Consider the following 56,461-nt stretch of genomic DNA (forward strand, 5'->3'; position numbering starts at 1 on the left):
ACGCGCAGCATCGACCTCGAAGAGCGCCGTCGCACCGTGTCCGAGGCGGCGTGCCGCGTCCTGGCACGGGACGGCCTCGGCGCGCTCAGCGTGCGGAACGTCGCGGCCGAGGCGGGACTCGCCCCGAGCACCGTGCGGTACACGTTCCCCACGCAGGCGAGCGTCCGCGAGCACGCGCTGACCCTGGTGTTCGACGGCACGGCAGCGCGGATCGACGCGCTCCCCGCACACCTGACGGGCACGGACTTCGCCCACGCGGTCCTCGTCGAGCTGCTCCCGCTCGACGAGGAACGGCGCATCGAGCTCGACGTCTACCTGGCCCTCGGCACCGCGGCGTTGACCGACCCGGAGCTCCGGCCGATCCACGACCGGGTCGTCGAGGAGATGCGGCGGTGGTGTGCGCGCATCCTCGACGCGGTCGGTGTCCCGGCGGCCGACCTGGAGGTCGAGATCCGGCGGTTGCACGCGCTCGTCGACGGGCTGGCGCTGCACGTGGTCCGACTCGATCCGGGCGGCGACGCGAGCTGGGCGATCGACCTGCTCGACCGGCACGTGGCGGCGCTCGCGGCGCACTGATGCGCGCCCCGCTCGCGCCGCTCCGAGCGGCTGTGCGGGCTTACCGAACGGGTGCGCGGTCGTCGTCGACGGTCGATATTCCAGTCTGTTCGTATACCGGAAAGCTGCCTTGCATCTGATGTTTCACCTCCCCTAACGTGCTTCTCGACCGCACTGCCGCGGTCTCCTCAGATCGAAGGGGCACGACAATGACGAACACAGAAGCCATCAGCATGACCGTCGCCGGTTCGACGGGTCGGTTCGCGCCGCGGGTCGACTTCCTCGACGCTCCGCCGCGCGAGGCCAACTGGGCGATCGCCGCTGCGGTGGCCGCCATCCTCGGACTCGCAGTCGGCGTCGTCGCCCACATCTGCTCGGTCTGCGATGCCCGATCCGTCGGTGCCTGCATCGATGCCGTCCAGAAGTACTTCGGTAGCGGGTGCTGACAGTGCCCGATCGGCCCCTGGGGTGGGACGTCGACGTGTGGCTCAACCCAGGGGTCGCCCTCCGGGACGGGAGCCTCGTGCGACCCGGTCGTCCCGGACTCCCCGTGAACGAGGACGCGGCGCGTGTCCTCGGGATGCTGACGGAACCGGTCCCCCTGCCGTACGTGGCGCAGCGATCCGCTCGCGACACCGGGGTTCCGCGAGGAGCGGTCGAACGGGAGCTGGACGCGTTCATCCGGAGCCTGTCGACGTACGGGCTGGTGTCGGTGAGCTCCTCCTTCGGCCGCGAACTCCTCGACCGCGTGCTCACGGTGCCGGCCCGGACCCTCGCGATGGTGACGAGGCCGATCGAGTTCGGCCGGCTCCTCCGGTCCTCCCGCGCCTACGCGCCCTCGGTCGGCAACGTCGTCCGAGCCGTCGTCGAAGCACACGCGCTGATCGTGTGGATCATCGTCGTCGGAGGCGTCATCGCCGCCGGTTCGGTCTCGGTCCTGTCACCACTCCCTGCCGACGCGGCCTGGTACCGAGTCGCGATGGTGCACCTGCTGTCGTCCTCGGTCGGGGTGACGTTCCTGCTGTCTGCTTCGGCCCACGAGCTCGCACATCTGCTCGTTGCCCGCATGTGCGGAGTCAGCGGGATGCTCGTCGTCGCTCGCCGTGGCGCCGTTGCCGTCTCCTTCACCGCGCGCAGCCGTCTCCAGGAGGTGGTGGTCGGTGCCGCCGGCCCCCTCGCAGGGCTCGCGGTGTGCGGGTCGGCACTCGCGGTCGTCTTCGGGCTCGCACGCTGGAACGTGGCTTCCGTCTTCGCCGATCCGGTGTCCATCGGCTCGGTCGGCGCGATCATCGTCATCGCGGCAGGGCACCTGTGCGCATCCGTGCCGTGGGCCGCGGACGGCCGTTTGATCTTCCGGAGGTCCGCATGACCCGGTTCCAGGACGGATTGACCGTGGAGGACCTGACGGTCCAGTACCGGGACTTCTCGCTCGCCAGCACGTCCCTGCGTGTCGATCCCGGCGAGTTCGTGGCGCTGGTCGGCACCAACGGATCCGGCAAGAGCACGTTCCTCCGCGCGCTCATCGGGCTCAACCCGCACATGACCGGCGGCACGTCGCTCTGGGCAGGGAGATCCCTCCTGGACCGCTCGCCGGCCGCGCGACTCGACGTCGCCTACGTCAGCGATTCGCGGGACGACTGCATGCCGGGGTTCACCGCGGGGGAGTACTGGAACTACTGCGCGCTCGTCCGGGAGCGAGCCGGCGGGTCGACACGGTCGACCTTCACGAGGCGCGCTTCCGACCTCGCAGTGCGGCTCGACTTCCCGCTCGGTTCGCGCGCGCCGCTCAGGTCGTTGTCGTTGGGAACCGCCAGGAAGGCGCAGATCATCTCGGCGGTCGCTGCCGACCCGGACCTCCTGATCCTCGACGAGCCCTTCATCGGACTCGACTTCATCGCAGCCCGCGCACTCGAGGCACTCCTCGCGGAACTCCGGGACTCCGGTGCGACGGTGATCGCGTCCGGACACGACCTCGGACTCGCTGGGCGACTGGCTGACCGTGTCGCAGTGCTGCACGACGGCGCGGTGCTCCTCGACCACGTCGTGCCGCACCGCGGACAGGTCGACGAGGTCGAGGCGCTGGTGCAGGTCACACTCGAGCGGGCGCGCGCACGAGGAGGCCGCCGATGATCTTCACCTGGACGGCACGGCACATGGCGCGCACCCTGATGCCCGCTGCTGCAGCGCGGCACGACCTCGCTGTGGCCGGAGGGGCGGGAGCAGCCTTCGTGGTCGTCGTGGCCGTGGTCTGTCGGCGAGCGTGGGCCGAAGGAGCCGCCGCTGCGCCGCTGACCCAGGACCTCCTCCGGCTGACGGCGGTCGTCCTCGAGTTCGTGGCAGCCGGAGTGGTCGTCGTCGCAGCCGAACTCGCACGCGACCGGCGCAACAGCGTGGCCCGCGTACTCGACGGGCTGCCGGTGGAACCCCGGACCGCGCGCCTGCTGATCGGCGTGCCGATGTCGTTCGTCCGGGGCGGAGGCACGTTGCTCGCGCTCGCGCCGGGCGTCGCGCTCCTGGTCGGATGTGGCCTCGGAGCGCCGACCGCAGTCGGCCTGGCCGTCGCGTCGTTCGGAGTCGGGCTCGGAGTCATGGGTGCGACGCAGTTCCTCGTCGCGGCGTGCCTGCGCGGACCGCGATGGGACGAGGTCCGGATCCCGGTGGGGATCCTCGCCTGGGCAGCCGCCGTCGCGGTCGAGATCTGGTGCGCGGTCCGGTCGCTCGTCGAGGACGTCCGCTGGTCCGGGCTGCTCGGGCTCCCCGGACTCTTCCACGACGTCGCTTCCGGCAGCGTCCGGATGGCGACGTGGGCCGTCTGCGGAACTCTCGGGACCTGCGGCGTCGTGTTCCTCGTCCTCGCCGCCCGGACGAGCCGGAGTTCAGCGGGTGACCGCGTGCGGCGACCCTGGAACGGAAGCGGTCGATTCGGGCGACTGGTGGGCGAAGGCATCCATGCATCGCGGGATGTGACCCTCGTCGCCAACGGCGCCATCGCGCTGGTCCTGGTCGCGGCCATCTCGATCACCACGTGCGTGGTCCCGTCCGTCACCCGGGAAGCCGCGCTCCCCGCAGCCACCGTGCTCGTTGCGGTCCTGGCGTCGATCCCGGTCCGAGCCGTTCGGGGAACGATGCACCGGCGCTGTCCTCCCGCACGGTCGGCCGGCCTCTCCGCTCCGGCGTTCGGGGCGGGGCAGGGGGTACTCGGGTTCGTGGCGTTCGGCCTGGTCGCTTCGCCCTTCGCGATCGTGCTGGCGAGGTCGTCGACCCTGGCGAGCGTCCTCGACGGAGTCGCTGCCATCACCGTCGGCGCTTCCGTGGCGGTCGCCGGTGCGGCACTCGTGGTGATCCCGAACAGCGATGCGTTCGGCCACGCGCTCGCGGCCGGTCCGACGGCGATCGCAGTGGGCGCGGGGAGCGGTGCGATGGCGACGGCGACGGAGCCGTCAGCACTGATGCTGGTCTCGCCCGTCGCCGTCGTCGCTGCGATCGCCGTGGCCGCGGTGTCCGAGCAGTTCCGTTGGTACGGCCTGAAGAAGAGGAGGAGACGATGAGTACGAGAAGTGTGCGACGCGCGGTGCTGGTGTCCGGCGTCGCCAACGTGGTGACGTGGGGCGCTCTGGTCGTGCTCCTGGGAGGCTCGTTCCTGAGCGTCTCGGAGCAGGCACACGACGCCACGGCGGACGCGTCCTTCCGAGCGACAGTGCTCGGACTCCCGCTGTTCGAGTCGTTCCGGACCTCCGGGCGGCAAGGAGTGCACGTCCTCTGGGGCACGGTGGTCGCGCTCGGGATCACGTTCGCGGTCTCGACGGCGTTGACGATCGGGTGTTTCATCCTCCCGCGAGCGAGGAGGTGACATGGTGCTCTGGGCACTCGCGCTGCTGCTCGGTGCTGTCCTCGAGGTGCTCTGCCGCCCGACGCGGAGCGGGACGCGGACTCCACGAGCCGTGCTGACGGACCGCCTCATGCAGTCGTCGACCGTGCTCGCGGCGACCGGTTCCGCGATGGTCGCGATGGTCGTGCAGTCATCGACGGCAGCCGCGAGTGCCCTCGGAGCCGTGTTCGTCGTCGTGGGCCTCCTCGGCCGTGTCGCTGCGATGCGCACGCTCCGTGCGCGCTTCCAGCTGACGCCGTCGACGGGAAACAACGGCCGGGAGCCGGTGACGGCCGGTCCGTACCGGTGGGTGCGCCATCCTGGCTACTCGGCCCTCATCCTGTACCTGGTGGGCGTGACGCTGCTCCCGGGCTGTTGGCTCGGAGCGCTCTTCGTCCTGCCGGTCGTCGGCGGTGCGCTGCACCGGATCCGCGTCGAGGAGCAGCTGTTGGTGTCCGACTACGGAGACGCGTACCGGGCCTACTCGCGCCGGACGCCGTGGCGGCTCGTACCGGGGCTGCTGTGACGCCGCGGGTCCCGCACGGGGTTCCGTCGTCGCTCGACGTCGACGACCTGAAGTGTGCTCGGGCGTTCTCGGCCCGTCGATCACGCAGGAGGCTGTACTCCGCCGTGCTCCCGGTCGCCCTCCTCACGTTCTCCGGCCTCGTCGGCGCGTGGCTCTACGCCACCTGACCGCACGTCCATCCCCGCGACCAGACCGAGCGGTCGCGCCGCTCCGGCGCCTCACCCACGCGCTCGCGCTCCGCCAGCAGGACACCCCGGTCGCCTATCCTGTCCCGGTGACGACGCCCACCACGACGCCGCCGCAGCCCCGCGCCACCGGCACCGGCAGCGCTCCCGGCCGCGCCCGCAGCCTGACGGGCCCCGGGCTCGTGCTGCTCGCCGTCGTCGCGCTGCTCGGGCTCCGGCTCCTGACCCCCGCTGTCGGCACCGCGGGCCTGCCCGACGTCGTGCAGGACTTCCTGACCCTCGCGATCAGCGTCGTGGTGGAGTCCCTGCCGTTCGTCGTGCTCGGCATCGTGCTGTCGATCGTCGTCGAGGTGTGGGTCCCGCACGGCGCCCTCGAACGCATCCTGCCGACCCGACCGATGCCCCGCCGCGCGGTGATCTCGCTGATCGGCATGCTGTTCCCGGTGTGCGAGTGCGGCAACGTCCCGCTCGCCCGGGGACTGATGCTCCGTGGCTTCACCCCGGCCGAGGCGGTCACGTTCCTCGTCGCGGCGCCCATCCTCAACCCGCTCGTCATCGTCAGCACCGCGCAGGCCTTCGGATGGTCCGGCTGGGTCCTCCCCGTCCGCATCGTCGGCGGCTTCGTCGTGGCGAACCTGGTCGGGTGGATCGTCGCCGCACATCGTCGGCCCACCGACCTGCTGCTGCCCGCGTTCGAGGCGCGCTGCCGTGCGGCGGTCGGCGGTGCCGGCCCGACGAACCGCTGGCGGGAGAGCGCCGCCCAGTTCGGCGGCGAAACCGCGACGATGATGCCCGCGCTCTTCGTCGGCGCGGGGCTCGCGGCCGCGATCCAGGTCGCCGTGCCGCGGAGCACCCTCGTCGCGATCGGCTCGAACCCCGTGCTGTCCGTGCTCGCGATGATGCTGCTCGCCATGACGGTGTCGCTCTGCTCAAACGTGGACGCCTTCTTCGCCCTGTCGTTCGCGTCGACGTTCCTCCCGGGGTCGATCACCGCGTTCCTGATCATCGGCCCGATCATCGACGTGAAGATGATCGCCCTGCTCCGCACGACGTTCCGCACCCGCTTCCTGGTGGTGCTCGCCGTCGTGTGCGTCCTGTTCGCCCTCACCGTCGGGTTGGTGATGAATGTCCTCGTCTGACTCGCGCCGTCCCGCGTTCCTCGGCCTCGGTTCCGTCCTCGCGGTCGCGCTCTGCACGCTCTGGCTCGCCGGCACCCGGCACCTCGACCTCTACATCAACCCGCGGTACGCCGTGTTCACGGTCGTCCTCGCGGCGGTCGCCGTCCCCGCTGCCGTCGCCGGGCTCGTCGTGGTCGCACGCGGCGCGGGCCACACCCACGACCACGCGGGTCCGGACGACGCACCGACGGTCCGGACAGGAGGCGCGACCCGGCTCCTCCGCTCGGCCCTCGTCGGCATCGCGGCCGTCGTCACGATCGGGGTCACCGTGGCCATGCTCGTCCTGCCCCCGGCGACCCTCTCCGCGCGGACGGCGCAGCAGCGCAGCGTCGGGTCCGCGACCCTCTCGGACGCCACCGGCGCGAGCGGCACCGTCGCCCTGCTCGGCAGCGACGCCGTCGACACGTCGGGCTACGGCGTGAAGGACTGGGCCGCCCTCATCCGGCAGACCACCGACACGAGCGCCCTGGTCGGCAAGCGGGTCACCCTGACCGGCTTCGTCGTCCCCGGGTCGGACGGAGCGTTCACGCTGACCCGGTTCGTGATCAGCTGCTGCGCCGTCGACGCCCAGCCCGTCGGCATCGGCGTGGTCACGAGCGGCGCCGTGCCGGACGAGAACGCCTGGGTCACCGTCACCGGGTCTCTCGTCGCCAACCCCGACCAGTCCTCCGACGCCCGCATCGTCATCGGCGCGGCCACGGTGAAGCGGGTCCAGCAACCCGAGGACCCGTATGAGTACTGAGCCCCGACGTCCGGTCGCCCACCGGTTCCGGCGCCGCCTGACCGCCGTCGTGCTGGTGCTCGTCGTGGTGGCGGCGCTCGCCGCGGTCGTCGGCGCGCAGCAGGGCCCACGCCTGCGGTCGGTGTCCTACGACCCGAGCGGCATCGTCTCCCGCCCGGCCCAGCGCGTGATCATCACGGCGAACCAGGCGCTGCAGCGGGTCACGGCAGCGGACGTCACGGTGTCCCCGGCGGCAGCGCACACCGTGACCTCGAGCGGCAACACGGTCGCCGTCGAGTTCGCCGGCCCGCTCGCGTACGACCGCGACTACACCGTGACGGTCGCCGGGGCGCGGGCACCGGGACAGGCCGCTCGGAGCGACCTCCGCGCGACGATCGCGACCGGCACCACCGACGTCCTCGCCCTCGTCCCGGGCACGGGGGGAGCCCAGGACCGGATCGTCCGGCGCTCCCTCGACGCCCCGGGCTCCACCACGGTGTACCGCGGGGAGGGCATCACCGAGTACGTCCGCCTGAGCCGCTCCCTCGTCGTGCTGAGCGACTCCGGCGTCGGCGACTCCCGGATCGACGTCGTGCCGCTCCGGAACGGGGTCCAGGACCCGGAGTCCCCGGTCGAACACATCACGCTGCCGAGTGCCGAGGGGCACGCGGACGCACTGCACGCGGCCGACGACGGCGCCTCGTTCGGCTTCCGGTACGCCGACACGTCGACGGGCGAGTCGCGGGACGTCGGGCTCTACGTCGTCGACCTGACCGGTACGCACCTGCCCGAGCCGATCGCCGCCGCGGACGGCAAGCCGACCATCGGCGCGACACCGATGACGGTGGCGCAGTGGGCCTACGTCCCCCGCACCGAGAGCGCACTCGTCCGCACCGGGACCGACGAGCTGTTCCTCGTCGACATGAGCGGACGCGCCGCACTCGTCCGCCTCGGCTCCGCGACGTACCTGCACGGCTTCGTCGGCACCGGCACCACCGCGGTCGTCGAGTCCGGCACGGGCATCGAACGCGTCGACCTGACGAACGGCGCGCGCACCGCGATCGTCGCACCCGCCGGGAGCACCGATGCGCCGTACCTCGGGCGGATCGCCCAGCTGACGGACCGGACGTACCTGCGCACCGTCGGTGACGTCCGCGGTGACGGGACGATCGCCAGCCGCATCGTGCGTGTGGACGGGAGCCGAGCCTCCCGGCTGCCCGTCACCATCCCGGACGACGCGACCCTGACCGCGGTCTGCCCGTCCCCGAACGGGCAGTTCGTCGCCGTCGCGACGAAGTCGGCCGCCGGTGCGCTCGTGAGCATCGTCGACGCGACCTCCGGAGCGCTCGAGGCCAGCACCGCCGGTGCGGACGTCGACTGGTGTGGCGCACTGCCGAGCGGCGACCAGGTCGGCTAGCGTCGGTGACCGTGCACGAGGCGTTCGTCGAGCGGTGGGTCGCCGGGTGGGCGCGGTCACGGTCGCTGTCCGTGGAGCGGGACGGCGCGGGCTGGTGCGTCCTCGTCGGGTCGGAGACCCGCCACGAGGAGTACGTGGTCGCGGAACCGTCGCCGGCGGAGGCGCTGCGCCTGGCGCGCCTCGTGGAACGGCGGTACACCAGCTGGCTCACCGTGATCGGCGGGATCGGTCCGGAGGCGCTCGCCGCGTTCGCGTCCCTCGACCGCGTGGCGCGCGTCGAGACCGTGATGGAGGCCCGGCTCGCCGCCGTCCCGATGCCGTCGGACGTGCTCGTGGCCGTCGCGGACTCCGGTGACGTCGCGCACCTCGTCGTCGAGATCGACGGGCAGGTGGCGGCGCGCGGCCAGGTGGCGGTGCTCGGGCGCGACGCCGTGTTCGACCGGATCGAGACCGAGGCGGCGTTCCGCCGTCGCGGGCTCGGGCGGACGATCGTCGCCGGACTGACGTCGTGGGCGGCCGCGCGCGGTGCGGACACCGGACTGCTGCTCGCCTCCGAGCAGGGTCGCGCGCTCTACCGGGCCGCGGGCTGGCGCGACGTGGCGCCCGCGGTGACGTTCCGCGGCTTCCTCTGACCTCGCTCGCCGACCGGGCCGCGCCGAGCCTCGGCTGACGACACCAGGAAACAGACAGCAGGCGCCGGACCCGTGATCGGGACCCGACGCCTGCTGCCGTGGTGTGGTGCTGAGCGGACTAGGCCAGCGTCGCTGCGTCGATGACGAAGCGGTAGCGGACGTCCGAGCTCAGGACGCGCTCGTACGCCTCGTTGATCTGGTCGGCGTTGATGAGCTCCGTCTCGGGCAGGATGCCCTTCTCGGCGCAGAAGTCGAGCATCTCCTGGGTCTCCCGGATGCCGCCGATGGCCGAGCCGGCCCAGCTGAGCCGACGCGGGATCAGCGCGAACGCCGGGACCTCGAGCGGCTCGGCCGGTGCGCCGACGTTGACGAGCGTGCCGTCGACCTTGAGGAGGCCGAGGTAGGCGCCCATCGGGATCTTCGCCGACACGGTGTTGATGATCAGCTCGAAGGAACCGGCGAGCTCCTCGAACGTCGACTCGTCCTTCGTCGCGTAGTGCGCCTTCGCGCCGAAGCGGAGGGAGTCCTCCTGCTTCGAGGTGGTCTGCGACAGGACAGTGACCTCGGCACCCATGGCGACGGCGATCTTCACGGCCATGTGGCCGAGGCCACCCATGCCGATGACCGCGACCTTCGAGCCGGGGCCGACGCCCCAGTGGTGCAGCGGCGAGTACGTCGTGATGCCGGCGCAGAGCAGCGGGGCGACCTTCTCGATGTCGAGCGACTCGGGGACGCGGAGCACGAAGTCCTCGTTCACGACGACGGCCTCGGAGTAGCCGCCCTGGGTGATCGAGCCGTCGGCCGGGTCGACGCCCGCGTAGGTCTGGATGTTGCCCTTGAGGCAGTACTGCTCCTCGCCGGCGAGGCAGTTCTCGCACTCGCCGCAGGAGTTCACCATGCAGCCGACGCCGACACGGTCGCCGACCTGGTGCTTGGTGACGTCGGAGCCGACGGCGGAGACGTGGCCGACGATCTCGTGGCCGACGACCTGCGGGTACTGGATCGGGCCCCACTCGCCACGGACGGTGTGGATGTCCGAGTGACAGATACCGGCGTAGGCGATGTCGATCTCGACGTCGTTCGGGCCGAGGTCACGCCGGGTGATCGTGGTCTTGACGAGCGGTTCGGTGGCGGACGGTGCGGCGTACGCGGTGACGGTGCGCAATGGTCTCCTCGTGGGGTTGCTGACGGGCCGCTTCCGGCCCGCCGACCATCGTGCCCGATGGAGCGCTCCGGAGAGGGGTACGGTCAGGGCACCCCGGAACGGGAAGGATCCGGGGTCGTCCGGAACACGCGCCGGAGCTCGTCCGGAACACGCACCCTTTCGACAGCGGTGGTCCGTGGGACCTACGGTGATGGAACCGGGATGAAACCGAATCCGTCGCCGTGATGCAGTCCGCGCCTGCGGATCCTTGGCACAGCGGAACACCCCGGGACAGAACGGGCCGATCGTGCCCACGAAGGGCTGGTCCCATGACCGCCACACCTGCTTCCCGACCCAACCACGAGTGGCACCGCCGTGGCCTCCGTTCCCCCGCGGAGATCGACGCACTCGTCGAGGCACGCCTCGTCCACCACACCGACATCGACGAGCCCACGTACGCGGACTTCCTCCGCGACCCGGCCGCGTAGTCCGGGCGCCCGCGCCCGCCGCGGCCGGCCCGGCCCGCCCCGCCCGCCGCAACGAGATGCCGTAATTGCGGCATCTCGGGCGCCGCGGACGGTCAGTCGTGGAACCTCGGCGGACGTGAGCGGCGAGTTGCGGAACCTCGGGGCGCCGGACGGGAGGCTGTCCGCGGTCCGGACCCGAGCCTCCAGTACCGAGACGCCTGCGCTCCGCGCGACCGGCTAGCTCCGCGGCGCTCGGGAGAAGAACAGCGTGATGGCAGCCAACGCCACGGCCACCACGATGAGCACCCAACCGACCGCGCCGACCCAGCCGTCCCACGGGCTGAGCAGCAGGCCGATGCCGACCAGGAAGACCACCCCTGCGCCCACGAGTGCCAGGACGTGCGGTGTGCTCTTCGACGCCCGTCCCATGACCACGACGCTACGCACCACGGCTGGGTGGCGGCCCCTCGCCCGGACGGCTCAGACCTGCGCCGCGAGTCGTCGTCCGGCGATCCGCGCGAAGCGCAGCGGGTCGGCCACGGCGTCGTCCGGTTCGCCTGTCGTCTGCGTGGCGATGACGGTCAGCGAGGCGGCGACGTCGAACGCGTCGACGGGAGCGTCGATCTCCCCGGCGACGAGCATCAGGCGACGCTGACCGGCCACCTCCGAGAGCCCGGCGACCACCGTGGGCACCTTGCCCGCTGCCGACTGCTCGTCGAACCGTCCCTCGCCCGTGATGATGATGTCGGCGTCCGCGAGCGCTCCCGGAAGCCCGACGACCTCCGCGATGCCATCGGCACCGCGGACCAGCGTTGCGCCCCAGACGAGCAACCCGAAGCCGGCGCCCCCGGCTGCGCCCGCTCCCGGCGTCGAGGGGTCCACCGACGGGAACCGGGCAGCCCACGCCGCCAGCCGCTCCTCGTGCGCGGCGGCGCGGTCGGGCGTGATGCCCTTCTGCGGCCCGAAGACGGCCACCGCCCCGTCCGGCCCGAGCAGCGGCGACGTGACGTCGGTGAGCACCGTCACGCCGAGCGGCGGGAGCGGCCGCAGTGTGCCGTCCGGGAGCTCGAGCGCCGACAGCAGTCCCGCGCCGCCGTCCGTCGACGCGCTCCCGCCGATGCCGAGCACGAGGCCGGTGGCGCCGGCGTCGAGCGCGGCGGCGATGGCCTGGCCGAAGCCGATCGTCTGCGCGGTGTCGGGCTGCAAGGTGGTCAGCAGGGGCAACCCGCTCGTCGCCGCGAGCTCGACGACCGCTCGCCCGTCCGGCAGCGACAGCCACGCCGCGTCGACGGGGTCACCGGCGGGCCCGGTCACGGTGACGGGCACACGCCGCGCGTCGGGGAACGCGGTGGCGAAGGCGTCGAGCGTCCCCTCGCCACCGTCGGCCATCGGAACCAGTGTGACCTCGTCGGTCGGCCGCTCCGACGACCATCCTTCGCCGATGGCGGTGGCGACGGCGGCCGCGGTGGCGGTCCCCTTGAACGAGTCCGGAGCGATCACGACGTGCACGCTCACACGCTAGCGGTGCGCCGTCGTCGGTCCGTCAGTCCGGCAGTGCGAACCGCGGGTGTGCCGTGCCGCCGGTCGCCAGGTCGGCGAGCATCTCGCCGAGCAGCGGTGCGAACTTGAAGCCGTGCCCGGAGAAACCGGTGGCGACGGTGATCGGCCCACGACGGTCCAGCACGAAGTCGTCGTCGGGCGAGTTGTCGTAGAGGCAGCTGATCGGCTCCGGCCGGGTCGCGTCCACCCCCGGGACGAACCGCGTGACGTACGCCTGCAGGCGCGCCAGCTCCTCCGTGACCGGCAGGAAGTCGCGCGCATCCGGGTCCACCACCGGTCCGGTCCCGTGGAAGCCGACCTTCACGCCCTCGCCGGGGGTGAGCAGGCCGTAGACGTCACCGCCGTCGAGGGGGTGGTGCACGAAGCTCGGCCAGGCTTCGTCCGGCAGGTGGCTCGGGAAGTGCGCCGGCTGCTCCTGGGTGACACGGAGGGCCGGGAGGCTCGCCCCGCGTCCGGCGAGCACCTCGCTGACCAGCGCGGGAGCCCACGACCCCACCGCGGCCACGACGCTCGGCGCGGTGACCGAGGTGGCGCCGGATGGACCGTCGAGCGTCAGCGTCACCCGGTCGCCGTGGTCCTCGATGCCCGTCACCCGGGTGTCGAACCGCAGGTCCGCGCCGTCGGCGGCTGCCAGGTCGAGGAGCGCCTCCAGCGCGTCCGCCGACCGGATCCGGCCGGCGTCGGGGTGCGCGAGGACGTCGCCCTCGAACGCCAGTCCGGGCCAGCGCTCGGCGGCCTGCTCCGGCGTCAGGCGCTCGTGGTCGACGCCGGCGGCTGCGAGGGCGGCGGCGATCGCACCCACCTGCTCGGGTCGGCCGTGGTCGACCGCACCCGTCAGGTCGAGCAGTGTCCGTCCGCTGGCCTGCTCGAGGTCGTCCCACGCGGCGCGGGCACGGAGGCACATGGCGACGTACTCCGCGTCAGGGTAGCCGAGGCGGAAGATGCGGCTCGCGCCGTGGGACGACCCGCGGTCGTGTCCGCGGCCGTGCTGCTCCACGAGCAGGACCCGGGCACCCCTGGTGGCGAGTGACCGGGCGGTGGCGGCGCCGACGACACCGCCGCCGATGACGACGTGGTCGAACGCGGAGGGCATGCGCCGATCGTAGTGGCCGTCGTCGCTGTGTGGCTCCGCCCTGTCACTGCCCGCGCGTCAGGTCCTCCGAGACGCCCCAGAGCCGTTCCGCGGCCTCCGGGTCGAGCGCCCATGCCTTCACGCCGTGCGGGTGGTCGGCCATCAGGGCGTCGTCGGGCACCGTGTAGGCCTCGACCCCGTCGTCGAGGTAGTGCCCGCCCGTGGTAGCGAACTCCGGTGCGACGGCGGCGACCATCGTGGTCGCGGCCCCCTGCTCGACCGTCTTGTACGAGAACACCCCCGCTGCCTCGGCCGCGTCCAGCGAAGCCCGCTGGGCCGGGCTGAAGTTGCGCTGGAGCCCGGTGGCGATCCCTCCCGGGTTGACGCTGTTCGCGACGATGCCGTCGTCGGCCCACCGCCGGGTCGCCTCGACGGCGAAGAGCGCACCGGCGGTCTTCGACTGCGCGTAGGCGATCTGCGGGTCGTACGGACGACGGCGGAAGTCGAGGTCGTCGAAGTCCACGCCGGCCCGCATGTGCGCGGTGGAGCTGAGCACCACGACACGCGCTCCGCGGCGGCTGTCGGCGCCGGCGGCCAGCGCGGCGTGCAGGTCGCGGACGAGTGCATGGTGCCCGAGGTGGTTCGTGGCGAACTGCAGCTCGCGCCCCGCCGGCGTGCGTTCCAGGCCCGCTGTGACGACGCCGGCGTTGGCGATCGCCAGGTGCAGCGGACCTTCCCATCCGTCGGTGAACGTCCGCACCGAGACGAGGTCGGCGAGGTCGAGGGGGCGGACGTCCGGCCGGGTCCCTGTCGTCCGTTCGATCGCGTCGGCGGTCGCGTCACCGGCGGTCGTGTCGCGCACGGCGAGCACCACGTGCGCCCCGGCGGCCGTCAGGGAACGCGCGGTCTCGGCACCGAGGCCGGAGGACGCGCCGGTGACGACGACGCGCAGGCCGACCACGTCCGCGTCGGCGAGGACGTCGTCGGCGGTGGAGCGGGCATCGAAGCGGGTCCGGATCAGAGGAGGAGTCATTCGTCTACTGTACGGATAAGACGTATTTTGTCTAGTTTGACCAGTCGGCGGTACGCTGTCGGCATGGCAGTGGACCGGAGGAGCGCCGTGCTCGAGTCGGCGTTGACGACGTTCGCACGGAACGGGTTCCGGCGGACATCGATGAACGACGTCGCCGCTGCTGCAGGCATCTCGCGCCCCGGGTTGTACTTCCTCTTCGCGTCGAAGGAGGCGCTGTTCCGTGCGGCAGCCGGGCACGTGCTCGCGCAGGACCTCGCGGCGATCGAGCGGGTCCTCGTCGACGGTGCGCGTCCGCTCGGAGACCGCATCGTCGATGCGTTCGACCGCTGGGCAGGACGGTGGATCGGCCCGGGCGTGCACGACGTGCCAGCAGTCGTCGCGGAGAACCCCGCGCTGCTCGACGACACCGCCCGAGCGGCTCCTGAGGCCTTCGAGGCGCTCCTCGCCACCGCGGTCACGGGACACGTCTCCGACCCTCATGGTGTGGTCCAGACGCTGACGAGCGTCTCGGTCGGCCTGAAGCACCAGGTCGACACCCGCGAGGAGCACCGCCGGAGGCTCGCGACGGCGGTCGACCTGGTCCTGCGCCCCGCGCTCGCCTAGCGAGCCGACTCCTCGACGCCCCTGCGACACCGAGCTGTACCGTCATCGTCTCGCCCCAGCTGGCCCAGTTCGGCCGCGTCGCGATCACGAGATGCTCGCCGTCGGTGCTTCGCAGCCGGAAGCGCGGGACGAGCCGGGCCGCCGGTTCCACGCGGGCCGGACGTCGTCGTTGCTGTCGATGACCACAGCCCCCGGCGCGGCCGAACAGTTCCACCATGAAAGGACTCTGGACGTCGGGGGACCTTGCGTGGATTGAGTGGTCGCATGAACATGCAGGCACGTTGGGTGATCGTCCCCGCCGTCGTCGTGCTCGGAGTGGCCCTCGCCGGATGCAGCTCCACGAGCTCGCCGACACCGACCGCCACCAGCACCGTCACGACCACGGCCACAGCCACGAGCTCCGCGACGCCGTCCGCCTCCGCTCCCTCCGCCTCCGCCACGGACGGCGCCGGCGGCGACACGGGCACCGGTGCGGCCGGTCGTGCGCCGGACGACGACGCGACGAGGTGCACCACCGACCATCTCCGCGGCGCCTTCGCTGGACAGGAGGCCGGTGCGTCCAACGTCGACGAGGAGCTGCAGCTCACCAACACCGGAAACGCCGACTGCACCCTGCAGGGGTGGCCGGGCGTCTCCCTGGTCGGCGACGGCAACGGCACCCAGATCGGCCGTGCTGCGACCCTCGACCGCAGCACATCCCACGCCACGGTGACGCTCAAGCCGGGGACGACCGCGGTCGCGCACTTCCACTACGTGCAGGCCGACGCGTTCGACACAGCCACCTGCAAGCCCGTCGCGGGGGACGGGTTCCGTGTCTACCCGCCGGGATCCAGGACGAGTCTCTTCATCCCCGCCCAGGGCGTGCGGGGCTGCACCGCCGGCGACGAGGCGGTCTTCACCGTCGGCGCCTTCCACTGACGATCCTCCCGGCGGGCCGGGATGGAGGCTCGGCTCACCAGCCCGCACCGGTCCGGTGCGCCTACGGTCGGTCTGGCCACCGACACCAGCCGGACCGAGGAGGCCCGCCGTGTACGTCCCCGAGATCGCCGTCCCACCGCTCCTGCGCGCTGCGCACGCCAACCGGTCCTACCGGACCGCCGCCGGCGCGGCGGCGGCGGTCCGCGACCAGGAGCTCCGCCCGCGCTCGTACCACCCGCCGCGACGGCTCCGACGCGACGTCGATGTCGCAGTCCGCCGTGTGGACGGGCGTCCGGTGTACACGATCACCCCCGAGGGGACGACGCCCGTCGGTGAGGTGCTCTACGTCCACGGTGGGGGATGGATGCACGACGTCAACCCGATGCACTGGACGCTCGCCGCACGGGTCGCCGTCGAGGCGCGGACGACGGTGACACTGCCGGTGTACGACCTGCTCCCGTACGGTGACGCGACCGCCGCCGTCGACCTCGTCGTCGGGCTGTTCGAGGCCGGGGTCGGCCGAGGGAACGAGGTCCGCCTGGCCGGTGACTCCGCCGGGGGACAGATCGCCCTCTCCGCGGCGCTCGCCCTCCGCGACCGCGGGCACGCCGGGATCCGGACCGTGCTGATCTCGCCGGCGCTCGACCTCACGATGACGAACCCGGAGATCCGACGCGTCCTGCCGCGCGACCCCTGGCTCGGCATCGACGGCATCCGGTTCCTCGGCGAACGCTGGGCCCACGACCTGGCGGTCACCGACCCGGCGGTGAGCCCGCTCCTCGGCGACCCCGCGGGACTCGGCCCGATGCTGCTGATCACCGGGACCCGCGACGTCCTCAACCCGGACACCCACCTGCTGGCGACGAAGGCCCGATCCGCCGGCGTGGACGTCACCCTCGTGGAACGGGAGGGCGCGGTACACGTCTTCCCGTTCCTCCCGACCCGTGCCGGCGCTGCCGGCCGTCGGCGCATCGTGGACGCCCTGCGGCAGTGACGGCGTCGCCCCCTCAGCGCCGCGGAAGGCCGGCGACGTGGGCGGTGAGGACCGCGACGGGGTCGAGCGGTCCGACCGCGGCGACGCGGTAGAGCAGCATCGCGTCCACGAGGCCGACGAGGTCGACGGCTGCCTGCTCCGGGGCGGCGACGCGGAGTGCATCGAGCAGGGTGTGCGCTGCCCGGAGCAGCCCGTCGCGGACGGGGTCGGAAGCGGTGAGCGGTGCCCGGAGCTCCTCGTCGTCTCGGAGCTCGAGGAGCAGCGCGAGGCGCGCCGCCTGTGCGTCGCGTCGTGCCGCGAGCTGCTCGAGGAACGACACCGCGATCCCGACGACGGCGGCGTCGTCGAGGTGCTCGGGGACCTCCAGTACTCCGAGGTCCGCAGCGAGCTGCCCGGTCACACGGGTGACGACGAGCGCGGTCAACTCGCGGCGCGTCCTGGCGTAGTACGACGTCGACCCCGCGGCGAGCCCGGCCTCCGCGTCGACGGCGCGGTGGGTGAGCGCGCGGATGCCGCCGCGCGCCGTCAGGCGGATCCCCGCGTCCGCCAGCGCTTCCCGCCGATCCATGGTTGTCCTCCCGACCGCTTCCACCGTAGTGTCCTCTACAAACGTAGAGGACAGGTGGGATCATGCGCGTGGCAGTGGTGGGAGGGGGCGTCTCCGGCGGCGCGATCAGTCGGGCGGTCCGAGAGCGGGGGTGTGCGGTGACGCTGTTGTCCCGGTCGACGGGGTTCGACGTGGTGCGCGACGACGCGACCGCTGCCCTGGCCGGGTTCGACGTCGTCGTCGAGGCGACCGGGCGGTTCACCACGAGCCGGAGACGTGCGACGGAGTTCTTCACCGCGTCCACCAGGGCGGTCGGTGGTGCGGTGGCGGCGAGTGGCGCGCACCACGTGCTGCTCTCGATCGCCAACTGCACGCTGCCCGCGGTACAGGGCTACGGGTACTTCGCCGGCAAGACAGCGCAGGAGGCCGTCGCACGGGAGGCCGGCCACCGACTCACCGTGGTGCGGTCGACGCAGTGGTTCGAGTTCGCACAGCAGAACACCGAGCGGATGCGGTTCGGACCGTTCGCCCTGGTGCCGGGCATGACGATCGCCCCCGTGGCACTCGACGCGGTGGCCGAGGTCGTCGCCGACGTCGTGGTGGGGGACCGTGATGCGCCGGTGGTCGAGGTCACCGGCCCGGAGACCACGACCCTCTGGGCGATGACGAGGTCCCTGCCCGGCACCGGCGTCGTGCCGGTACCGCTGCCGATCCCGGGCCGGATGGGTGGGGCGTTCCGCGACGGTGCCCTCGTGCCGGGCCCGGACGCCGAGGTCGTCGGGCCGCGCTTCCGGGACTGGGTCGCGTCGGCCTGATCCGCCTCGTCGCTCGAGGCGGCTCGCGGTCAATATCGCCTCAGTCGTCAGCGGTCCGGATCGACCCCACGAGTCGGCGCGGGCGGCTCGCCACCCTCGGCGAGCTCCGCCGCCCACCGAGTGGTGCGTGCCCGCAGGGCGGCCGCAGCATCGATGTCGATCCCGTACGCGGAGAACCGGTCGTCCCGGATCCGGTCGACCTGCTGCAGCTGCCGGGCGAACATGACCCGGTTGAACCCGTCGTCCCGCTCCGCGACGAGCTGCAGGAGTTCCTCGTCGGTGTACCGGCCGGAGGACCGGATCGCGTCGAGGTCGACGAAGTCACGTGCCTCGAGGCGCGTGTACACGGCGTTGGTCTTCGACGCCACGGCGTCGTCCACCGACAGGACCGGGCCGACCTGCAGCCGTGCGGGTTCCGCGCCGCGCCAGTCGTAGGCGAAGTCGACGTCGACCTGACGGCCGTCCGCCGCGGTGACGTTCAGGTGCGCGAAGTACTCCGCCCGGCGACGCTCTTCCACCACGTAGCCGGCGTCCGCGAGGACGGTGCTGGCCTCAGCGACGGCGCGGTCGAACTCGGCCGCGTCGTAGCGGTTGGTGAACAGATCGACGTCGCGGGTGAGCCGGTCAACGATGCCGTGCTCACGGATCGCTCCCGACCCCGCGAGCACGAATCCGTGCTGATCGGCGCCGCGGAGGATCGTCTGCGCTACTTCGAACTGGAGATCGCGGTCGTCGCTCACGCGGTGAGCTCCGGGAACCGGGACTCCCAGAGCGACCGCAGGCGAACGGGCAGGAGCAGCTCACCCCAGGTCCGCAACAGGACGTCGCGGTTCAGCAGCGCCTCCTGCAGATCCGACGCACCCTCGCGGAGGATCGCCTGGTAGGCCTTCGTCACGCCCGAGAGCGTGTCGAGATCAGCGTCGGGGTCGGGCCCCCAGTAGACGTCCAGCGGGAGCGTCAGCACCCCGTTGGAGGGGCCGCGCAGGGAGCCAAGGGACGCGGGCACGTCGTAGGGCTTGATGTCCTGGTACAGCACACGTGATCCCACCGGCTCCTCCTTCCTCTCCGGCACATTGTCCCTCTCCTTCGGAAAGACCGCCACAGTGGAGGAGGACCGAGATGCCGAACGGTCCGCCGGCGTCGACAGCGGCTGATCGGTCGATCCGCTGCGCTCACTCCTGGAGCTTTCGGCGAACCGACAGCGCAACTGACGTGATCACCATCATCAGCGCTTCCACCAAACCCGAGGGACCGTGGCGCCGCCGACCGGTGCGGTGTCCTCGACCTCCAAGTACGCCTCGAGCCACGCCGTTGCGACGGCATGAAGCGCTGCGCGATCTCGGGCGATGACCCAGGCGAGGAAGATCGAGCCGACAACGACCGCTCCGATGCCGACGAGAAGCTCTCCGCCGCTGCTCAGCAGACCGTCCAAGCTCTTCATGGCCGCGCTGAGCGATGTTGTCGCCTCCTCGAGCTTGCCGGCGTCGTGGAGAGCATCCGAACGCGCCTGTGCGTCTCGTGCGCCAGCGACGCCGGACTGCATGAGGAAGATCGTGTAGGTGCCGATGAGACCGGTGAGCGCCACCACGGCGGTGAGCCCCGCACCGAGGACGGTACCGGGAATGGCACTGCCGGCTGCAGCGGACCGGTTCCGGAGGACTGCACGGGCCTCAGCTCGAGCAGCATCGCTCGCCTCCCGATACGCCGTCAGCCGCTGCTCGAAGTTCCGCAGGTCCGAGTGGACGTGCTCAGGCGTCTTCGGGAACGCTCTGCGCCACCAGCTCCCAACTCCACGCCCGGCCCGCAGCAGGATCCGCCCCGACATCCCCATGCGAGCAGTCTGACATCACCCGGCGACCACGCCGGCTGGATGGGACCCTGAGGTCGTCGGGCCGCGCTTCCGGGACTGGGTCGCGTCGGCCTGATCCGCCTCCGTGCTCAAGTCGGCTCTCGGTCACCCTCGATGCGCAGCGGACGGGTCCAGCAGGCCGTGCAGGGCCGCCCACTGCAGCAGCAGGATCGTCTTGCCGTCGACGATCCGGCCGTCGCCGAGCATCGCCATGGCCTCCGCGACGGGCAGCTCGAGGACCTCGATCTCCTCGCCCTCGTCGGCGACGCCGCCGCCGACGTCGACACGGTCGGCTGCTCCGTAGCGAGCGGCGTAGCAGTGCACACGCTCGGTGACGGACCCCGGACTCATGTACGCGTCGACGACGTGGGTGAGCGCTCCGAGCCGGACACCGAGCTCCTCGTGCGCCTCGCGCCGGACGGCGGTCTCGGGGTCGTCGGCGTCGAGCAGGCCGGCCGCGACCTCGACGAGCATGCCGTCCGGATGGTCGTTGACGTACGCCGGCCAGCGGAACTGGCGCGTCAGCAGCACCGTGCCCCGCTCCGGGTCGTAGGGCAGCACCGCCGCACCGTTGCCCCGGTCGTAGGTCTCGCGCTGCTGCGTCGACCAGGAACCGTCGCGACCCCGGATGTCGAACGTGGTCCGACGGAGCACGTGCCAGCCGTCGGAGGTGACCTCGACGTCCCGGACGACGACGTCGGGGTTGCGGGTGAGCTCGCGACCGACCTGGTCGAGGCCGGTGCGCCCTCTGCTGTCCGGTTCGCTGGTCCCGCGCGTCGTCGTCACGCTCCGACGGTAGTGGACGGTGCTGTCGGACCCGTCACCCGCGGTGCTGCAGGCCGGGCAGGTGCGGGTAGAGCGCTTCCGCCCGCGCGAAGCGGTCCCGTGCGTCCGCGTCGTCGCCGGCGCTCCGCGCGAGGTGCGCCGACTGCACCAGGGCCTCCGCGGCGAGCGCCGGACTCACGTCGTCGTGCCGTTCCTGCGCGGCGACCGCCGCGTCGAAGGACGCCATCGCTCCGGGGACGTCCCCCTGACCGGCGCGCAGTGTGCCCGTCATCACCAGGGCGGACACGGCCAGGGTGTCCCCGCGCTCGATGAGCGGACCGAAGGCGTAGAGCGCGCCGTCGATGTCGCTCCGCAGGAACTCGAGGCGTCCGGCGAGGTACCGGCCGGTCGGATTGAGGGTGTCGGTCGCCTCGCGGAGTGCCCGCTCGCTGCGTGCTGGATCCCCGACCGCGCCGACGACGATCTGTCCGAAGACGGCGCGCTGGGCGTGCGAGTACATCCCGTTGTCGAGGTAGTCCGCGCCGACCGCCGCCCAGAGGTCCTGGACGCTCCGGAGCGGCACGTTGGCGTACGGGCCGATGTCGAAGCGCGACTCGATGGTGATCCCGGTGCGTTGCTGTTCCTCGCCGAGGCGGGTGGAGTTCGACTGGAGTTGCAGGAGTGCGTGGCCCCGGTCGTGGCCGGTCGCGTGCAGCCCGAGCCACGCGTCCGTCATCTCGTTGTCGTCCTTGGCCGCCGCGGAGAACCGTTCGATCGCGGTCGTCCAGTCACCGGCCCGGAACGCCGTGGCCCCGTCCGCCCAGGCCGTGCGAGCGCGCAGCCTGCGCGGACTGACGTGTGGCGTGGCGTCCTCGCCGTGGGCCCTGAAACGCTCGAACACGGTTCGCTCCTCTTTCCCCGCTGACCGGATGTGGGCAATCTTCCTGCACCGGCTGCGGTTCCGCTGGGAACGGCTCGTCGGTGGCTCCGGGTACCGTGCGGCCGTGCCCGAGGGTGATTCCGTCTTCCGCCTGGCCGCGCGTCTGCGGCAGGTCGACGGCGCGGTCGTCGCCCGGGGAGAACTCCGCGGTGGGACGAGCGCGGGCCGTTCCCTCGCGGGCCGGCGGGTGGTCGGACACGCGACGCACGGCAAACACCTGCTGACCCGGTTCGACGACGGCACCACGCTGCACACCCACCTACGCATGACCGGCTCGTGGACGATCACCCGCGCGGGGCGTCGCCTGCCCGCGACGGCCGCCCGTGATGCCCGGGTGCGACTCGCCCTCGAGGACGGTCGGACCGTCTGGGGACTCGCGCTGCCGGTCGTCGAACTCGTCGCCACGGCGGACGAAGCGCTCGTGCTCGAGCACCTCGGGCCCGACCTGTTGCACGACGACGTCGACCTGGCGGAGGCGGCACGGCGGGTCTCCGGTTCGGGCACCAGCATCCGGGCGGCGCTGCTGGAGCAGCGGAACGTCGCCGGGCTCGGGAACCTGTGGGTGAACGAGCTCGGGTTCCTCCGCGGTGTCCACCCCGACACGGCGGCCGCGGACGTCGACGTCCCGCCCTTGCTCGACCTCGCCGCACGGATGCTCCGGCGGTCCGCCACCGATCCGTCCGCGTACCAGGTCACGACCGGACGCCGCGGACGCGGCGACCGGCACTGGGTGGTGGGGCGAGCCTCCAGGCCGTGTCTGCGGTGTAGGACGCCGGTCCGCGCGCGCGACGACGTCGAGCGTGTCGGCTCGCCACCGCGACGGGTGTGGTGGTGCCCGCGCTGCCAACCGGTCTGAGCGACGGAGGCGGTGGCAGGCTGGCCCGGAGCGAGCCGTCCCGAGGCGGTCGAGACAGGGGAGCGGGATGGACGTCGTCTTCGTGCACGGAGCGCTGGTGCGGGACGGAGCCTGGTGGTGGCGTGCCACCGCGGAGCTCCTGCGTGAGCGCACCGGTGTCGACAGCCGCGCCGTGGCGCTCCCGTCCTGTGGTGAGACGACGCCGGAGGAGGCGGACGGCGGCCTCGTCGCCGATGCTGCGGCGCTCCGTCGAGAACTCGACGGACTCGAGTCCGCGATCGTCGTCGGCCACTCCTACGGCGGCACCGTGATCGCGGAAGCCGGCCACCACCCCGCCGTGTCCAGCCTGGTCTCCATCTCGTCGTACCTGCCGGACGTCGGGACGCGGCAGGGGGCGATCCTGAGCGACGAGCCCGACCCGGTGACGGTGGTGGAGGCCGGTGTGGGCAGGGTCGGCCTGGCCGGCCACGACGCGACCACCTTCGGGGCACGGTTCCTGCAGGACACGGACCGCGAGACACAGGAGCAGGCCTGGAGCCGGGTCACCGCGCAGGCGGTGGGGGCGTTCGCGACGCCGACCAGCCGCGCGGGATGGCAGGATGTCGACTCGACGTACCTCGTCTGCACCGACGACCGCAGTACCTCGGTCGGGCTGCAGCGCTTCCACGCTGCCCGCGCGACCCGGTCCGTGGACCTGGACACCGGGCACCACCCGTTCATCTCGCGCCCGGACCTCGTCGTCCGGGAACTCGAAGCGGTCATCCGGCGTGCGACCGAGGGCTGAGGGACACGACGGTCGGGCGTGCTCCGGTCGGGCGTGCTCTGCTCGGGCGTGCTCTGCTCGGTCAGAGGAACCGACGACCGGCGACGGTCCGGCGGGTGAGGACCAGCGGATCCGGCAGCGCATCCCCGGTGAGGGTGACGACCTCGGGTCCGAGGTCCGCGAACCCGGCGAAACCGTCCTCGAAGGCGTGCACGTGGTGCACGTACACCGCACCGGCCACGGTCACGGGGCGGAGGGTCCATCGCTCCCGATCGGGCAGCGCGGCGGCGGCGTCCTCCGCCCGGGCCTCGATCGCGTCGGTCGCGGCTCGTGCGGTGGCACGCTGGTCCTCCGACTCGGTCGGCTGCGACCGGGACGCCAGGAATGCCCAGACCGCGCTCCACGCCAACGTGGGGTGGTCCGTCGCCACGCCGTGGGCGTACCCCGTCGGCGAGAAGCGTTCGCCGTCCCGGACGATCGTGTGGACGGTCATCTCGTACTCGCCGTCGGTGCCCGGCATCGTCGCCGTCACGCTCGTGTGGGGGTCCGTGCTCGACCACGCCGAGATGCGCATCGACAGGGCCCCCTCCGGGACCAGTGCGATCGTGGGAGCGGAGCCGTCGTCGTCCATCTGACGAGTGTCCCGAGGGTGACGCGAGGACACAAGGGGGGCGAACCAGGTGACGTCCGACGGCGTCGCCCATGGGCCACGGTGGGCACCACCGATGGCATCCGACGATGTCCACGGTGATCCCGTTCGCGTCCTTGCCGCTCTCGCAAGGTGGGGTCACGTACGCGTACGGACCGGACTCCCAGCGGCGTCCCGGAGTCGTCCCCGGCACCGTCGAGCACCTCCGGATCGAGGCGAGCGACCGCTTCCCGGGCACCATGCGGAGCGTGTGGGTGCACCGTCCCGCCGGTCACCGGGACGACGAACCGAGCGCCGTGATGGTCTTCAACGACGGCTGGTGGTACCTCGACCCGGACGGCGACGTCCGCGGTGGGATCGTCCTGGACGACCTCGCCGCCGAAGGATCGCTGCCCCCGATGATCGGCGTCTTCGTCGACCCGAGCGTCGTCGACGCGGACAGTGCTCCCACGAAGAACCGCAACGTCGAGTACGACGCGTTCGACGATGCGTACGCCAGCTTCCTGCTCGACGAGGTGCTGCCGCTCGTTCGGACCCGCGCTGCCGTGACGGCCGCGTGGTGCCGTCCCGACGGCTTCGGACGCGTGATCTCCCTCAACCCGAGCTTCGCGCAGATGCCCGGCGGCAACCCCTACCCGGCGCTCCTCGCCACCGGACCCCGCAGGGAGACGCGCGTGTTCCTCCATGCGGCGCACCGGGACCTGCACTGGAACGAGCCCGAGTGGAACTGGTTCGCCGAGAGCCTGGAGACCGCAGCCGCACTCGCCCGTGCGCAGTACGACGTCCGCCTGGTCGTCGGTGACGGTGCGCACGCGCCCAACCACGGAGGTGTCCTCCTCCCCGACGCCCTTCGATGGCTGTGGCACCGCCCGAGCGAGTGATCCACGGCGATCCCGGTGGAGACGGAACCCGGTGTGTCCGGCGGATCAGCCGACTCATGCGGAACCCGTCGTGGATGGACGCCCCATTGGAAGCCATGAGGGTCGCGTGACCGGACGCCTACCTGCTGCCACGACCGGCCTTCTGGGGTGCGCGCATGCTCCGGACCCCCCCCAGGCGTACCGAGCACGACGGCAGCGGTCAGCAGCACGACCACCACGGTCCAGATCGGCCAGTCGGACCGGTCCGGGGCAGCGAGCGCCTCGAACACGAGCGTGATGACCTTCCGGGGAAGCCTGCTGATCCCGACGTGCGGTCACCCCTCCGTCCGCTTCTGCACAGGTCCGCGGCCGCTGTTGCACCCGATCTGGTGGTGGTCGATGCACGTGGGCTCAGGTCGCCTCAACCGCCCTGGGTGAGTCCGGTGATGAGGTTGACGGCGACCGCGACCACGAAGGTGCCGTAGAAGTAGGACAGCAGGGCGTGGCCCATGGCGATGCGGCGCGACGGGGTCGACGACTGCGTGACGTTGCCCGGGGCGTACGCCATCCCGATGGAGAACGCGGTGTAGGCGAAGTCGCTGTACGACGGGTCTTCGTCCTGGTCGAAGTCGAAGCGGTGGCGGTCGTCGAGGTAGTACATGCGCGCGTACTTGAACGCGTAGACGGTGTTCATCACGGCCCACGCCGCGACGACGCCGACCACCGCGAGGATCGCGGCGGCGGACCCGACCGGGTCGTGGCGTTGGCTCCGGAAGAGCGCGAAGACCACCAGGACCAGGCTGAGGACCGTCGCGGCGATGACCAGCATGTCGACCAGCCGTCGCGAGCGGTCCTCGTGACGAGCGAGGGCACGGGTGCGCTCGGGATCTGCCGGCCACGCCGTGGACCACGCCCAGACGAGGAAGACCGACGAGGCCGTCGTCCACCCCACGAGCGGTGAGAGGTCGGGGACACCGAGGAGCACGGCGGCCACCGCTGCTGCGACCCCGATGACGGCGGCGACGGCGGCCTGCACGGACAGGTGCGACATGGCGGATCCCTCCTGGACGGCCCTCACCCGATCTGGGCCCCGGTGAGGGGGACGTAGAGGCCGGCGCGCTCGGCCCGGACGGCGGCGAGGGCGCGGGACGTGGCGTCGAGCTTGAGCAAGATGTGTTCGAGGTGCGCGGCGACCGTGCGGGGAGCGATCGCCAGTGCCCGGGCGATCTCGAGGTTGGAGCACCCCTCGACGACGTGCCCCAGCACCTCGAGCTCCCGCCGCGTCAGGCCCCGCAGGTCCGAGGCCGGAGCGAGCAGGACGACGCCGCGGGCCACGGTCTGCAGATCGCTCCCGCAGGCCAGCACCGTCACCCGGACGTAGCCGTCCGGTGACTGCCCGCGTCCGCGCGGCCACAGGAACGAGACGTGGTCCTTGCCCCTCGTCGATCGCCTCGCGGGCCGCTTCGACCAGAGCCGAACCGGCGGCGAGGAGCACGTCGTCGGACAGCCCCGGGAGCGGGACGACGCCGCGGTCGGGGAGCAGGACCGCTCCTGCGCGGGCTCCGTCCACGAACGCCACGGACGCAGCGAGCGTCCGGAGCGGATCGATCCCCGATGCCAGGACCGGGACGATCCGGGTGAGGCGTCGGCGGAGCGACTGCGACGGCGGTTCCGCGCTCCGGAACAGCATGATCATGAAGCCGACGTGACGGCCGCCGTGCACGTACAACGCGACGGACAGCGCCTCGTGGAAGCCCGCGGACAGACAGGCCGCCCGACTCGGAAGGTCCCGAGACCCGGCGGGAAGGTCCGACAGGCTGGTGGGAGCCTGTTCGCGGTCGACACCGGCCATCTCGATGTCGCGCGCCATCTCCGGGCCGCTCAGGTAGCGGACGCTCGACTCGTCGAGGTCGGTGCTCGCCACCGAGCGGTACGCCGTGCCGCCCTGCTCGGCCACGGCCATCCACGCGCCGTCCGCGGGGATGTGGTCGTGCACCTCGTCCAGCATCGCCTGCGCCCGCTCGGCAACGGTGCACGGGCGCGCGGCGATGGCAGGGAGCTCGATCGCAACTGTGCGGGGCACGGGACTCGACCACCTCAGGACCATCGTCGACAGGAGTGACAGGAACTGTCCGGAAAACGTCTGGCCTCGGTCTACCACCATCTGCTGGTGCTAGTTCGGCCCGCGGTCCGATGGGGCATGGGCATGTCTGCCGATGGTGCTCCCCCTCAGAGAGGCGTGTCATGGGGCCTGCCGAGCGGTCGACCGGACCGCGGCACGTTCGATGGCACATACGCACGGAGGAGACGGTCATGAGGGCAGTTGTGTACGAGGGGCCGCGCAGCGTCGCGGTGCGGGACGTCCCGGATGCGCGCATCGAGCGCGCCACCGACGTGCTGGTCCGCATCACGACGACGAACATCTGCGGATCCGACCTGCACATGTACGAAGGGCGCACCAGCTTCGAGACCGGGCGCTGGTTCGGTCACGAGAACATGGGCGAGGTGATCGAGATCGGTGACGGCGTCGACAAGGTGAAGGTCGGCGACCAGGTGGTCCTCCCGTTCAACGTGGCCTGCGGTCACTGCAAGAACTGCGAGCGCGGGCTGACCAATTACTGCCTCACCGCTCAGCCCGTCCCCGAGTGGGCCGGAGCGGCCTACGGGTTCGCGGACATGGGCCCGTGGGCCGGCGGTCAGTCCGAACTGCTCCGGGTGCCCTGGGGTGACTTCAACTGCCTCCGCCTGGGCGAGGACGCCGAGGAGAAGTCCGCCGACTACGTGATGCTCGCCGACATCTTCCCGACCGGGTACCACGCGACCGAGATGGCCGGGGTGGCACCGGGTGACCAGACCCGTCCGAGGGCTTCGCGGGTGGCTCGACGCGAACGACATCGCGGACACCGAACCGACTGAACTTGTACGCCGTGTTCTAAACGTCGTCGACGACGCCGACCTCGCCGCCTTCGTCCGCGGGCAGCACAGCGGCGAGCAGCTTCCGCTCGTACTGGAAAGCCTGACGTCCTGGTTGGCGGACCTGCTGCACGAGTCCTCCGATTGGGCCGCGCTCGTCCATGCCATGGACCTAACGGACGCCGTCACGCTGATGACCATCCACCGCAGTAAAGGACTGGAGTACCATACGGTGGTCCTGCTGGGACTCGACGACAACCAGTGGTGGTCCTACAGCAAGAACGCGGCGGAAGCGACGTCGGCGTTCTACGTCGCACTATCGCGTGCCGCGCAACGCCTCATCGTCACGTGCGCCGTGTCCGGCGCCGACGCTGGCGCGCTCCGCGACCTCTACCTTCTCCTCGAAGCCAGTGGCGCTGAGCGAAGGCATTTCGAATGAGGCACGAGCCTGTTCAGCCGCCGGCCTGCCCGTCTCCTTGGCAGCAACGTGTCGTCGGTCGGCGCGGGCGGTTCGTCCTGGGTCACCATGCGACGCGAAGGTCGGTTGACTCGCGCCACGTGTTCGCATATCCCGCCCCGCCTTCAGTGCGAGCGGTCGCGGACTACCTACGTGAGACGGAGTCGACAGCCAGCGGGAGGATGAGGTCGTCTGCGATGCTGGTACCGAGGTCGTAGTAGTCCGCTCCGCTTTCGTTGAGATGAAGCCGAGTCCGGTAGCCGATCCCCTTCCTGCTGACGTTGCGCCGGGGTTAGCCTGCGATGTCACAGCGAGGGCAACACGTCGAGTGCTGGCGGAGCAGCGGTGGCGTGGGCGAGCTGCGCTCGGGTTCGTCCTCGACGGCGAGTATTACGCGAATCCTCGGACGCCCCGCGTGAACGCCGCACAGGCAGGTAGGGTTGTGAACCGAGTTCACTTGCAACCGCTCCCGATCCGTTCTAGAATAAGTCCGGCCCCGACCAGGAGATGGGGATTGGATTCACGGACGGATTGGTCGATAGCATGTACACACGTCAGGAGGCGCGCACCCGTCGCCTCGTCCTCGTAGACACCGAAAACATCGTGGGAGGTGGAATCTCGATGGAAGCGCAAGTCCGCGCGGCTCAGACCGCGATCGAGGCTGTTGTCAGACCTCGCGCCGACGACCAGCTTGTGCTGGCCTGCAGGCGGTTCAGCGTCGACATCGTCGGCTTCGAGTGGGTTGGCATCCACCGACTCAGGTTCCGCAACGGAGTCGACGCCGCCGATCTGGAACTCCTCGATATGCTCGAGACCGAGCAGATCGGGGAATGGTTTGCTGAGGCAGTGCTCGTGTCGGGGGATGGGATCTTCGCCGACACCATCTCCCGCTTGGCCATGACGAGTGGAACCGAGGTCACTGTTGTGACGCGGCCGGATGCGTGTTCGCGCCGTCTTCGAATGGCAGCGAAGAGTGTCCTTCACATCGACTTCGATCCAAGTGCATTCATGGAGGCAGCGTGATCGTGCCCGTGCAGGAGGGGCTCCTAGCCCCGAGCGACATCGCCGACCTTGCGGGCGTCTCGCGCGCCGCCGTCAGCAACTGGCGCAAGCGAATGAGCGACTTTCCGGAACCTACGGAGGGTAGTGCCAACAAGCCACTCTTCGCTGCGAAGGATGTTGAGGCTTGGCTCTCGGCTCATCCCGATAAGCGGAAGTCGGATACCTCTGCAAACTCGAGCACGAGGGTGTGGGAGTCACGCCTTTGGGGTGTCGCGAACCTCTTCCGGGGGCACGTCGACGTGCATGATTTCGGCGAGCTCTTCCTCCGTACCGCGGTCGAGCTCCTCGAGGGACGACCTTCATTCGCGACGCGCAACGTCAGTCAACGATCACTGGAAGACCTGCGTGATGTGCTCGAGACTATCCCGCGAGCGGATGTCCCTGCAGCGATCGACGGGCTCCTCGAACGCACCTCCCGCGCCCTTGGCAAGGCTGGTGGCGAGACCGGATTCGTGGGATCACGCACCAGCACTCTGCTCGCATCCCTGGCGGCCGATGTCGATGGTGGAGCCTTGTATGACCCCGCGTGCGGCATCGGCGTAGCGCTGTTGCAAGCCCTCGACATGGGGGCAACTCCAGATCGCCTCGTTGGCAACGAGATCAACGCGACCGCCGCAGAAATCGCCCTTAGCCGCGCCGCATTGCGTGATGTAGACCTTGAGCTGCGCATCAGCGATGTGCTTCGGAACGACCCTAATCCCGACTTGCTCGCGGACGTCATCATTGCCGAGCCTCCGTATGGTCTGCGGGTAGATCCCGAGACCACCCTGCTCGACCCGCGCCTACGGTTCGGGATCCCGCCGCGTTCCAGTGGCGACTCCTTCTGGCTACAGCATGTGGTCGCGCACCTCGCGCCGGGCGGTGTCGGCTACGTCCTCACGTCGCCCGGAACACTATTCCGCGGCGGTGCGGAAGCGAAGATCCGGAGGAACCTTCTGCTCGGGGGATGGGTGCGAGCTGTCGTGGCGCTCACCGGCAAGATGCTGCCGCAGACGTCGATCGCACCGGTGCTCTGGGTTCTTGGCGAGTCGGCACCATCTACGCGCGGGAGCGTGCTCCTGGTCGATGCGTCGAGGGTGGAAGCACCCGAGGCAGACGTCGCCAGGTGGCTCACAGACGAAGCTTCGCTCGTTGACGTGCCCAACGCGCGTGTACTCATTGACGAGCTGGCGTCCGAAAACGCCGATCTCAGCCCCGCGCGATGGATGCTGGCGGATGACATCGACAGCGCGCGACTGGTCGAGGACTTCGATCGGGCGTCCGCCCTACTACTCCAGGCGTCCACCGAGCTACCCGCCACAGTGCGGTACTTGGAGCCGCCGCATGTCGCCGGCGAACCTCCGGTGCTGACTGTCGCGGCGCTCGTCGAAGCGGGCGCGATCGAAGTCGCCCCAGCACGGGCACCGCGGCAAGGAGATCCCGAGTTCGAGGATCGACGCGTCGACGCCGCCGCGGTACGGACCCGCAACTTAGTGCCCGTCGCGCCCATAGCGGTTGACGAGCATGGGGCGCTGACCGAGCCCGGAGACGTTCTACTGACAACAGTGGATAAGGTCCGAGCGATCGTTGATGACAAAGGCGGCCACCTTCCCGTCGGGAGCATTTCCCGCATCCGGATCGTCGATCGCACGAAGCTGGACCCTCACTACCTTGCCGACGTTCTCGCCGGCGAGTGGAACTCGCGGTTCGCCGCAGGCACCGCCATCCAGCGCATCCCAGTGCGAGAGATTGAGATTCCGGTCCCCCCACTGGCTCAGCAGCGGGCAATTCACACCACCATCGACAAAGCACGCGAAGCGAAGCGACTCGGGAAGCAGGCCTCTGAGGCCGCCGATAGCCTGACGACAGCGATTCTCAATGCTGTCCGTCACGGTGCTTCGCTGACCAGTGACACCAGCGAAGGAACCACCCAATGACGGAACAGCTCACTTTGGCCGAGCTGGAGCAATACCTGGCCCGCGCCGCCGACCTCCTCCGCGGCAGCATCGACCAGGCCGACTTTAAGGCCTACATCTTCCCGCTGATGTTCTTCAAGCGGATCAGCGACGTCTACCTCGAGGAGTTCGAACAGGCGCTCGACGAGTCTGGCGGAGACCACAAATTTGCGGCCTTCGCCGATAACCACCGCTTCGCCATCCCCGACGGAAACCTTTGGTCGGACGTGCGCGAGAAGACTGAGAACATCGGCACTGCGCTGCAGACCGCGTTCCGCGAGATCGAGAAGGCAAACCCCGAGACGCTGTACGGCATCTTCGGCAATGCCAACTGGACGAATAAGGACAAGCTGCCCGACCGTAAGCTCGCCGACCTCATCGAGCACTTCTCGACGAAGACGCTGAGCAACGAGAACGTCGCACCAGACCTCTTCGGCAACGCCTACGAGTACCTCATCAAGCGGTTCGCCGACCAGTCCAACAAGAAGGCCGGGGAATATTACACCCCGCGCTCAGTGGTGGGTCTGCTCGTGAAAATCCTCGACCCGCAGGAGGGCGAAAGTGTCTATGATCCCGCGTGCGGAACGGGCGGGATGCTCATTGAGGTCATCGAGCACGTGAAGAATGCTGGCGGCAGCCCCAGGACGCTATGGGGTAAGCTCTACGGTCAGGAGAAGGTGCTCGCGACGTCGGCGATCGCGCGCATGAATCTTCTCCTCCACGGGGTTGAGGACTTCAAGGTTGTCCGAGAAGACACCCTGCGCAATCCCGCCTTCTACACGGGCAACCGGCTCGCGCGGTTCGACACTGTCGTAGCGAACCCGCCGTTCTCCCTCAAGACATGGGGAGACGTCGAGTGGGTGTCCGACCGATGGGGACGGAACCAGCTCGGCGGAGTTCCGCCGAAGGGCTACGCCGACTGGGCCTGGGTACAGCACATGCTTACCGCGGCCGACCCAAACACGGGCCGAGTAGCGGTCGTGCTGCCCCAGGGCGCGCTCTTCCGCCAGGGGGCAGAGGCGCGCATCCGCACTCACATCCTGAAGGCAAAGAAGGTCGAAGCCGTCATCGGTCTCGCACCGAACCTGTTCTACGGCACGGGCCTTGCAGCCTGTGTGCTGATTCTGCGTCATCAGCGACCCGTCGACCAACAGGACAAGGTGCTGTTCATCAACGGTGAGGACCAGATGAAGAAGGGCCGTAATCAGAACACCCTCGAACCCGAACATGCGAAGGCACTTTTTGACGCGTACCGCGGATTTGCGGATGTGGAAGGTCGCGCACGCGTTGCCGATCTCGCCGAGGTTGAGGGTAACGACTTCAACCTGAACATCCCGCTGTACGTCGCGCCCGCCGACACGGGCGAGAGGCTCACACTCGCCGATGCCCTGGCGAATCTCGAAGCGGCGCACGAGCGCGCGCTGGAGACTCGAGCAGCGTTGGAAGCGGAGCTCGCAAAATGGGGGTTGAGCGCGTGACCGGCCGGTTGAGCCAGCGTGAGCTGGAGAATTACCTGTGGGGCGCCGCCGTCATCCTGCGCGGACTGATCGACGCCGGCGACTACAAGCAGTACATCTTCCCGCTGGTATTCCTCAAGCGCATCTCGGATGTTTACGACGAAGAGCATGCGGCAGCGCTCGACACCTACGGCGACGAAGAACTCGCCGACCTGCCCGAGAACCACCGCTTCGCGATCCCGAACGGATGCCACTGGCGCGACGTTCGCGCGATGACCGAAAACATCGGTACGACCGTGATGCAGGCGATGCGGGCGATTGAGTCCGTCAACCCCGACACGCTGCCAGGGGTGTTCGGTGATGGGGACTGGGGCAACAAGAACCTGCTCCCGGACTCGACTCTCTCCAACCTGATCGAGCACTTCTCGACGCGGACACTGTCGATCGCCAACCTGCCCGAGGACGAACTCGGCAACGGGTACGAGTACCTCATCAAGAAGTTCGCCGACGACTCGGGCCACACCGCGCAGGAGTTCTACACGAACCGCACTCTCGTGCATCTCATGACACTCATGCTCGAGCCACAGCCCGGGGAGTCGGTCTACGACCCGACGTGCGGCACCGGCGGAATGCTCATCTCCACGGCGGCCAAGGTCAAGCGCCAGGGCAAGGAGTGGCGAAGCCTCAAGCTGTACGGGCAAGAGCTCAACTATGGAACCTCGGCCATCGCCCGCATGAACCTCTTCCTGCACGGCATCGCCGATGGCCAGATCGCGCACGGCGACACCCTTGCGAGGCCTGCGTTCCTGAACAGCAGGGGCGGGCTACGCACATTCGACGTCGTGCTGGCGAATCCTCCGTATTCGATCAAGGCGTGGAATCGGAATGCCTTCGCGAAGGACCCGTACGGACGCAACTTGTGGGGTGTGCCACCGCAGGGCCGCGCCGACTACGCGTTCTTCCAGCACATCGCCAAGAGCCTCGACCCGAAGACCGGGCGCGCCGCAATCCTCTTTCCACACGGCGTGCTGTTCCGCCGCGAAGAGGCCGCGCTCCGCGAAGCGCTCGTCAAGTCCGACCTCGTCGAATGCGTGCTCGGACTCGGTGCGGGACTCTTCTACAACTCGCCGATGGAGGCCGTCGTCATCACGCTCCGCGCCACCAAATCTGCGATGCGCCGCGGCAAAGTGTTGTTCATCAACGCTGTCAACGAGGTTGCGCGCGAGCAGGCGCAGTCCTTCCTGCGAGACTCGCATCAGACGAGAATCATCGACGCGTACCGAGCCTTCGCCGACGTTCCGCAGTTCGCGGCGGTCGCCACCCTCGGGGAGATAGCCGATAGAGGCTTCAGTCTCACTCTTCCGCTGTACGTCGCTGGCGCAAGAGCCGCAGACTCCAGAGAGCAGACTGACGTGACCGACGCGCTCGCGAACTGGCGGCAGGTTGCGGATGCTTCGCAGGGCGCGGTCTCAGAGGTGCTCGCGCTGCTTCGTCCGGAGGTGAACGCGTGAGCCTGGGCCTCGACAAAACCACCTGGCAGCGAGTCACGTTCGGGGATGTCGTGCAGAACGTCAACGAGACGGTGAAGGATGTCGCAGCCGCCCCCATTGACCGGCTCATCGCCATGGAGCACATGGAGCCGGGCGAACTCAAGATCGAGCGCTGGGGGGATACCGCGAACGGAACCACGTTCACTCGCCGCGCACGGCCGGGTCAGACGCTGTTCGGCAAGCGCCGCGCCTACCAGCGCAAGGTCGCATACGCCGAGTTCGAAGCAATCTGCTCCGGCGACATCTACACATTCGAAGCGGACGAGACCCGAATGCTCGGCGAGTTCCTGCCGTTCCTCGTGCAGTCCGACCCGTTCTTCGACCACGCGCTCGACACCTCGGCGGGGTCGCTCTCACCGCGCACGAACTGGCGCGACCTTGCCGACTTCGAGTTCGAACTCCCGCCGCTCGACGAGCAGAAACGCATCGCCGAATTGCTCTGGGCTATTGAGCGCCATCGGCGCCGATTGAGAAGGGAGGCCCGGGCAATGACCGGTGCTACCAATGTTCGGCTCGCCGAAATGTGGGACGAAGATTCGGTAAAGCGACCGATCGCGGACATCGCCGACTGCATGACCGGGTCCACACCTTCGAAGGTCAGTGCCGAGTATTGGGAGGCTGAGGATGTGCCGTTCTACACCCCCTCAGAAATTGAAGCCGACACGATGCGCCCAGCCAGACAACGAGTGAGCTTTGCCGGCGCCGCCACTGGGCGAGCTCTTCCCGAGTTTGCGGTCGCAGTTGCGTGCATCGGCGGTGATATGGGGAAGTCGGCCGTCATTCGCGAACCAGGGGTATCAAATCAACAGATCACGTCGATCGTCGGGCTCGACGAGTCCGACGCATACCTAGTGCAGTCCCTGCTGGCGCACCCGCGCGGCCGTCAGGCGATGGAAGCCCGGGAGACCACGACCATCGTGCGCAAGCTGAACAAGAGTGACCTCATGAGGGTGGAGCTTCCGTGGCCAGCAGACCGAAATGCTCTGCAGAGGCTGATTGCAGCTAGGCGCGTGACATCGGCCGCGATTGAGTTGGAACTTGATTCTCTTCGTCAACTGCGGTCTGCGGCCGCCACTGAAGTGTTCGGAGGCAATTGATGGCGCAGTTCAATGAGGGGAACTCGGTCCGTGACTTCGTCCGCGATCTAGTCGCGTCACGCGATGTGCAGGTTGTGCCGGGCCCCCAGCTTCCGCGGCGCACCGATGAGGTGCTGCTCGAGGGTCTCGTCACGGGCGCGCTGATTCGCCTGAACCCCGAGATCGCGGCCGATCCGCGTAAGGCCGACGACGTCATCTATGTATTGCGCGCCATCCTGATTTCGGCTCGCAACAGCCCGCATCCCGTGGTGGCGAATGAAGAGTTCATGTCGTGGCTCACTGGGCAGAAGTCGATGCCGTTCGGGCCGAACGGCGAGCACACGACGGTGCGTCTGATCGACTTTGATCACCCAGAGGACGACTCCTCGAACCAGTGGATCGTGTCGACGGAGGTGACGTTCCAGGTGGGACGGCTGGGCAAGCGATTCGACGTGGTGCTGTGGTGCAACGGTCTTCCGGTTGTGGTGGGCGAAGCGAAGACGCCGATTCGCGCGGCGTACTCGTGGATCGACGCGGCCGCGCAGATCCATGACGACTACGAGGCGAGCGTGCCGCAGTTTTTCGTGCCGAACGTGCTGTCATTCGCGACCGAGGGCAAGGACTTCCGCTACGGCTCCGTTGGGATGCCGGTCGAGCTCTGGGGCCCGTGGCGGGAGGAGGCGACCGATCCGAACGCGCCCGCGAAGGTTGGCCTTGAGGTCGTCAAGGACGCGGTAAACGGCGTGCTCGCGCCGGCATTTGTCCTCGACTTCCTGCGGTTCTTCACGGTGTTCGCGACCGATGCAAAGCACCGCAAGATCAAGGTCATCGCGCGGTACCAGCAGTTCCAGGCGACCAACCTCATCGTGGAGCGCGTGCTGCACGGGCGGATCAAGCAAGGACTCATCTGGCACTTCCAGGGGTCGGGCAAGTCCCTGCTGATGGTGTTCTCGGCGCTCAAACTCCGCGCGATGGCCAAGCTGACGAACCCGACCATCCTGATTGTCGTCGACCGTATCGATCTCGACACGCAGATCACCGGCACGTTCAACGCATCCGATGTGCCCGGTCTGGCCTCGACGGACTCGCGCAAGGAGTTGCAGGTCATGCTGAGCCAGGGGGCGCGGAAGATCATCATCACGACGATTCATAAGTTCGGCGAGATCGACGGCGTGCTCGATGACCGTGACAACATCATCGCGATGGTCGACGAGGCCCACCGCTCGCAGGAGGGCGACAACGGGCGGCGGATGCGGGAGGCGCTGCCGAACGCGTTCCTATTCGGACTCACGGGCACGCCGATCAACAAGCGTGACCACAACACGTTCATGTGGTTCGGCTCACCCGAGGATGAAAGCGGGTACCTGTCGCGCTACTCATTCCAGGACTCGATCCGCGACGGCGCGACCCTCCCGCTGCATTTCGAGCCGCGGTTGAGCGAGATTCACCTCGACCAGGAGAAGATCGACGCCGCGTTCGAGGAGCTCGCCGCGGAGCGCAAACTGACCGAGGCCGAGAAGATCACGCTGTCGAAGAAGGCAGCCTCCATCGAAGTTCTCATCAAAGCGCCTGAGCGTATCCGCCAGATCGCCGAAGACGTGGTCACGCACTTCATGGAGAAGGTCGAGCCGGAAGGGTTCAAAGCTCAGCTGGTCGCGTACGACAAGGCATCCTGTGTCGCATACAAGGAAGCACTCGACACAAGGCTCCCGCCCGAGGCGTCCACCATTGTGATGTCGAAGGCGCGCACCGACCCCGCGTCATGGGCGCGGTGGACACCGGGAGCCGACGAGCTGGAGCAGGTTGTCGCGCGGTTCAACGACCCGGCGGATCCATTGAAGATCATCATCGTGACTGCGAAGCTGCTCACAGGGTTTGATGCACCGATCCTGCAGACGCAGTACCTCGACAAGCCGCTCAAGGAGCACACGCTTCTCCAGGCGATCACTCGTACCAACCGTGTGTACCCGCCGAGCAAGACACACGGACTGGTCGTCGACTATCTCGGCATCTTCGACGATGTCGCCAAGTCGCTCGCTTTCGACGAAGCCGCGGTCCAGCGCGCGATCTCGAACATCGAGGAGCTGAAGGCAGAACTCGCGCCGGCTATGGGCGCAGCCCTCTCCTTCTTCCCCGGCGTGGATCGGACGGTAGGCGGCTACGAGGGGCTTACTCAGGCGCAGGCCGCGATTGCGGACGACCGGGTCAAAGATGCATTCGGGCTTGCGTACAGCGTCGTCTCGCAGCTGTGGGAGGCTCTTAGCCCAGACCCGATGCTCAAGGATTTCCGGGACGACTACAAGTGGCTCACGGACGTCTATGAATCCGTGCGGCCGGCCGACATAACCGGCCGCCTCGTGTGGCATGCGCTCGGTGCAAAGACCATCGAGTTGATCAACGAGAGCGTTCACGTCGAGATTCCGCAGGGCGATGAGACGATCGTCCTCGACGCGCAGACTATCGAAGACCTGATGATCGGCAAGCGCAAGGATGTCTCGACGGAGGAGATTGAGAAGCAGATCACCGCCCGTATCGCCCGGCACCTCAACAACCCGGTCTTCATCGAACTCGGTCAGCGCCTCAACGCGCTGCGTGAGAAGTACGCAGACATCCAGCAGTCGAGCCTGGACTTCCTTCGTGACCTCCTCGAGCTCGCCAAGGATACGGTCGCTGCCGAGAAAGTTGAGAAGGAGATCTTGCCTGAGGAGCGGGGGAAGGCTGCGCTCACCGAGCTGTTCGAGGCCCTGAAGGGCGACGAGACGCCGATCATCGTCGTGAACGTGGTCGACCGGATCGACGAGGTTGTTCGGGCCGTGCGTTTTGACGGTTGGCAGTCCACCATCGCCGGCGATCAGGAAGTGCGAAAGGCGCTGCGTCGGACGCTCTACGTGCAGTTCAAGATCCGCGACAACGATGTGTTCGAGAAGGCGCTGGGGTATGTCCGCGAGTACTACTGACGCCAAAACGATCCATGCTCCTCAGCTCGGTTGAGGACACCATCGATGAACGCGCTCCCACCGCCCCCATCCGCAGATGCTGACGTGTGCGGTAGCTTCCCTCTCCACGCCACCCCTTTCCCGTGGAACGCCACCGTGATGGTGTCCAACCTTCCTGACGAGCACCGCAGCTTCGCCGGCGCCGACGCGTCCAGAGCGTGCCCGAGCCCGAAAGCCCCCAAGATCCGGATGCACCTTGACCTGCGAGCCGAGGGCGCCATCGCCGTGGTCCGCCGGGCTCGTCGCGCGCGTGCTCTGAGCCCCGGGGATGGACAAGGATGGCGGATCCGAGCGCAACAAGTTGTGTGCACTCTGCGAGGTCAAGCCGGCGGGTGGCTGGTGATGTCCTGCACGAATCCGACAGGCTCGACACGCTGCGCGTTTCGAGGGCGGAGTCTCAATTACGTCGAGAAAAGTCTCAGCTGGGTTGAGAAACGACACGGTCGGCCCCCTGGCCCTGTGGAGCGAGTGACGGGAATCGAACCCGCGCTACCAGCTTGGGAAGCTGGAGTTCTACCATTGAACTACACTCGCGCGCCCGCTCAGCGGGACTCGACCACCATAGCGGATTCTCCGCTGGAAGCCAGCCGACAGCCCCCGGTGTGCCGATCTGCCGGAGGCGATCCGAGCCTCCCGTCAGGTGTCCGTGTCTCTTCTGTGAGCCGACCCGCCTGACGGACAGGTGTCGATCGACGTGTGTACCGTCCAGGGAGTCCCAGCGAGCGCACCCGAGGAGGACCCGGATGGTCAGGCACCCCCTCATCGACGACGTCGTCGGTCACGCGATCGTGGTCGACTCCGACTCGCAGGTGGTGTGGTTGACCGAGGCGATGTCCTCACTGCTCGCCCGTGCGTCCGCAGCGGACCGCATGGTGGTCCTGCGGACCGGACGGGAGGCTGCGCTCACCCCCGCCCTCCGGCACGCGCTCGGCGCACACGGCGCCGCTTGGGCGGTCACCGATCCCGACGGCTCGCTGCGCGACGGACGCACCGGCGTCCGCGCTGACCGCATCGAGGACTTCGTCGAGCGCGGGCCGGAACTCGTCGGGCCGCCGTCCGCAACGCACCCCGGCGCGTCGGACTCGGTCCGCCAGATCAGCATCGACCTCACGCTGCGACACCACGAGGAGCGGGCGATCGACATCGGCTCCGCGATCGAGGCGCTGTGTCACACCGTCGGCACCTGCCCCACCCGCTGGGGCACCGCCGAGCCGCTGTCCGGCCCGTGGGACCGCTGGGTCGCCACGCAGTACGCCAAGCACGAGTCACCAGGGATCAGCACGTCGTACGCCGTCGGGGCCGGGTTCTCCGCGACGATGACCGCGCACCTCACCGACGGCGTCGTGATCGAGACGCTGTCCGCCGTCCTCACCGTGCCGGAGCAGGGGTCCGACCCCGACCTGGCGGAGCGGATGCTCGACGCCGTGCACCGTGTGGCCGAGGACGTCGTCCCGGTGTTCGGCGTGGTCATGCAGCGCCGCGGCGACGCCGACCACCTGGTCCGGGCCGTGTCGCACGGCGAGCCGACGCCCCTCGCGGTCGTCGTCGGGCCCGAGGCCACGGAGCTCATCGACCGCGGGGCGGCATGGCCGCCGCCGCACACCTCGACCTCCGTCTTCCGGGCGGGGCCGGTGACCGACGAGCAGGGGCTCATCGTCCGGCTGGAGGACGGCTGGACCGCACTCGAGGCCTTCCTCGACCGGATCGACGAGGACCGGTTCCTGCAGCTCGTCGGCGGCGCACCGCTCGACCCGGCGCACGACGAGGGCACGCTCGACGGGCACGTGGCAGCAGGCGGACGACACGGCGGCATCGGTGCCCCGTGACGTGACCCTGCTCTGCCGGGGCGAGGTGGAGATCCGCGAGGTGGCCGAGGCTCTCCTGTTGCACGACGACGCCTGGGGTGTGCGGGCGCTCGACGACGGGCCGATGATGCAGATCTGCCGCGATCAGGAGCACCCGGTCATCACGGTGCTCGGGGTCCGCCGCGTCGACTCGATCGACGAGGTGGGTCGGATCCTGCCGGACGCGCCACCGCTCGGTACGCCGTTGTGGTGGGTCGACACCGTCACGCCGATCGGGCCGGACGGGGAGTCGGGGATCGCCGCAGCGCTCGAGGCCGCGATCGACCTCGACGCCGTCTGCATCGTGCACGGCGACTGAGCCGCGAGCGGCGCCGCTCAGTCGCGCTCGTTCATGGCGGAGAGCCGCTCGTTGTAGGCCTTGAGCTCGGCGTCGCCGTCGCGCTCGGCCTGGCGGTCGAGCCGCTTCGCGTCGCGGCTGTCCGACCGGACCCAGTTCCGCACCACGAGCAGTGCCACGAAGACCATCGGCAGCTCGGACGCACCCCACGCGATCCCGCCACCGGTGTGCTGGTCGGCGAGGAGCGCGGTGTCGTTGGTCTGCCCGAGCGCGTGGAACCAGTCGATCGCGTAGACGGACTCGGAGGTCATCACCGCGACGCCGAAGAACGCGTGGAACGCCAGGGTCGCGAGCAGGGCGATGATGAGGATCGGGTACTGCGGGCGCTTCGGACCCGGGTCGATGCCGACGAACACCCAGAAGAACAGGTAGCCGCTCAGCACGAAGTGCACGACCATCGCCACGTGCCACTCGTGCGACTGCATCGCGGCCTGGAACGCGCCGGTGAAGTAGAACACCACGAGGGAGCCGGCGAAGATCACCCCGGCCACCGCGGGCTTCGCCATGAACTGCATGTAGCGGGAGTGCACGAAGAGCATGAGCCACTCGCGCGCACCGCGGGAGCCGTCGTTGCGCACCGGCAGCGTGCGGAGGGCGAGCAGCACCGGCCCACCGAGCACGAGGGGCAGCGGCACGAACATCATCAGCAGCATGTGCTGGATCATGTGCGACGAGAAGTGGATCATGCCGTAGACCGCGGGGCCGGCAGAGGTGGTCCAGATGAACACCGCACAGCCGATCAGCCACGCGATGGTGCGCCCGACCGGCCACTTGTCGCCGCGCTTGCGGAGCTTCCGGACGGCGGACAGGTACCACCCGGCGCCGACGACGGCGAGCGCGAGCCACACCCAGTCGATGTGCCACTGCGTCAGGAACGTGTGGAGCGTCTGGGCGGGCGGGTACGGGAAGCCGATGAGCCCGGACCGGGTGTCGTCGCCGGTCTCCGGCGTCTGCGGGATCGGCGGCTGGCTGCGGGACACCGCGACCGAGACGCCGATCGCGATCGCCATGAAGACGATCTCGGCGAGGGCGAACCGGGTGAAGGACCGCCGGTCGAGCGGGGAGCGCAGCAGCGCCGGCACGAGCTTGCGACGCTGCACGACACCGGCGAGCCCGAGCAGCACCAGGATGACGGCCTTGACGGTGATGAGTGCGCCGTACGTCGTCGTGACGAGGTCGAGCGGCCCGGTCAGGCGCAGCGACGCGTTCACGATGCCGGAGAACGCAACGGCGGCGAACGACCAGCCGGCGAGCGTGGAGTACCGCGCGACCATCCGGCCGGTGGCGCCCCTGGTCTTCGTGCGGAGCAGCACCACCGCGACGAGCCCGCCCGCCCAGACGCACACGCCGATCAGGTGGATCGCGAGGGAGTTGACCGCGTTGGCGTGCTCGAGCGACCCCGCGGCGTGCCCGGACAGCGCGAGGGGGAGGAGCGCGAACAGGCCGAACACCGTGGCGACGGCGAGCGTGGTGACCCGGGTGGCGAACGCAGCGAGGACGGTGGCGATGAGGATCGCGGCCGCGGAGACCACGAGCGCCTGCCCGATCTCGACCTGGAACGCGAAGAGCAGGAAGTTCCTGGCGAACACCGGGTTCGTCATCGGGACCCCGAGCGTGTTCGCGCCCGTGAACACGAGACTGACGACGGCCGCCAGGAACCAGAGCGCCCCGGTCGTCGCCGCCCACCGCACGGCACGGTGCTGGACGCTCGACATCGCGCCGTGGTCCTGCTTCTGCGCGGGCAGCGCGAACGCGGCCACGATGAGGAGCCCGATCGTGAGCGCGGCCATGGCGTCGTGCACCACGCGCGCCACCGGCAGTCCGTACTGCACGAGGTCGCCGGCGGACACGAGCTGCTGGCTCGCCGTGAACGCCCCCGTCACGGTCATGCCGAGGATCGAGCAGCCGACGGCGAGGGGGATCGCGACGGCCAGCACGGTGGCGACGGTGGATGTGCGCGCGGTGACGGGCGCCGACTCCGGCGCTGTCCCGTTCGGGTGGGTCTCGGTTGTCGTGGCGGTCATCAACCTGTTCCGGGGACGCTTCCGTCCGCGAGACCGCGGACCCTCCATCGTAGGCGCTGCTGCCTGGACCCCGGCCGTCGGTCGGGTGAGTGGGCGCACCGGTCTGGAGGCGCGGTGTCGGCCCGCCGAGCCGCCACGGTCCGGACGCTGGTCGCGATCTCCGGCGCCGCCACGGTTCAGACGCCGGCCGCGGCTCCCGTTGCGGTCCCGTCGAGGCCGGCCAGCCGGCCCCGGTCGTCGAAGCGGACCGACAGCGTGCCGTCGGACAGCTGCATCGTGTGCCCGTCCCACGGCACACCGCGGAGCGACGCCCAGCTGGCCACGGCGCGTCGGTGGTCACGCACCTCGATGGTGTCGATCCCCTCGCTGAACACCCGCATCATCCGCGGGACGCTCGGGGCGTCGAACAGCAGACCCTCGAGCAGGAGCCAGATCCGGGTGCCGCCGCCGACGTCGGCGCTGTAGCCGAACCACGTGCCGCTCGCCAGGCGCGCCGCGATGGACATGCTCCATCCGAGCTCGTACCCGGCGCGGGGCTCGTCGTCCGCCGGTTCGATGTCGAACGGCACCTCGGCCTGCACGAGCTCCGGGACCCCCATCCGCTCACCCATCGCACGCGTCGCCATGGCCGCGGAGCGCACCTGCTCGGCCTGTTCCCCGGGGTTCGCCCACGCCCACAACCAGCTGCGCGGTCCGGGTGCCGCGGTCCCGACGAACTGCACGGGGAACGTGGCGGGGTTCGCGCCCGAGAAGTGGAACACCCCGGCGGCGAGGTCCACGTCCCAGTGGTCGTGGTCGCCGAAGCGGTCGACCAGGGCCAGCTGCGCTTCGTGCGCGAGGAAGACCCCGTCGTCGATCAGCGCGTCCATGCCCCCAGAGCGTGTCATGCGTCCGACTGTAGCCGTCGCTCCCAGATCCCCTCGCTCCCGACACCGACGAACCCGACGGCCTCGTTGACGTCGAGCATCGGCCGGTTCTCCTCCGCGTTGAACGTCACGATCGACGGGTGCCCCGGGTGGTCACGCTCGACGGTCTCGATCCCGACGACCTTGAGGAGCCAGCCGAGCCGGTGCCCGCGGTGTTCGCGGAGGACGAGCGTGTCCCACTGGAACACCGGCTGGTCGAGCGCATCCGGTACGGCGAGCTGCGTGAAACCCACCAGGGTGGTGCTCGGCACGTGCTCGACGGCGACGGTGAGCATCGTCCGCGGCGAGTCCTCGAGGTGCGCCTCGTGCTCCCGGAGTCGCTCGACGGTCCAGACGTCCTCCGGTTCCTCCATGTCGCCGGACGGGGCGTCGGTGCTCATCCGCGTCTCGAGGTGCGCGATGTCGGCGAGCCACCGCTTGGGCGTGCGGCCGGTCCAGGCGTGCACCCGGTGGTCGGGCCCGGCAGCCGCGGCGGCGCGATCGTGCAGTGCCGTCACGACGCCGCGGTCAGCGGGCAGCGCGAGCCGGCTGATCCGGTTCACCTGCCCGAAGCGCCAGCCGCGGCCGGTCAGGAACCGGACGCCGGCCTCGTCCTCCGGCACGGCGCCGAACCCGGTCGGTGCGGGGACGAAGCCGGGCCCGGACGCCGGGCCGACCTGCCGTGACACCGCGTAGGTCTTCCACTGCGTCCGTCCGGCGGCGCGTGCGATGCCCTCGACGTGGTCGGCGAGCAGGGTGCCCACACCACGCCGACGGTGGTCGGGGTCGACCCCGATCGCGATCCAGCAGTTCGTGGTGCCCTCGGCCGTCTTCGAGGAGTACGACCCTGCCGCGACCACGGTGTCCTCGTCGTCGCGGACCACGAAGAGGCGGCTCGGTGCCTCGGGGTCGTGCTGCAGTGGGAGCTGTTCCTCGGCGGTCCAGGCGAGCTCGGCGAGCCCGTGGACGGCGATCTCGGAGCGGTTCGAGACGTCGACCCAGTCGCGGAACGCCCGCACCGTCGTGGGGGCGTCGTGCATGCTGCTGGGGACGTCGAGTTCGACGACGCGGTACACGGTGGTCCTTCCGCCGCCCGTACGCGGTGCAGGGCAGCCGAGCAGCCTACACGAAGTGCCGTGTCCTGCTCAGTGGAACGAGGGTCTCCCGGTGCGCCTGACTCCCCTCGCAGTCAACCGAAGACGAAGTCCTTGCCGCCGCGGACCCAGAAGGTCGATGACTCGTCGTTGCCGGGTGCGACGACGCTGCGCTGCACCAATCCACCGGGGCCACGAAGTGGACGTGCTTGCATCGTCCACGTGGGCCCCCAGCGCAGCGTCCGAACGCCGTGCCGGCGGAAGGCGCGACGGGACGGCTCCAACGTCACGCCGTCCGGTTCGAGGGTGACGACGCCGAACACCTCAGCGGTGCTGCCGGTCGTGTGATCGTCACGCTGGAGCGCAGGGAAGGTCATGAGCGGCGTGGTGGCGGTGAAGCTCTCCGGGTGCTGTCGGACACGAAGTACCGTGAGCTCGCGCGGCCGGAGCGGCCTGCGGAGGAAGGCAAGGCCGAGATGATGGCTGCTTGACTTCGGCCCGCCTCATGTTTCGCGGCATACGAGCGTTGATCGATCAATCTCTTGGCTCCTTCCCGATCGCGTACAGCTCGCCTCCACAACCTCCCCAGGAACTGCAGCTCGGCCGTCTGTCGTGAGGAGGGCAGCCGCGGGAACAACGGCGACACAGCCCGCGGTCAACAGGCTTCGCGTTCTCGCGTAGCTCCGATCATCGCGGTTGTCGCGTCACGAGCCCCGCGGCTCCGCGCCGTCACCGATCTCGGCGACGCGCGCGAGGTCCACGTGGTTGCGCTCCGCCCACTGTTCGACGTCCGATGGCCTCCGCGCGTAGGGCACCTCCCGGACGTCGATGCCGTGCGCGCGGAGGTCCCGCCTGATCACCCGTCCGAAGCGAGCCAGGCGGACGACCATCGCGACGCTCACCGCGCCTGACGCCACGATGAGTACGGCGAAGACGCCGGTCGGGATGAGGTGCGGCAGTACCAGGATCCACGCCAGCGCCCAGACGAACAGCTGTGCAGCGAACGCCCACAGGAACGACAGTCGTCGCCGGGCGACGTCGGAGGCGTACCGACGGCCGATCAGCGGACGCCAGGTGTCGACGGTGCGAGAACGCAGGCTCATGCGCTGAGTCTCGCGCACTGAACTGCATGATCCCGGCGACGCGCTTCCGCTTCTTCTTGTCCTTCTTCTTGTTCTTGTTCCTCGGTCGTCTTCTCCGCTCCGTAGACGTCGATCCCGAACCCGATCAGCGCAGGCGGGAGTGCAGCGATCCCGACGCCTTCCAGCGCCTCGATCCCGAAGGCGGCTCCGATGACGTCGGCGCCGGCCCCGAGCGTCGCGACACCGTTCAGCAGTGCTCCGGCACAGGCAACGCTGTCATGTGTCGTGGCACAGCCCGTTCCGTCGATGCCCTCGCCGACGACGCTGAGCCCGAGCGCGGTGCCACCGACGGCGAACGATGCAGCTGCCCCGAGGTCGAAGACGAGGCCCACCCCGGTCAGCGCGAGCGCCGTCGCACCGATTCCGACTCCGACCCACGCCCAGGTCTCCGAATCCCAGGTCGTCGGGTTCCACCAGGTCTCGAGCCCGAGCGGGTCCACCGAGTTCACCGGATCGCCACTCGCGTATTGGTATGGCTGGTGCGTGGTCGCCACTGCTGGGTCGACCGAGAGGAATTCGGATGTGGCCGGGTCGTAGTAGCGGGCTTGCAGGTACAGGAACCCGGATTCTGCGTCGACGAGGGCTCCGGCGAACTGGATCGAGGTCGAGTCCTGACCGGTGTGCGCGCTCGTCGCGCCGGCCGGCGTGTAGGCGTAGGAGCCGGCCACGGCTCCCGTTCCGTTGAGGAGCTGCACCGTCGAGCCGTGGGCGTCGTGGAACAGCCAGTCCGACCCGGCGGCCGCGAACTGCTCGATCACCGCGCCCGCTGGTCCGGTGATGTAGTCGTGGACCGCGTCGGTGAGCAGCGTCGGGACCCCACCGCGTGCGTCCCAGGTGTACTGGGTGGTGCCGGCGCTGGTGGCCTTGCTCGCGCGGAGCCCCCGGCCGTCGTAGGTGTACGTCGCGGTCGTGCTCCCGGCGGTGGTCATCGCCGTCAGGTGCCCCGCTGCGTCGTAGCGGAGTCCCTGTGCGGCTCCCGTCGCCGGGGTCGTGCTCGTCCGGTCGCCGTCCGCGTCGTATCCGTACTTCGTCGACCCGGTCGGAGCGCTCGAGCAGTTCGGCGTCGACACAGCGGTCCCGGAGGACCAGCAGAGCCGGCCGGCGGCGTCGAACGCTTGGGTGCCGCCAGCGGTCGCGGTCGGGTCACCGGAGGCGTCGTAGCCGTACGTCGTCGTGGCGCTGGTCTTGGACGTCGCGAGGTACTGGTCGGCGGTGTACGTGTACGTGGTGGCTGCGCCCGGGGCTCCGGTGGACGGGGTCTGGGTGAGGACGTCCCCGACACCGTCGAGGGTGTAGTTGATCGTCCCGAGGGCGGTGCCGGCCCGCGAGACGGCCGTGGCGGTCTCCTGGTCGTCGGCGTTGTACGACATCGAGACCGCGTCCCCGTCGCCCAGTGCTTCGCTGGTCAACGCGCCGTCAGGGTTGTACCCGAACGTCGTCTTCGCACCCGCCGGATCGGTCACCGTCGCGAGCTGGCCCGCCTGGTCGTACGTCCGGGCGACCACCGGCGCAGTCGCGCCGGGGTAGATGACCGTGAGGGTGTTGCCGTCTGCGTCGTAGGTGTAGCCGGACGTCGACCCGACGCCGTTGGTCTGGGATGTGAGCTCGCCGAAGACGTCGTAGGAGGAGGTGGTCGTGCCGGTCCCGTCGGTCATCGTCAACTGCCTGCCGTCGGCGTCGTAGGTGTACGTCGACGGGGCGGTCGAGTCGGAGTACGACGTGCGGGACAGCTGGCCGGCGCCGTCGTAGGAGTCGGTGGTGGTCGTACCGTCCGGCCGTGTGACGCTCGCGAGCGTGCCGGTCGGGTTCCAGGTCTGCGTCGTGGTCTTGCCGTCGGGGTCGGTCATGCTGAGCTGGTCGCCGCGGCTGTCGTACGTGTAGCTCGTGGAGGCCGACTGCGCGTTCGTCGTCTTGGCGATCGTGCCGTCCGCGTTGTAGGTGGTGGTCACGGCGGATCCGGAGGGTCGCGCGGTCTTCGTCGCTCGGTCCGCGGCGTCGAACGTCGTCGTCGTGGTGTGCCCGTTCCCATCGGTGGCGGTGAGTTGATCGCCGTCGGCGTCGAAGGTGGCCTTCGTCGTGTGACCGAGCGGATCGGTCGTCGTCACCATGTTGCCGAACGCGTCGTAGGCGTACGTCGTGCAGCCGGTCGCCGGCGGCGTGCAGGTCGTTGCGGTGCCCGCGGCGACGCCTGACGGCGCCACGGTGCTGATCCTGCGTCCGAGCGGGAGCGACCAGCCGTAGTCGGTGGTGCGCCCCAGCGCGTCGGTGGTGCTCGTCGGGTCACCGTCGGCGTCGTACGTGCGCTTGGAAGCGTTCCCGTCGCCGTCGGTCGTGGTGGTCGCCTCGGACGGGTGGGCTGCGTCGGAGTACGTGGCCGAGGTCTGGCGGGTCGAGACGGGGTTGAGGGTGTCACTCGCCGAATCGGCACTGTGGTCGGTGTTGCTCACCGTCTGCAGGGTCAGCGCTCCCGCGGCGTTGTAGGTCCGCTGCGTCACCAGACCCGAGGGGTCGACCTGCTCGGTGACGTGCCCAGCCGCGTCGTACTGCCAGCTCGTGGTCCGGCCGAGACCGTCCGATGCCGAGACCCGGTCACCAGCGTCGTCGTAGGCGGAGGTCTTCGTCGTGCCGTCGGGGTCGGTCTCGACGGTCACGCCGAGGGTCATCGGGTCGTACTGGTACGTGGTGGTCGCGGCCGCCGCGGTGCCGTACCCCTTCGTCTCCGACGTGAGCAACCCGTTGGTGTAGCTGTCCAGGACCCGGTGTCCCGCCGGGTCGGTGACGAGCGTCTGCCCCGCCGTGATGCCGGTGGCCGAGTCCGGCCCGTACACGAACGTCGTCGTGCCACCGTCCGGGTCCGTCTGACTGGTCACCCTGTCCGAGGAGTCGTAGACGTTGGTCGTCACGGGTGCCGGTGTGCCGGTCTTGCCGTAGTCGGCCGCGGTCCGCTCCGTGAGCATGAGGTGCTTGCTGCTGTAGGTGTACTGAACCCGGTCCTGGTTGCCGAGCGTGCCTCCCGACCTCGTGGTGCCGACCCCGTACACGTCGGTCAGGTCGCCGGCTGCACTGTAGGCGTAGTCGACTTCCTGCCCACCGGAGGTCACCACCTTGCTGATGTGCGTCCCGGTCCATGACACGGTCAGGGTGCGGCCGCCGGGATCGGTGACCGTGCTGAGCTGGCCGTTCGCGCTGTACGCGAGCTTGGTCGCGTACGCGGGGGTAGCGGTCCTGCCGGCGAGGTCTGACTCACTGAGGAGGCGCCCGGTTGTGGTGTCGAAGACGAACTGCTCGTCGCCGCGTCGGGTGTAGACGTACGTCGTGCCGCTCTTGCCGAGGGTCGCGTCGAACCGCGGAGCAGTCGGCGTGTACGTCCCGGAGCTGACCGTGAACGGTACGGCGGAGCCGTCCTCCTGCTGGACGGTGACGTTGCCGGACGCGTCCGTCTTCGCCGTCATCCCGTAGTCGGAGGTCCACCCGTAGCCGAACGCACCGTTGACCGTCGCGGCGGACCCGGCCGGCCCGGCGGAGTCCGCGAGGACCGCGCTGTACTTCCTGTTCAGGTTCAGGGGGACGCCGAGCCCGGGCAGGGTCAGGTCCGTGGCTGCTTCGCCGAAGTAGCCGGTGGAGGTGTCGACGGGGTCACCGGCGGTCCTGCTCCCGCAGCCGCAGTTGACCCACGCGGGGTTGGAGCCGGACGGGGCGTCCCGGATGCCCGGGGGGCCTCCCAACGGCGTGGACGCATCCCCGCCCTCGGGGACGAACGCCACCGCGTCGTAGGCGACGTCGTACCGCTGGGGGGCCTCGTCGGACGCGTTGGTGAGGACGACGTTCCCGCCGTTCTGCATGCCGAACGTCCCGATGGTGGCCCACTGCTCGGAGCCCCAGGCCTGATTCACTCGGATGCGCCACGGCGCGGCGCCGCCGCCGGGGTTCACGGTGTAGACGACGTCGCCGGCCGTCGCGCCGCTGGCAGGGAGGTGGATCTTGACCTTGTAGTACTGCCGACTCGGCAGGTTCGGGGTCCACGTGCCCGTGTTGATCACACTGGTCGACGACGCGGGTTCCGTGTGGGTGAACAGGACATGGCCGCCGAAGCCGGAACCGAGCTGGTGCGTGTCGATGTCCCCGACGGGATCGCCCGAGGAGTTCGTGCCGGGGCTGAACGCGAAGCTGCCACCGTTGCTCCAGTTCATGCCCGCGCAGCCCTGGTCGTCGTCGGCCGGGTCAGCGAGGTCGTCGACGATGATCGATCCCGGCGGCACGACCGAGCCGTCCTGGTTGCAGGTGGGCTGGTACTTGGCGCTGTACGTCGGCTCGGACGAACCGGCTCCGTACTCATAGGACGAGGTCGCGCACGTCGTCGAGCAGGACGCCACCCAGGTGACGGGCTTGTGCCACCAGCATTCCGAGTCCGACAGCGAGCAGTACTGCTTCGCGGAGTCACTGGGATTGCAGTCGTCGGAAGAGTCGCAGAACGCTGACACGGGCGGGATCTGCAACCAGCTCGATCCGCCGTTGTACGTCGGCGTGTTGTAGCCGTAGTAGCCGTATCGGAGGATCGGCGACGCCATCCACCCCATGATGCGTTCTTGGTACGGCCAGCTCGACGGATGCGCCGCGTCGGCGTACGTCGATTGCAGATACGGCTTTCGTGCGGGGTCGTAGTCCGGGTTCTGCGGGTTGTTGGACCAGCCGACGCCCCACGTGCCGTCCGGCCCGGTGCAGGATGCGGAGGGGGTGCAGCCCGACGTGTTGCCGAACGCGGCGTTCGGTTGGATGCCGGTGTTGTACGCCCAGGCTGCGAAGTACCAGTTCTCCAGGTACTTCGGGTCGCCGCCGTTCGCGGTCACGCCGTCGGCGTAGAGGCTGTTCCAGGTCTTCTCGAGGATCTGCAGTCCCGCGGCGATGTTCTCCTGGTAGTCCACGGCGATCTTCATCTCGCCGTGGGTGGAGATGCTGGTGTCGGACGCAGCCATCCCCGTGGTGACCTGCGCAACGCCGTACCCGCAGTCGGCGTTCGGGTAGTCGATGGTGCTGATGCTGTCGACGACGCCGTAGTAGTCCGCGATGAGGGGGTCACCGGCGATGCCCGGCAGCGCATGCCAGGACGCCTGGTTGAAGTTCGATTCCTGCGCCTCGATCGCGAGCATCACCGACCTGGGAACGGTCGTCTGCGAGCTGCCGGCCGGGTGTGACAAGGCGACCGGCGGGAAGTCGGACGACGGGGCGTACGAGACCAAGCCCATGTTGGCGAAGTTCGCCGGCCGGGCGTACGCGCTCCCGGTGAGCAGGCCCTGCTCGTCCATCTGTGTCGCCCAGCTGACCTGCGCGTTCGAGGGCTGCATGGCCTCGAGGTTCGGTTGCAGCCGGGGGATGGAGCACTTCGGCGTCGTCGCATCGGCCGACAGCGCTGGGTTCACGAAGACCGCGGACCGGGTCGCGACAGCGGCCTGGACGCTCGTCGTCGCTGGTCCCGTCCGCGTGTATCCCGACGTCGTGGTCTGCCTCGCGCCGCGCTCATCCGGTGCGGGCTGGGCGTCGAGGGGCTTGCGGTCTGCACCGGCCTGCGTCGGTGCACCGGTCTTCGAGTTCGACGTCGCCGTTGAGCCAGCCGTCGGCCTGGATGACTCGCCTGTTGCCGTCGGGGCGGCTGCACCGGCAGCGGTGTAGGCCTTGTGCGTGCTCTCGGACTCGACGACGGGGAGCGACGCTTGTGCAGCTGCTTCGGTCTGCGTCGAGGGGGCCACGTCCGCCGTCGGGTTGCCGGCGTTCCGGGCTGCACCGAAGGCCGCGTGTCCGTCGAGCGACATGGTCTGCGCACCGAGTGGCAGCGCTGCGTTGTCGAGTTGGGTGAGCCCTGTCACCGACACCTGCGCACCGACGACGTTGTTGTGACCGTTGGCGCCGGCGAACAGTGCCACCCCTGACGCTGGTCCGCTGCCCACCGTGTGCACGGTGGATCCGTTGAGCTGCTGGACCGTGGCGGTCCCGGTCTGCCCGCTGTCGGCGAGGAAGTCCACACCGCCGCCGGCTGAGGGGCGGAGGTCGTAGGCAGCTCCAGCGGCCGTCGCGATGTTCTCGGCTCGCTCGGGGTGGGACGGCGAGCCCCCGGTCGGGATGGACACGATCGACGTGCCCTGGGCTCCGATGAGACCGGCAGACGCGGGCACCACGGATGTGACCTGTCCCGTGAGGATCGAGTCCTGGGTGCGCTGACCCGTGGTGAGGTCGAACGCCAGGGCTTCGGTGGACGACTCGTCACTTCCGAGGTTGGCGGTGAAGGCTGCGGTGTCCCCGAGCCCACATCCCGGCGAGTGGTACTTCAAGCCGACGCCCGATGCGAGCGGGGTGACCTTCCCTGATGCGATGTCGACGCTGTAGGCGTACGCGCCGCGGTCTCGGCTGACGTTGTCGTTGATCGCATCGCCGGGGAGGACGGCAACCGCGATGAACTTCCCGTCGTCGGTGACGCACTGGTAGCCGTACCACGTCGACGGATCGAGTTCGGCCGGTCGGAGCACAGCGACGTCCCGCCACCCGAAACCCCCGGCGCCGGACGCAATCCGGAGGTGGTACCCGTCCGCAGCACCGATGCCGTTCACCGCGACATCGGTGGCGGCGTCGGCGGCGTGTGGGAAGTCGGCAGCGTCCGCAGTGCGTGTCGGGGTGGCGCCTGTCTCTGCAGCCGCGGAGGGCACCACGCTCGTCTGCACGGAGACGGCGGTCAGACCCACGATGGCCAGCACGGTCATCACACGCCCGACTGCAGCGCGGAAGTGCATTCCACCAGCAACTGAACGACGCACCGGCGCCGAGAGAACAGAGGCCACGCTACCCCCAACGAGTACAGGCCGAAAGGAAGACGGCGCTGATGCTGGACGTTAGGGATCAATTGCCGGACCGGCAACCTCCAATGTGGACCGGCAATCTGAACAACAGCGCAGCATCAACTGAAATGCCTGATCAGAAAACAGCTCACGGGCTCGTGAGAAAACGCTCACGATGGAACACCAGGAAGAAAACAGCTCGTTGGCACGCAATGCAGCTCTTGTCCGCCGAAATGCGGACACAGAGTCGCCGACGGCCGCCGTCATCATGCCTTCGGGATCGTCGTCGACGCATCGGCTGTCGGGGGGAGAAGTCCACACGGACGGTGGTCCGAAGCACATCCGCGGGAGGACGGCCGACCCGACGACTGCTCCGCGGTACTCGCCGCAACCGGTGCGGAGGCACGCGCCCGCTAGGATCCCTTCCGTGCTGCTCTCCGACCGCGACATCACCGCCCAGCTCGCCGACGGCCGGATCGGCCTCGATCCGCACGACCCCGCGCTCGTGCAGCCGTCGAGCATCGACGTCCGGCTCGACAAGTACTTCCGGCTGTTCGACAACCACAAGTACCCGCACATCGACCCCGCGGTCGACCAGCCCGACCTCACGCGCCTCGTCGAGACCGACCCGGACGAGGCGTTCGTGCTGCACCCGGGGGAGTTCGTCCTCGGTTCGACCTACGAGGTCGTCACCCTGCCGGACGACATCGCCGCCCGGCTCGAGGGCAAGAGCTCGCTCGGGCGGCTCGGGCTCCTGACACACTCCACCGCCGGGTTCATCGACCCCGGGTTCTCCGGGCACGTCACCCTCGAGCTCTCGAACGTCGCGACGCTGCCGATCAAGCTGTGGCCCGGCATGAAGATCGGGCAGCTCTGCTTCTTCCAGCTCTCCAGCCCCGCGGACAAGCCGTACGGCTCGGCGGAGTACCAGTCGCGGTACCAGGGACAGCGGGGCCCGACGCCGTCGCGGTCGGCCCTGAACTTCCACCGGACGGACGTCTCCGTCCGCGACTGACGCCACCCGCATGAGAATCTTCGTCGCACACGCGGCGAAATTCTGCATTCTGTGTATCGTGGCGGCATGTCTGGAGTCCTGCCACGATCGGCACCGACCATCTGTGCGGCTGACCTCATCCGCGATGCTCGGTTGCGCGCCGAGCTGACCCAGGTCCAGCTCGCGAAGCGCGCCGGGGTCACGCAGAGCGTCATCAGCACCTACGAGAACGGGCGCCGCGAGCCGTCCCTCGCGGCGCTGCAACGACTCCTGCTCGCCGCCGGGTTCCTCACCGTCATCGACCTGGAACCCCTCGCCGACCCGCCGCCGCTCCGCGAGCGCGTCGCAGCGGTCCGCAGCGAGCTGCTGGACGCGATCACGCGCTTCGGCGGAGCGAACCCACGGGTGTTCGGCAGCGTCGCCCGTGGTGACGACGGTCCGGACAGTGACGTCGACCTGATGGTCGACCTCCGCCCCGGGCACGGGATATTCGCGCTGATGCGCATCCAGGACGTCGCGGAGCAACTGCTCGGCGTGCGGGTGGACGTCGTCGACGCAGCCGGCATGAGCGATGCCGTCGTTCGCGAGGCGGTCCCGCTGTGAACCGCCCGGTCAGCGAACGGCTCGACGACGTGATCCGGGCGTGCGGCGTCATCGACCGCTACGTCTCCGAGCCTGGTCTGCCAGAGGACCTCGTCTACGACGCGGTCCGGATGCGGTTGGTCGAGATCGGCGAGGCGGTCCGCATGCTGCCGGTGTCGGTCACGAGCGCAGAACCGGGGATCCCGTGGTCACGGGTCTCCCTGCTCGGCGAGCGGCTCACGCGGCGCTACTTCGACACCACCCCGGCCATCGTGCTGGGGACGGCCCGGGTCGACGTGCCGACGCTCTGCGAGGCGGTCCGCCGGCTTCGGGCACGGCACGGCTGACGCGGCGTCCGCGGTGAGCGGAGCCGGACGGGAGGCTCGGGGCGAGCGGGCACCGAGCCTCCCGTCCGGCACCGGGTCGGCTCTGGAACGGGACTGGGCCCCGTCCGCGATGCGGACGGGGCCCAGGTGGGTGCGGGCTCCCGGACGTCGCTCGTCGAGCTCGGTCAGGGGCAGCCGGCGTCGACCTCCGGTCCGTCCGAGCCGCGGTCGACCTCGCACAGGAGCTTCCAGGTGAACGGGCCCACGACGCCGTCCGCGTTCGGATAGCCGGACAGCTCAGACTGCAACTGGTAGACGTCGTCCTCGGTGTTGATCCCGTAGACCCCGTCGACGGTCAGTGGACGAGCCGGCCCGTAGTCATCGATGTTCAGGATCTCCTGGATGTCCTTGACGCAGTCGCCTCTCGAGCCGTTGCGATAGACCTTTCCGTAACAGTACGAAAGTGCGTCCGCTCGGTCCGAGGTCGTCGGCACGACGGCCATCCCGGCGCCGAGCAGCAGCGCACCAGCGAGGACCGCGCCGACTCCCCGGCGTCGAATCATCTGACCGGACATCCGGCATCCACCTCCGGCCCGTCGGTGCCGTCGTCGACCTTGCAGAGGTACTTCCACGTCTGTGGGCCGACGATTCCGTCAGCAGTCAGGCCGACGAACTGGCCGTCCTGGAAGTTGGCCACGTCGTTCTTGGTCTGGGCGCCGTAGACGCCATCGACAGTGAGGTGATAGGGGCCCATGCCGTAGATGTCGAGCAGACTCTGGATGTCCTCGACGCAGTTCTTCGTGGAACTGTGGCCCGGACCGAACGTCTGTCCGTAGCACCTCGTCGCTGCGCTTGCCGAGTCGCCCTGGCTCGTGATGACGGCGGGCGAGAGTCCCAGACCGACTGCGGCGAGGGCGGAGAATGCGTAGAGCAGGGTTCTTCTCTTCATTGATGTGGTTCCCCTCGTGGCCCAGGGGAATCGACCCCTGACCTGTTTGTCCAGAGGCTAGTACTGCATTTTCCGGTTGCCAATGCTCGCCGACTGAGGGTATGTGCAGTCAACGCTCTCTGCCCGTTTCGTACCACGATTCGTCCGCATTCATGGGGACATTTCTGCACGAGGGTGACCGGAGTTCTCAGCGGCGCGCAGACCACATCCACGCGCCAGACCCGAGCGGAGACGTCGGGTGCGGAGCGCTCAGCCCCAGACCAGTGCGACCGCAGCCATCGGAACGGCCATCGTCATGAGCGCACCGACGACGAGGATGCCGGACCGGATCCTGGCACGCCTCACGAGCCGAGCGATGACGGCGATCAGCGCACCGACGAGGAGCAGGCAGGGGCCGAACGTGAACGACGTGTTCGCACCGAGCCACGCCAGCCAGCGGACGCTGCCGAACGCCGCCGGTGGCGGATCCCACACGAGCGCGAAGGGGCTCACTGCGGCGAGGACGACCGCGCTCCCCAGGGCGATCGCGACGACGGCGCCGGTCGGCACGACGGCGCGATCTGAACGCCGCCAGGGTACGAGGGACGCGATGGGCAACAGCGGCCCGAGCGCCAGGCACGCTCCGAGCCAGAGCGCGGCGTGTCCGTCGACATCGCCTCCCGGACGGGTCAGGCCCCGGGCCACTGCGTCCTGCGCCGAGCCGCAGACGTACAGCGCGATGCAGAGCAGCGGGATCAGGACGGTCAGGATCGCGGCGCGCAGTTCGTTCGGCACGGCATCGGCCGCGCGCTCTTCGTACGCCATCGGGCGAGGCTACAGCTTCGCCAGTGCGAGCCACGTGGTCGCGATCGCGTCGGCGAGGAGCTCTCGCTCTTCGGCCGAGGGGTCACGGACGCCCTCCTGGAACGCGTCGCGCGCCTTGGTGTACGGCCACGGGTCCGTGAACACCGAGGACACGTTGTTGACGATCGAGACCTTGAGGCTGAGGTCCGAACTCGCGAACCGTGCTCTGAGGAAGATCGCGAGGCGGTCCTGCCACGACGGGTGACCGAGCAGC

The 56,461-nt window shown here is 69.6% G+C and carries 57 protein-coding genes and 1 tRNA gene (2 of these 58 cut by a window edge); 33 read left to right on the top strand and 25 right to left on the bottom strand.

What is annotated here, in order from left to right; genetic code table 11:
• The 12 genes from FS641_RS06560 to FS641_RS06610 form a co-directional block, all read left to right on the top strand.
• On the top strand, window positions 1–576 hold the 3' portion of the coding sequence (locus FS641_RS06560) for a TetR/AcrR family transcriptional regulator (protein WP_260855715.1). Its footprint begins 3 nt before the window's first position; the window shows 576 of its 579 coding nt (coding positions 4–579); its start codon lies off the left edge, out of view; the stop codon is at window positions 574–576.
• 188 nt (window positions 577–764) lie between these two features.
• Window positions 765–1,001, top strand: coding sequence for a hypothetical protein (locus tag FS641_RS06565; RefSeq protein WP_144761732.1), 237 nt, complete (start codon window positions 765–767; stop codon window positions 999–1,001).
• 2 nt (window positions 1,002–1,003) lie between these two features.
• Window positions 1,004–1,924, top strand: coding sequence for a site-2 protease family protein (locus FS641_RS17985; RefSeq protein ID WP_186317613.1), 921 nt, complete (start codon window positions 1,004–1,006; stop codon window positions 1,922–1,924).
• Complete coding sequence (locus tag FS641_RS06575; RefSeq protein WP_144761735.1) at window positions 1,921–2,685, top strand: ATP-binding cassette domain-containing protein; 765 nt, start codon at window positions 1,921–1,923, stop codon at window positions 2,683–2,685. The genes FS641_RS17985 and FS641_RS06575 overlap by 4 nt, the downstream gene beginning before the upstream one ends.
• Window positions 2,682–4,103, top strand: a complete 1,422-nt coding sequence (locus tag FS641_RS06580) for a hypothetical protein (RefSeq protein ID WP_144761738.1) — start codon at window positions 2,682–2,684, stop codon at window positions 4,101–4,103. The genes FS641_RS06575 and FS641_RS06580 overlap by 4 nt, the downstream gene beginning before the upstream one ends.
• Window positions 4,100–4,405, top strand: a complete 306-nt coding sequence (locus FS641_RS06585; protein ID WP_144761741.1) for a hypothetical protein — start codon at window positions 4,100–4,102, stop codon at window positions 4,403–4,405. The genes FS641_RS06580 and FS641_RS06585 overlap by 4 nt, the downstream gene beginning before the upstream one ends.
• A 1-nt stretch (window position 4,406) precedes the next feature.
• Entirely contained in the window at window positions 4,407–4,949 is a 543-nt protein-coding gene (locus tag FS641_RS06590; RefSeq protein ID WP_144761744.1) for an isoprenylcysteine carboxylmethyltransferase family protein, read from the top strand.
• Window positions 4,946–5,116 carry a hypothetical protein gene (locus tag FS641_RS17990; protein ID WP_186317614.1) on the top strand — a complete coding sequence of 57 codons (171 nt, stop codon included), beginning with the start codon at window positions 4,946–4,948 and terminating at the stop codon, window positions 5,114–5,116. Before FS641_RS06590 ends, FS641_RS17990 begins: the two co-directional genes overlap by 4 nt.
• Window positions 5,117–5,223: 107 nt before the next feature.
• On the top strand, window positions 5,224–6,273 hold the full coding sequence (locus FS641_RS06595; RefSeq protein ID WP_144761747.1) for a permease: 1,050 nt from the start codon (window positions 5,224–5,226) through the stop codon (window positions 6,271–6,273).
• Window positions 6,260–7,054, top strand: coding sequence for a TIGR03943 family putative permease subunit (locus FS641_RS06600; protein WP_144761750.1), 795 nt, complete (start codon window positions 6,260–6,262; stop codon window positions 7,052–7,054). Before FS641_RS06595 ends, FS641_RS06600 begins: the two co-directional genes overlap by 14 nt.
• Complete coding sequence (locus FS641_RS06605) at window positions 7,044–8,450, top strand: hypothetical protein (protein ID WP_144761753.1); 1,407 nt, start codon at window positions 7,044–7,046, stop codon at window positions 8,448–8,450. Before FS641_RS06600 ends, FS641_RS06605 begins: the two co-directional genes overlap by 11 nt.
• A gap of 5 nt (window positions 8,451–8,455) precedes the next feature.
• Complete coding sequence (locus FS641_RS06610) at window positions 8,456–9,082, top strand: GNAT family N-acetyltransferase (RefSeq protein ID WP_144761756.1); 627 nt, start codon at window positions 8,456–8,458, stop codon at window positions 9,080–9,082.
• A gap of 118 nt (window positions 9,083–9,200) precedes the next feature.
• On the opposite strand, the gene FS641_RS06615 is transcribed toward FS641_RS06610, so the two are convergent.
• Window positions 9,201–10,247 carry an NAD(P)-dependent alcohol dehydrogenase gene (locus FS641_RS06615; RefSeq protein WP_144761759.1) on the bottom strand — a complete coding sequence of 349 codons (1,047 nt, stop codon included), beginning with the start codon at window positions 10,245–10,247 and terminating at the stop codon, window positions 9,201–9,203.
• Between the two features lie 308 nt (window positions 10,248–10,555).
• Between FS641_RS06615 and FS641_RS17995 the strand changes: the two genes are divergently transcribed.
• Window positions 10,556–10,714, top strand: a complete 159-nt coding sequence (locus FS641_RS17995; RefSeq protein ID WP_186317615.1) for a hypothetical protein — start codon at window positions 10,556–10,558, stop codon at window positions 10,712–10,714.
• 216 nt (window positions 10,715–10,930) lie between these two features.
• Here the strand turns inward: FS641_RS17995 and FS641_RS06620 are convergent, their stop codons facing one another.
• From FS641_RS06620 to FS641_RS06635, 4 genes are read right to left on the bottom strand one after another with little or no spacing between them, the layout of a single operon-like run.
• The gene (locus FS641_RS06620) at window positions 10,931–11,122 is read right to left on the bottom strand and encodes a hypothetical protein (protein ID WP_144761762.1); all 192 of its coding nucleotides are present in this window, start codon (window positions 11,120–11,122) and stop codon (window positions 10,931–10,933) included.
• Window positions 11,123–11,173: 51 nt separating this feature from the next.
• Entirely contained in the window at window positions 11,174–12,208 is a 1,035-nt protein-coding gene (locus FS641_RS06625; protein WP_144761765.1) for a glycerate kinase, read from the bottom strand.
• Window positions 12,209–12,236: 28 nt separating this feature from the next.
• Window positions 12,237–13,346, bottom strand: coding sequence for an FAD-dependent oxidoreductase (locus tag FS641_RS06630; RefSeq protein ID WP_144761769.1), 1,110 nt, complete (start codon window positions 13,344–13,346; stop codon window positions 12,237–12,239).
• Window positions 13,347–13,389: 43 nt separating this feature from the next.
• The gene (locus FS641_RS06635) at window positions 13,390–14,358 is read right to left on the bottom strand and encodes an SDR family NAD(P)-dependent oxidoreductase (RefSeq protein ID WP_144761772.1); all 969 of its coding nucleotides are present in this window, start codon (window positions 14,356–14,358) and stop codon (window positions 13,390–13,392) included.
• Window positions 14,359–14,421: 63 nt separating this feature from the next.
• Between FS641_RS06635 and FS641_RS06640 the strand changes: the two genes are divergently transcribed.
• From FS641_RS06640 to FS641_RS06650, 3 genes are all read left to right on the top strand, one after another.
• Window positions 14,422–14,961 (top strand): TetR/AcrR family transcriptional regulator, encoded by a 540-nt coding sequence (locus tag FS641_RS06640; protein WP_144761775.1) that lies wholly within the window; start codon window positions 14,422–14,424, stop codon window positions 14,959–14,961.
• Window positions 14,962–15,225: 264 nt separating this feature from the next.
• Entirely contained in the window at window positions 15,226–15,879 is a 654-nt protein-coding gene (locus FS641_RS06645) for a DUF4232 domain-containing protein (RefSeq protein ID WP_144761778.1), read from the top strand.
• Between the two features lie 109 nt (window positions 15,880–15,988).
• Complete coding sequence (locus FS641_RS06650; protein ID WP_144761781.1) at window positions 15,989–16,873, top strand: alpha/beta hydrolase fold domain-containing protein; 885 nt, start codon at window positions 15,989–15,991, stop codon at window positions 16,871–16,873.
• A 13-nt stretch (window positions 16,874–16,886) separates the two neighbouring features.
• On the opposite strand, the gene FS641_RS06655 is transcribed toward FS641_RS06650, so the two are convergent.
• Window positions 16,887–17,441, bottom strand: coding sequence for a TetR/AcrR family transcriptional regulator (locus FS641_RS06655; protein ID WP_144761784.1), 555 nt, complete (start codon window positions 17,439–17,441; stop codon window positions 16,887–16,889).
• Window positions 17,442–17,509: 68 nt separating this feature from the next.
• Here FS641_RS06655 and FS641_RS06660 point away from each other — a divergent pair, with 68 nt between their 5' ends.
• Window positions 17,510–18,235, top strand: coding sequence for a hypothetical protein (locus tag FS641_RS06660; protein WP_222122053.1), 726 nt, complete (start codon window positions 17,510–17,512; stop codon window positions 18,233–18,235).
• Window positions 18,236–18,282: 47 nt separating this feature from the next.
• Here FS641_RS06660 and FS641_RS06665 read toward each other — a convergent pair whose 3' ends face one another.
• From FS641_RS06665 to FS641_RS06685, 5 genes are all read right to left on the bottom strand, one after another.
• Window positions 18,283–18,975 carry a nucleotidyl transferase AbiEii/AbiGii toxin family protein gene (locus FS641_RS06665; protein WP_186317616.1) on the bottom strand — a complete coding sequence of 231 codons (693 nt, stop codon included), beginning with the start codon at window positions 18,973–18,975 and terminating at the stop codon, window positions 18,283–18,285.
• Window positions 18,972–19,283, bottom strand: a complete 312-nt coding sequence (locus tag FS641_RS06670) for a transcriptional regulator (protein ID WP_144761793.1) — start codon at window positions 19,281–19,283, stop codon at window positions 18,972–18,974. Before FS641_RS06670 ends, FS641_RS06665 begins: the two co-directional genes overlap by 4 nt.
• A gap of 177 nt (window positions 19,284–19,460) precedes the next feature.
• The gene (locus FS641_RS06675) at window positions 19,461–20,066 is read right to left on the bottom strand and encodes a hypothetical protein (RefSeq protein WP_144761796.1); all 606 of its coding nucleotides are present in this window, start codon (window positions 20,064–20,066) and stop codon (window positions 19,461–19,463) included.
• A gap of 123 nt (window positions 20,067–20,189) precedes the next feature.
• Window positions 20,190–20,870: an NUDIX domain-containing protein gene (locus FS641_RS06680; RefSeq protein ID WP_144761799.1), complete on the bottom strand. Its 681-nt coding sequence runs from the start codon at window positions 20,868–20,870 to the stop codon at window positions 20,190–20,192.
• A 34-nt stretch (window positions 20,871–20,904) separates the two neighbouring features.
• Window positions 20,905–21,750, bottom strand: a complete 846-nt coding sequence (locus FS641_RS06685) for a M48 family metallopeptidase (protein WP_144761802.1) — start codon at window positions 21,748–21,750, stop codon at window positions 20,905–20,907.
• Window positions 21,751–21,853: 103 nt separating this feature from the next.
• Here FS641_RS06685 and FS641_RS06690 point away from each other — a divergent pair, with 103 nt between their 5' ends.
• Together FS641_RS06690 and FS641_RS06695 are read left to right on the top strand one after the other, a co-directional pair.
• Window positions 21,854–22,645: a DNA-formamidopyrimidine glycosylase family protein gene (locus FS641_RS06690; RefSeq protein ID WP_144761805.1), complete on the top strand. Its 792-nt coding sequence runs from the start codon at window positions 21,854–21,856 to the stop codon at window positions 22,643–22,645.
• 67 nt (window positions 22,646–22,712) lie between these two features.
• Complete coding sequence (locus FS641_RS06695) at window positions 22,713–23,429, top strand: alpha/beta hydrolase (protein WP_144761808.1); 717 nt, start codon at window positions 22,713–22,715, stop codon at window positions 23,427–23,429.
• 61 nt (window positions 23,430–23,490) lie between these two features.
• Here the strand turns inward: FS641_RS06695 and FS641_RS06700 are convergent, their stop codons facing one another.
• Window positions 23,491–24,039: a hypothetical protein gene (locus tag FS641_RS06700; RefSeq protein WP_144761811.1), complete on the bottom strand. Its 549-nt coding sequence runs from the start codon at window positions 24,037–24,039 to the stop codon at window positions 23,491–23,493.
• Between the two features lie 107 nt (window positions 24,040–24,146).
• On the opposite strand from FS641_RS06700, the gene FS641_RS06705 reads away from it, so the two are divergent.
• Window positions 24,147–24,938, top strand: a complete 792-nt coding sequence (locus FS641_RS06705; protein WP_144761814.1) for an esterase family protein — start codon at window positions 24,147–24,149, stop codon at window positions 24,936–24,938.
• 400 nt (window positions 24,939–25,338) lie between these two features.
• On the opposite strand, the gene FS641_RS06710 is transcribed toward FS641_RS06705, so the two are convergent.
• Window positions 25,339–25,968, bottom strand: a complete 630-nt coding sequence (locus FS641_RS06710) for a DUF1345 domain-containing protein (RefSeq protein WP_144761817.1) — start codon at window positions 25,966–25,968, stop codon at window positions 25,339–25,341.
• Between the two features lie 23 nt (window positions 25,969–25,991).
• A complete protein-coding gene (locus tag FS641_RS18260) occupies window positions 25,992–26,288 on the bottom strand; it encodes a response regulator transcription factor (RefSeq protein WP_222122054.1) in 297 nt (98 codons plus the stop codon).
• A gap of 942 nt (window positions 26,289–27,230) precedes the next feature.
• Here FS641_RS18260 and FS641_RS06720 point away from each other — a divergent pair.
• The 8 genes from FS641_RS06720 to FS641_RS06755 all read left to right on the top strand — a co-directional run bounded on the left by FS641_RS06720 (window position 27,231) and on the right by FS641_RS06755 (window position 38,323).
• Window positions 27,231–27,833: an alcohol dehydrogenase catalytic domain-containing protein gene (locus FS641_RS06720; RefSeq protein WP_260855716.1), complete on the top strand. Its 603-nt coding sequence runs from the start codon at window positions 27,231–27,233 to the stop codon at window positions 27,831–27,833.
• A complete protein-coding gene (locus FS641_RS18265) occupies window positions 27,763–28,269 on the top strand; it encodes a 3'-5' exonuclease (RefSeq protein WP_222122055.1) in 507 nt (168 codons plus the stop codon). The genes FS641_RS06720 and FS641_RS18265 overlap by 71 nt, the downstream gene beginning before the upstream one ends.
• Window positions 28,270–28,830: 561 nt before the next feature.
• The gene (locus FS641_RS06730) at window positions 28,831–29,310 is read left to right on the top strand and encodes an NYN domain-containing protein (protein ID WP_222122056.1); all 480 of its coding nucleotides are present in this window, start codon (window positions 28,831–28,833) and stop codon (window positions 29,308–29,310) included.
• Window positions 29,307–31,265 (top strand): N-6 DNA methylase, encoded by a 1,959-nt coding sequence (locus FS641_RS06735; RefSeq protein WP_144761823.1) that lies wholly within the window; start codon window positions 29,307–29,309, stop codon window positions 31,263–31,265. The genes FS641_RS06730 and FS641_RS06735 overlap by 4 nt, the downstream gene beginning before the upstream one ends.
• Window positions 31,262–32,761 carry a class I SAM-dependent DNA methyltransferase gene (locus FS641_RS06740; protein ID WP_144761828.1) on the top strand — a complete coding sequence of 500 codons (1,500 nt, stop codon included), beginning with the start codon at window positions 31,262–31,264 and terminating at the stop codon, window positions 32,759–32,761. Before FS641_RS06735 ends, FS641_RS06740 begins: the two co-directional genes overlap by 4 nt.
• Window positions 32,758–34,251 (top strand): class I SAM-dependent DNA methyltransferase, encoded by a 1,494-nt coding sequence (locus FS641_RS06745; RefSeq protein WP_144761831.1) that lies wholly within the window; start codon window positions 32,758–32,760, stop codon window positions 34,249–34,251. The genes FS641_RS06740 and FS641_RS06745 overlap by 4 nt, the downstream gene beginning before the upstream one ends.
• Window positions 34,248–35,387, top strand: coding sequence for a restriction endonuclease subunit S (locus tag FS641_RS06750; protein WP_222122057.1), 1,140 nt, complete (start codon window positions 34,248–34,250; stop codon window positions 35,385–35,387). Before FS641_RS06745 ends, FS641_RS06750 begins: the two co-directional genes overlap by 4 nt.
• Window positions 35,387–38,323 (top strand): type I restriction endonuclease subunit R, encoded by a 2,937-nt coding sequence (locus FS641_RS06755; RefSeq protein ID WP_144761834.1) that lies wholly within the window; start codon window positions 35,387–35,389, stop codon window positions 38,321–38,323. The genes FS641_RS06750 and FS641_RS06755 overlap by 1 nt, the downstream gene beginning before the upstream one ends.
• A gap of 499 nt (window positions 38,324–38,822) precedes the next feature.
• On the opposite strand, the gene FS641_RS06760 is transcribed toward FS641_RS06755, so the two are convergent.
• A tRNA-Gly gene (locus tag FS641_RS06760) sits at window positions 38,823–38,896 on the bottom strand.
• Window positions 38,897–39,105: 209 nt separating this feature from the next.
• Here FS641_RS06760 and FS641_RS06765 point away from each other — a divergent pair.
• Together FS641_RS06765 and FS641_RS06770 are read left to right on the top strand one after the other, a co-directional pair.
• Complete coding sequence (locus tag FS641_RS06765; protein ID WP_144761837.1) at window positions 39,106–40,188, top strand: DUF6177 family protein; 1,083 nt, start codon at window positions 39,106–39,108, stop codon at window positions 40,186–40,188.
• Entirely contained in the window at window positions 40,178–40,525 is a 348-nt protein-coding gene (locus FS641_RS06770; protein ID WP_144761840.1) for a hypothetical protein, read from the top strand. Before FS641_RS06765 ends, FS641_RS06770 begins: the two co-directional genes overlap by 11 nt.
• A 17-nt stretch (window positions 40,526–40,542) precedes the next feature.
• Here the strand turns inward: FS641_RS06770 and FS641_RS06775 are convergent, their stop codons facing one another.
• The 6 genes from FS641_RS06775 to FS641_RS06800 form a co-directional block, all read right to left on the bottom strand.
• A complete protein-coding gene (locus FS641_RS06775; RefSeq protein WP_144761842.1) occupies window positions 40,543–42,588 on the bottom strand; it encodes a cytochrome c oxidase assembly protein in 2,046 nt (681 codons plus the stop codon).
• 176 nt (window positions 42,589–42,764) lie between these two features.
• The gene (locus tag FS641_RS06780) at window positions 42,765–43,475 is read right to left on the bottom strand and encodes a DUF6882 domain-containing protein (protein ID WP_144761845.1); all 711 of its coding nucleotides are present in this window, start codon (window positions 43,473–43,475) and stop codon (window positions 42,765–42,767) included.
• Window positions 43,472–44,569: a GNAT family N-acetyltransferase gene (locus tag FS641_RS06785; RefSeq protein ID WP_144761848.1), complete on the bottom strand. Its 1,098-nt coding sequence runs from the start codon at window positions 44,567–44,569 to the stop codon at window positions 43,472–43,474. Before FS641_RS06785 ends, FS641_RS06780 begins: the two co-directional genes overlap by 4 nt.
• Window positions 44,570–44,682: 113 nt before the next feature.
• Window positions 44,683–44,964 carry a hypothetical protein gene (locus FS641_RS06790; RefSeq protein ID WP_144761851.1) on the bottom strand — a complete coding sequence of 94 codons (282 nt, stop codon included), beginning with the start codon at window positions 44,962–44,964 and terminating at the stop codon, window positions 44,683–44,685.
• A gap of 327 nt (window positions 44,965–45,291) precedes the next feature.
• Complete coding sequence (locus FS641_RS06795) at window positions 45,292–45,690, bottom strand: hypothetical protein (protein ID WP_144761853.1); 399 nt, start codon at window positions 45,688–45,690, stop codon at window positions 45,292–45,294.
• A complete protein-coding gene (locus FS641_RS06800) occupies window positions 45,687–52,478 on the bottom strand; it encodes an RHS repeat-associated core domain-containing protein (RefSeq protein ID WP_186317618.1) in 6,792 nt (2,263 codons plus the stop codon). The genes FS641_RS06795 and FS641_RS06800 overlap by 4 nt, the downstream gene beginning before the upstream one ends.
• 502 nt (window positions 52,479–52,980) lie before the next feature.
• Between FS641_RS06800 and dcd the strand changes: the two genes are divergently transcribed.
• The 3 genes from dcd (at window position 52,981) to FS641_RS06815 (ending at window position 54,476) form a co-directional block, all read left to right on the top strand.
• Window positions 52,981–53,568 (top strand): dCTP deaminase, encoded by a 588-nt coding sequence (gene dcd / locus FS641_RS06805; protein WP_144761859.1) that lies wholly within the window; start codon window positions 52,981–52,983, stop codon window positions 53,566–53,568.
• Window positions 53,569–53,634: 66 nt separating this feature from the next.
• On the top strand, window positions 53,635–54,150 hold the full coding sequence (locus tag FS641_RS06810) for a helix-turn-helix domain-containing protein (RefSeq protein ID WP_144761862.1): 516 nt from the start codon (window positions 53,635–53,637) through the stop codon (window positions 54,148–54,150).
• Window positions 54,147–54,476: a DUF86 domain-containing protein gene (locus tag FS641_RS06815; RefSeq protein ID WP_144761865.1), complete on the top strand. Its 330-nt coding sequence runs from the start codon at window positions 54,147–54,149 to the stop codon at window positions 54,474–54,476. Before FS641_RS06810 ends, FS641_RS06815 begins: the two co-directional genes overlap by 4 nt.
• 164 nt (window positions 54,477–54,640) lie before the next feature.
• Here FS641_RS06815 and FS641_RS06820 read toward each other — a convergent pair whose 3' ends face one another.
• The 4 genes from FS641_RS06820 to FS641_RS06835 all read right to left on the bottom strand — a co-directional run.
• Entirely contained in the window at window positions 54,641–54,958 is a 318-nt protein-coding gene (locus tag FS641_RS06820) for a peptidoglycan-binding protein (RefSeq protein WP_222122058.1), read from the bottom strand.
• A 56-nt stretch (window positions 54,959–55,014) separates the two neighbouring features.
• A complete protein-coding gene (locus tag FS641_RS06825) occupies window positions 55,015–55,404 on the bottom strand; it encodes a peptidoglycan-binding protein (protein ID WP_144761871.1) in 390 nt (129 codons plus the stop codon).
• Between the two features lie 249 nt (window positions 55,405–55,653).
• On the bottom strand, window positions 55,654–56,208 hold the full coding sequence (locus FS641_RS06830) for a hypothetical protein (RefSeq protein ID WP_144761874.1): 555 nt from the start codon (window positions 56,206–56,208) through the stop codon (window positions 55,654–55,656).
• 9 nt (window positions 56,209–56,217) lie between these two features.
• Window positions 56,218–56,461, bottom strand: partial view of a glycoside hydrolase domain-containing protein gene (locus FS641_RS06835; protein ID WP_144761878.1) — the final stretch only. The gene runs 2,102 nt beyond the window's last position; the window shows 244 of its 2,346 coding nt (coding positions 2,103–2,346); its start codon lies off the right edge, out of view — the gene reads right to left on this strand; the stop codon is at window positions 56,218–56,220.

The organism is Curtobacterium sp. 9128 (assembly GCF_007673775.1).
In the GTDB taxonomy this organism is placed as follows: domain Bacteria; phylum Actinomycetota; class Actinomycetes; order Actinomycetales; family Microbacteriaceae; genus Curtobacterium.

Coding starts and splice junctions, on each gene's coding strand:
- FS641_RS06795 (WP_144761853.1), bottom strand. CDS start 45,690: ATGAGCCTGCGTTCTCGCACCGTCGACACCTGGCGTCCGCTGATCGGC.
- FS641_RS06810 (WP_144761862.1), top strand. CDS start 53,635: ATGTCTGGAGTCCTGCCACGATCGGCACCGACCATCTGTGCGGCTGAC.
- FS641_RS06645 (WP_144761778.1), top strand. CDS start 15,226: ATGAACATGCAGGCACGTTGGGTGATCGTCCCCGCCGTCGTCGTGCTC.
- FS641_RS06740 (WP_144761828.1), top strand. CDS start 31,262: ATGACGGAACAGCTCACTTTGGCCGAGCTGGAGCAATACCTGGCCCGC.
- FS641_RS06580 (WP_144761738.1), top strand. CDS start 2,682: ATGATCTTCACCTGGACGGCACGGCACATGGCGCGCACCCTGATGCCC.
- FS641_RS06755 (WP_144761834.1), top strand. CDS start 35,387: ATGGCGCAGTTCAATGAGGGGAACTCGGTCCGTGACTTCGTCCGCGAT.
- FS641_RS06675 (WP_144761796.1), bottom strand. CDS start 20,066: ATGGGGATGTCGGGGCGGATCCTGCTGCGGGCCGGGCGTGGAGTTGGG.
- FS641_RS06800 (WP_186317618.1), bottom strand. CDS start 52,478: ATGACCGTGCTGGCCATCGTGGGTCTGACCGCCGTCTCCGTGCAGACG.
- FS641_RS06605 (WP_144761753.1), top strand. CDS start 7,044: ATGAGTACTGAGCCCCGACGTCCGGTCGCCCACCGGTTCCGGCGCCGC.
- FS641_RS06600 (WP_144761750.1), top strand. CDS start 6,260: ATGTCCTCGTCTGACTCGCGCCGTCCCGCGTTCCTCGGCCTCGGTTCC.
- FS641_RS06640 (WP_144761775.1), top strand. CDS start 14,422: ATGGCAGTGGACCGGAGGAGCGCCGTGCTCGAGTCGGCGTTGACGACG.
- FS641_RS06830 (WP_144761874.1), bottom strand. CDS start 56,208: ATGGCGTACGAAGAGCGCGCGGCCGATGCCGTGCCGAACGAACTGCGC.
- FS641_RS06720 (WP_260855716.1), top strand. CDS start 27,231: ATGAGGGCAGTTGTGTACGAGGGGCCGCGCAGCGTCGCGGTGCGGGAC.
- FS641_RS06705 (WP_144761814.1), top strand. CDS start 24,147: ATGTCCACGGTGATCCCGTTCGCGTCCTTGCCGCTCTCGCAAGGTGGG.
- FS641_RS06635 (WP_144761772.1), bottom strand. CDS start 14,358: ATGACTCCTCCTCTGATCCGGACCCGCTTCGATGCCCGCTCCACCGCC.
- FS641_RS06565 (WP_144761732.1), top strand. CDS start 765: ATGACGAACACAGAAGCCATCAGCATGACCGTCGCCGGTTCGACGGGT.
- FS641_RS06765 (WP_144761837.1), top strand. CDS start 39,106: ATGGTCAGGCACCCCCTCATCGACGACGTCGTCGGTCACGCGATCGTG.
- FS641_RS06825 (WP_144761871.1), bottom strand. CDS start 55,404: ATGAAGAGAAGAACCCTGCTCTACGCATTCTCCGCCCTCGCCGCAGTC.
- FS641_RS06820 (WP_222122058.1), bottom strand. CDS start 54,958: ATGGCCGTCGTGCCGACGACCTCGGACCGAGCGGACGCACTTTCGTAC.
- FS641_RS06585 (WP_144761741.1), top strand. CDS start 4,100: ATGAGTACGAGAAGTGTGCGACGCGCGGTGCTGGTGTCCGGCGTCGCC.
- FS641_RS06730 (WP_222122056.1), top strand. CDS start 28,831: ATGTACACACGTCAGGAGGCGCGCACCCGTCGCCTCGTCCTCGTAGAC.
- FS641_RS06620 (WP_144761762.1), bottom strand. CDS start 11,122: ATGGGACGGGCGTCGAAGAGCACACCGCACGTCCTGGCACTCGTGGGC.
- FS641_RS06790 (WP_144761851.1), bottom strand. CDS start 44,964: ATGACCTTCCCTGCGCTCCAGCGTGACGATCACACGACCGGCAGCACC.
- FS641_RS06630 (WP_144761769.1), bottom strand. CDS start 13,346: ATGCCCTCCGCGTTCGACCACGTCGTCATCGGCGGCGGTGTCGTCGGC.
- FS641_RS06775 (WP_144761842.1), bottom strand. CDS start 42,588: ATGACCGCCACGACAACCGAGACCCACCCGAACGGGACAGCGCCGGAG.
- FS641_RS06590 (WP_144761744.1), top strand. CDS start 4,407: ATGGTGCTCTGGGCACTCGCGCTGCTGCTCGGTGCTGTCCTCGAGGTG.
- FS641_RS06700 (WP_144761811.1), bottom strand. CDS start 24,039: ATGGACGACGACGGCTCCGCTCCCACGATCGCACTGGTCCCGGAGGGG.
- FS641_RS17995 (WP_186317615.1), top strand. CDS start 10,556: ATGACCGCCACACCTGCTTCCCGACCCAACCACGAGTGGCACCGCCGT.
- FS641_RS06780 (WP_144761845.1), bottom strand. CDS start 43,475: ATGACACGCTCTGGGGGCATGGACGCGCTGATCGACGACGGGGTCTTC.
- FS641_RS06655 (WP_144761784.1), bottom strand. CDS start 17,441: ATGGATCGGCGGGAAGCGCTGGCGGACGCGGGGATCCGCCTGACGGCG.
- FS641_RS06695 (WP_144761808.1), top strand. CDS start 22,713: ATGGACGTCGTCTTCGTGCACGGAGCGCTGGTGCGGGACGGAGCCTGG.
- FS641_RS06710 (WP_144761817.1), bottom strand. CDS start 25,968: ATGTCGCACCTGTCCGTGCAGGCCGCCGTCGCCGCCGTCATCGGGGTC.
- FS641_RS06575 (WP_144761735.1), top strand. CDS start 1,921: ATGACCCGGTTCCAGGACGGATTGACCGTGGAGGACCTGACGGTCCAG.